At 71.3% G+C, this 56,579-nt stretch carries 49 protein-coding genes, 1 pseudogene and 2 riboswitches (1 of these 52 only partly in view); of the genes and pseudogenes, 19 read left to right on the top strand and 31 right to left on the bottom strand.

All coding sequences use genetic code 11. The features are described from left to right. The 6 genes from ACGFNH_RS26425 to tap all read right to left on the bottom strand — a co-directional run. Positions 1-973, bottom strand: the start of a protein-coding gene (locus ACGFNH_RS26425) for a neutral/alkaline ceramidase (protein ID WP_393657768.1). 1,073 nt of this gene lie to the left of the window's left edge; only the first 973 of its 2,046 coding nucleotides appear in the window; it begins with the start codon at positions 971-973; its stop codon lies beyond the left edge, outside the window. 407 nt (positions 974-1,380) lie between these two features. Next, positions 1,381-1,806, bottom strand: coding sequence for a hypothetical protein (locus tag ACGFNH_RS26420; RefSeq protein WP_393657766.1), 426 nt, complete (start codon positions 1,804-1,806; stop codon positions 1,381-1,383). Between the two features lie 201 nt (positions 1,807-2,007). Next, positions 2,008-3,216 carry an alpha/beta hydrolase family protein gene (locus tag ACGFNH_RS26415; protein ID WP_393657764.1) on the bottom strand — a complete coding sequence of 403 codons (1,209 nt, stop codon included), beginning with the start codon at positions 3,214-3,216 and terminating at the stop codon, positions 2,008-2,010. Positions 3,217-3,804: 588 nt separating this feature from the next. Next, complete coding sequence (locus ACGFNH_RS26410; RefSeq protein WP_393657763.1) at positions 3,805-4,449, bottom strand: hypothetical protein; 645 nt, start codon at positions 4,447-4,449, stop codon at positions 3,805-3,807. Between the two features lie 277 nt (positions 4,450-4,726). Next, complete coding sequence (gene tpg / locus ACGFNH_RS26405; RefSeq protein ID WP_393657761.1) at positions 4,727-5,281, bottom strand: telomere-protecting terminal protein Tpg; 555 nt, start codon at positions 5,279-5,281, stop codon at positions 4,727-4,729. 3 nt (positions 5,282-5,284) lie between these two features. Then, positions 5,285-7,555, bottom strand: coding sequence for a telomere-associated protein Tap (gene tap, locus ACGFNH_RS26400; protein WP_393657759.1), 2,271 nt, complete (start codon positions 7,553-7,555; stop codon positions 5,285-5,287). A gap of 520 nt (positions 7,556-8,075) precedes the next feature. On the opposite strand from tap, the gene ACGFNH_RS26395 reads away from it, so the two are divergent. The 3 genes from ACGFNH_RS26395 (at position 8,076) to ACGFNH_RS26385 (ending at position 10,617) form a co-directional block, all read left to right on the top strand. Beyond that, positions 8,076-8,699, top strand: coding sequence for a hypothetical protein (locus tag ACGFNH_RS26395; protein WP_393657757.1), 624 nt, complete (start codon positions 8,076-8,078; stop codon positions 8,697-8,699). A 268-nt stretch (positions 8,700-8,967) separates the two neighbouring features. Then, complete coding sequence (locus ACGFNH_RS26390; RefSeq protein ID WP_393657755.1) at positions 8,968-9,798, top strand: DUF1206 domain-containing protein; 831 nt, start codon at positions 8,968-8,970, stop codon at positions 9,796-9,798. A 141-nt stretch (positions 9,799-9,939) separates the two neighbouring features. Continuing rightward, entirely contained in the window at positions 9,940-10,617 is a 678-nt protein-coding gene (locus ACGFNH_RS26385; RefSeq protein ID WP_393657753.1) for a hypothetical protein, read from the top strand. A gap of 26 nt (positions 10,618-10,643) precedes the next feature. Here the strand turns inward: ACGFNH_RS26385 and ACGFNH_RS26380 are convergent, their stop codons facing one another. Beyond that, a complete protein-coding gene (locus tag ACGFNH_RS26380; protein WP_393657751.1) occupies positions 10,644-11,534 on the bottom strand; it encodes a RimK family alpha-L-glutamate ligase in 891 nt (296 codons plus the stop codon). A gap of 557 nt (positions 11,535-12,091) precedes the next feature. Here ACGFNH_RS26380 and ACGFNH_RS26375 point away from each other — a divergent pair. Next, the gene (locus ACGFNH_RS26375) at positions 12,092-12,214 is read left to right on the top strand and encodes a hypothetical protein (RefSeq protein WP_393657749.1); all 123 of its coding nucleotides are present in this window, start codon (positions 12,092-12,094) and stop codon (positions 12,212-12,214) included. Positions 12,215-12,341: 127 nt separating this feature from the next. On the opposite strand, the gene ACGFNH_RS26370 is transcribed toward ACGFNH_RS26375, so the two are convergent. Beyond that, entirely contained in the window at positions 12,342-13,526 is a 1,185-nt protein-coding gene (locus ACGFNH_RS26370) for a hypothetical protein (protein ID WP_393657747.1), read from the bottom strand. Between the two features lie 517 nt (positions 13,527-14,043). Between ACGFNH_RS26370 and ACGFNH_RS26365 the strand changes: the two genes are divergently transcribed. Both ACGFNH_RS26365 and ACGFNH_RS26360 read left to right on the top strand, forming a co-directional pair. Continuing rightward, entirely contained in the window at positions 14,044-14,364 is a 321-nt protein-coding gene (locus tag ACGFNH_RS26365) for a hypothetical protein (protein WP_393657745.1), read from the top strand. Continuing rightward, positions 14,361-15,248, top strand: a complete 888-nt coding sequence (locus tag ACGFNH_RS26360) for a DUF1295 domain-containing protein (RefSeq protein ID WP_393657743.1) — start codon at positions 14,361-14,363, stop codon at positions 15,246-15,248. Before ACGFNH_RS26365 ends, ACGFNH_RS26360 begins: the two co-directional genes overlap by 4 nt. Positions 15,249-15,297: 49 nt before the next feature. Here ACGFNH_RS26360 and ACGFNH_RS26355 read toward each other — a convergent pair whose 3' ends face one another. Genes ACGFNH_RS26355 through ACGFNH_RS26345 form a run of 3 tightly spaced genes read right to left on the bottom strand, consistent with a single transcriptional unit; the run spans position 15,298 to position 18,238 of the window. After that, positions 15,298-16,083 (bottom strand): ABC transporter ATP-binding protein, encoded by a 786-nt coding sequence (locus ACGFNH_RS26355; RefSeq protein ID WP_393657741.1) that lies wholly within the window; start codon positions 16,081-16,083, stop codon positions 15,298-15,300. Next, on the bottom strand, positions 16,080-17,144 hold the full coding sequence (locus tag ACGFNH_RS26350) for a FecCD family ABC transporter permease (RefSeq protein ID WP_393658038.1): 1,065 nt from the start codon (positions 17,142-17,144) through the stop codon (positions 16,080-16,082). The genes ACGFNH_RS26355 and ACGFNH_RS26350 overlap by 4 nt, the downstream gene beginning before the upstream one ends. A 53-nt stretch (positions 17,145-17,197) precedes the next feature. Further along, entirely contained in the window at positions 17,198-18,238 is a 1,041-nt protein-coding gene (locus ACGFNH_RS26345; protein ID WP_393657739.1) for an ABC transporter substrate-binding protein, read from the bottom strand. Between the two features lie 50 nt (positions 18,239-18,288). Continuing rightward, positions 18,289-18,415: riboswitch (cobalamin riboswitch) on the bottom strand. Between the two features lie 335 nt (positions 18,416-18,750). On the opposite strand from ACGFNH_RS26345, the gene ACGFNH_RS26340 reads away from it, so the two are divergent. Further along, a complete protein-coding gene (locus tag ACGFNH_RS26340) occupies positions 18,751-19,458 on the top strand; it encodes a (2Fe-2S)-binding protein (protein WP_393657737.1) in 708 nt (235 codons plus the stop codon). A 25-nt stretch (positions 19,459-19,483) separates the two neighbouring features. Here the strand turns inward: ACGFNH_RS26340 and ACGFNH_RS26335 are convergent, their stop codons facing one another. The 3 genes from ACGFNH_RS26335 to ACGFNH_RS26325 form a co-directional block, all read right to left on the bottom strand. Continuing rightward, the gene (locus tag ACGFNH_RS26335; protein WP_393658036.1) at positions 19,484-20,602 is read right to left on the bottom strand and encodes an acyltransferase family protein; all 1,119 of its coding nucleotides are present in this window, start codon (positions 20,600-20,602) and stop codon (positions 19,484-19,486) included. 339 nt (positions 20,603-20,941) lie between these two features. Further along, positions 20,942-21,946 carry a hemolysin family protein gene (locus ACGFNH_RS26330; RefSeq protein WP_393657735.1) on the bottom strand — a complete coding sequence of 335 codons (1,005 nt, stop codon included), beginning with the start codon at positions 21,944-21,946 and terminating at the stop codon, positions 20,942-20,944. Then, complete coding sequence (locus ACGFNH_RS26325; RefSeq protein WP_393657733.1) at positions 21,943-23,289, bottom strand: hemolysin family protein; 1,347 nt, start codon at positions 23,287-23,289, stop codon at positions 21,943-21,945. The genes ACGFNH_RS26330 and ACGFNH_RS26325 overlap by 4 nt, the downstream gene beginning before the upstream one ends. A gap of 354 nt (positions 23,290-23,643) precedes the next feature. On the opposite strand from ACGFNH_RS26325, the pseudogene ACGFNH_RS26320 reads away from it, so the two are divergent. After that, positions 23,644-23,832, top strand: a pseudogene (locus ACGFNH_RS26320) (VOC family protein); the annotation flags it as partial. Positions 23,833-23,966: 134 nt separating this feature from the next. Here ACGFNH_RS26320 and ACGFNH_RS26315 read toward each other — a convergent pair. Then, positions 23,967-26,654 carry a LuxR C-terminal-related transcriptional regulator gene (locus tag ACGFNH_RS26315; protein ID WP_393657731.1) on the bottom strand — a complete coding sequence of 896 codons (2,688 nt, stop codon included), beginning with the start codon at positions 26,652-26,654 and terminating at the stop codon, positions 23,967-23,969. A gap of 144 nt (positions 26,655-26,798) precedes the next feature. Here ACGFNH_RS26315 and ACGFNH_RS26310 point away from each other — a divergent pair, with 144 nt between their 5' ends. From ACGFNH_RS26310 to ACGFNH_RS26300, 3 genes are all read left to right on the top strand, one after another. Then, a complete protein-coding gene (locus ACGFNH_RS26310) occupies positions 26,799-27,731 on the top strand; it encodes a metallophosphoesterase family protein (RefSeq protein ID WP_393657729.1) in 933 nt (310 codons plus the stop codon). Between the two features lie 326 nt (positions 27,732-28,057). Further along, positions 28,058-28,978 (top strand): polysaccharide lyase, encoded by a 921-nt coding sequence (locus ACGFNH_RS26305; protein WP_393657728.1) that lies wholly within the window; start codon positions 28,058-28,060, stop codon positions 28,976-28,978. A gap of 10 nt (positions 28,979-28,988) precedes the next feature. Then, complete coding sequence (locus ACGFNH_RS26300) at positions 28,989-31,721, top strand: AAA family ATPase (protein ID WP_393657726.1); 2,733 nt, start codon at positions 28,989-28,991, stop codon at positions 31,719-31,721. 226 nt (positions 31,722-31,947) lie between these two features. Here ACGFNH_RS26300 and ACGFNH_RS26295 read toward each other — a convergent pair whose 3' ends face one another. The 6 genes from ACGFNH_RS26295 to ACGFNH_RS26270 all read right to left on the bottom strand — a co-directional run bounded on the left by ACGFNH_RS26295 (position 31,948) and on the right by ACGFNH_RS26270 (position 37,110). After that, on the bottom strand, positions 31,948-32,556 hold the full coding sequence (locus ACGFNH_RS26295) for a carbonic anhydrase (RefSeq protein ID WP_393658034.1): 609 nt from the start codon (positions 32,554-32,556) through the stop codon (positions 31,948-31,950). A gap of 438 nt (positions 32,557-32,994) precedes the next feature. Then, positions 32,995-34,416, bottom strand: a complete 1,422-nt coding sequence (locus tag ACGFNH_RS26290; protein WP_393657724.1) for an HAD family acid phosphatase — start codon at positions 34,414-34,416, stop codon at positions 32,995-32,997. 48 nt (positions 34,417-34,464) lie between these two features. Beyond that, a complete protein-coding gene (locus tag ACGFNH_RS26285; protein WP_393657722.1) occupies positions 34,465-34,770 on the bottom strand; it encodes a hypothetical protein in 306 nt (101 codons plus the stop codon). Positions 34,771-35,045: 275 nt separating this feature from the next. Then, on the bottom strand, positions 35,046-35,768 hold the full coding sequence (locus ACGFNH_RS26280) for an alpha/beta fold hydrolase (RefSeq protein ID WP_393657720.1): 723 nt from the start codon (positions 35,766-35,768) through the stop codon (positions 35,046-35,048). 205 nt (positions 35,769-35,973) lie between these two features. Beyond that, the gene (locus ACGFNH_RS26275) at positions 35,974-36,297 is read right to left on the bottom strand and encodes a DUF6191 domain-containing protein (RefSeq protein WP_393658032.1); all 324 of its coding nucleotides are present in this window, start codon (positions 36,295-36,297) and stop codon (positions 35,974-35,976) included. Between the two features lie 402 nt (positions 36,298-36,699). Then, entirely contained in the window at positions 36,700-37,110 is a 411-nt protein-coding gene (locus tag ACGFNH_RS26270; RefSeq protein ID WP_393657719.1) for a hypothetical protein, read from the bottom strand. A gap of 217 nt (positions 37,111-37,327) precedes the next feature. Between ACGFNH_RS26270 and ACGFNH_RS26265 the strand changes: the two genes are divergently transcribed. Then, positions 37,328-37,723, top strand: a complete 396-nt coding sequence (locus tag ACGFNH_RS26265; RefSeq protein ID WP_393657717.1) for a VOC family protein — start codon at positions 37,328-37,330, stop codon at positions 37,721-37,723. Between the two features lie 128 nt (positions 37,724-37,851). Here ACGFNH_RS26265 and ACGFNH_RS26260 read toward each other — a convergent pair whose 3' ends face one another. Both ACGFNH_RS26260 and ACGFNH_RS26255 read right to left on the bottom strand, forming a co-directional pair. Continuing rightward, complete coding sequence (locus ACGFNH_RS26260) at positions 37,852-38,085, bottom strand: hypothetical protein (RefSeq protein WP_393657715.1); 234 nt, start codon at positions 38,083-38,085, stop codon at positions 37,852-37,854. Positions 38,086-38,174: 89 nt separating this feature from the next. Beyond that, complete coding sequence (locus tag ACGFNH_RS26255) at positions 38,175-39,374, bottom strand: AAA family ATPase (protein ID WP_393657713.1); 1,200 nt, start codon at positions 39,372-39,374, stop codon at positions 38,175-38,177. Between the two features lie 674 nt (positions 39,375-40,048). On the opposite strand from ACGFNH_RS26255, the gene ACGFNH_RS26250 reads away from it, so the two are divergent. Next, the gene (locus tag ACGFNH_RS26250) at positions 40,049-40,645 is read left to right on the top strand and encodes a transglycosylase family protein (RefSeq protein WP_393657711.1); all 597 of its coding nucleotides are present in this window, start codon (positions 40,049-40,051) and stop codon (positions 40,643-40,645) included. Positions 40,646-41,107: 462 nt separating this feature from the next. Here the strand turns inward: ACGFNH_RS26250 and ACGFNH_RS26245 are convergent, their stop codons facing one another. Beyond that, complete coding sequence (locus tag ACGFNH_RS26245; protein WP_393657709.1) at positions 41,108-41,278, bottom strand: hypothetical protein; 171 nt, start codon at positions 41,276-41,278, stop codon at positions 41,108-41,110. Positions 41,279-41,438: 160 nt separating this feature from the next. Beyond that, entirely contained in the window at positions 41,439-41,828 is a 390-nt protein-coding gene (locus tag ACGFNH_RS26240; RefSeq protein WP_393657707.1) for a VOC family protein, read from the bottom strand. A gap of 532 nt (positions 41,829-42,360) precedes the next feature. On the opposite strand from ACGFNH_RS26240, the gene ACGFNH_RS26235 reads away from it, so the two are divergent. Beyond that, complete coding sequence (locus ACGFNH_RS26235; RefSeq protein ID WP_393657705.1) at positions 42,361-43,131, top strand: VOC family protein; 771 nt, start codon at positions 42,361-42,363, stop codon at positions 43,129-43,131. 103 nt (positions 43,132-43,234) lie between these two features. Here the strand turns inward: ACGFNH_RS26235 and ACGFNH_RS26230 are convergent, their stop codons facing one another. Further along, on the bottom strand, positions 43,235-44,080 hold the full coding sequence (locus ACGFNH_RS26230) for a hypothetical protein (RefSeq protein WP_393657703.1): 846 nt from the start codon (positions 44,078-44,080) through the stop codon (positions 43,235-43,237). 1,126 nt (positions 44,081-45,206) lie between these two features. Here ACGFNH_RS26230 and ACGFNH_RS26225 point away from each other — a divergent pair. Beyond that, positions 45,207-45,917 carry a DinB family protein gene (locus ACGFNH_RS26225; RefSeq protein WP_393657701.1) on the top strand — a complete coding sequence of 237 codons (711 nt, stop codon included), beginning with the start codon at positions 45,207-45,209 and terminating at the stop codon, positions 45,915-45,917. Between the two features lie 163 nt (positions 45,918-46,080). Here the strand turns inward: ACGFNH_RS26225 and ACGFNH_RS26220 are convergent, their stop codons facing one another. Then, entirely contained in the window at positions 46,081-46,791 is a 711-nt protein-coding gene (locus ACGFNH_RS26220; protein ID WP_393657699.1) for a response regulator, read from the bottom strand. A gap of 24 nt (positions 46,792-46,815) precedes the next feature. Next, complete coding sequence (locus ACGFNH_RS26215; RefSeq protein ID WP_393657697.1) at positions 46,816-48,069, bottom strand: sensor histidine kinase; 1,254 nt, start codon at positions 48,067-48,069, stop codon at positions 46,816-46,818. Positions 48,070-48,350: 281 nt separating this feature from the next. Between ACGFNH_RS26215 and ACGFNH_RS26210 the strand changes: the two genes are divergently transcribed. The 3 genes from ACGFNH_RS26210 (at position 48,351) to ACGFNH_RS26200 (ending at position 53,028) form a co-directional block, all read left to right on the top strand. Beyond that, complete coding sequence (locus ACGFNH_RS26210) at positions 48,351-49,136, top strand: ABC transporter ATP-binding protein (protein ID WP_393657695.1); 786 nt, start codon at positions 48,351-48,353, stop codon at positions 49,134-49,136. Between the two features lie 212 nt (positions 49,137-49,348). Next, positions 49,349-51,868, top strand: coding sequence for an ABC transporter permease (locus ACGFNH_RS26205; RefSeq protein WP_393658030.1), 2,520 nt, complete (start codon positions 49,349-49,351; stop codon positions 51,866-51,868). 203 nt (positions 51,869-52,071) lie between these two features. Further along, positions 52,072-53,028, top strand: a complete 957-nt coding sequence (locus tag ACGFNH_RS26200) for a lytic polysaccharide monooxygenase (RefSeq protein ID WP_393657693.1) — start codon at positions 52,072-52,074, stop codon at positions 53,026-53,028. Positions 53,029-53,080: 52 nt separating this feature from the next. Here ACGFNH_RS26200 and ACGFNH_RS26195 read toward each other — a convergent pair whose 3' ends face one another. The 3 genes from ACGFNH_RS26195 to ACGFNH_RS26185 all read right to left on the bottom strand — a co-directional run bounded on the left by ACGFNH_RS26195 (position 53,081) and on the right by ACGFNH_RS26185 (position 54,884). Beyond that, a complete protein-coding gene (locus tag ACGFNH_RS26195) occupies positions 53,081-53,311 on the bottom strand; it encodes a hypothetical protein (RefSeq protein ID WP_393657691.1) in 231 nt (76 codons plus the stop codon). Between the two features lie 159 nt (positions 53,312-53,470). Then, positions 53,471-53,857: a (2Fe-2S) ferredoxin domain-containing protein gene (locus tag ACGFNH_RS26190; protein ID WP_393658028.1), complete on the bottom strand. Its 387-nt coding sequence runs from the start codon at positions 53,855-53,857 to the stop codon at positions 53,471-53,473. A gap of 314 nt (positions 53,858-54,171) precedes the next feature. Beyond that, positions 54,172-54,299: riboswitch (cobalamin riboswitch) on the bottom strand. A gap of 216 nt (positions 54,300-54,515) precedes the next feature. Further along, positions 54,516-54,884 carry a low affinity iron permease family protein gene (locus ACGFNH_RS26185; protein WP_393657689.1) on the bottom strand — a complete coding sequence of 123 codons (369 nt, stop codon included), beginning with the start codon at positions 54,882-54,884 and terminating at the stop codon, positions 54,516-54,518. Positions 54,885-55,586: 702 nt separating this feature from the next. On the opposite strand from ACGFNH_RS26185, the gene ACGFNH_RS26180 reads away from it, so the two are divergent. Next, on the top strand, positions 55,587-56,249 hold the full coding sequence (locus ACGFNH_RS26180) for a hypothetical protein (RefSeq protein ID WP_393657687.1): 663 nt from the start codon (positions 55,587-55,589) through the stop codon (positions 56,247-56,249). Positions 56,250-56,579: the final 330 nt, after the last annotated feature.

Raw genomic sequence — 56,579 nt, 5'->3', positions numbered from 1 at the left:
GCTTGGCCGCCAGGAACTGCCGCTCGCCGATGATCCGGGTGTTCTCGACCTCGTCCTCGGTGGGCCCCGATCCGGGCTTGAGGTTGAGGTTCGGCGACATGTCGCCGGAGTTGGTCTGGGGGAAGCAGGCGACAAAACCCGGTGCGCCGTCCAGATAGCGCACGCCCGCGTCGTCGTGCTCCCACTGGTAGGCGGCGTAGCCCTTGTTGTCCCCGCTGATGAGGGTGTTCTGGTTGGTCATCGAGGTGCCGTGGGTGGCGAACCATCCGATGGCGCCGACGTCGCGGTCCCCCTGCCGGAAGCGCAGCACCGTCATCATCGGGTCGATCGCGTCGGGGAAGTGCGCCCGGTCGCCGGCGGGGTTGCAGTCGAACGCCTTACGGGAGCGGTTGACGCTGGCGTCGGTCAGCTCGGTACGGCCGAGGGTGATGCTGCCGGGGGCCATGCTGCGGTGCGCGGCGTCGATGGCCTCGACGATGCCGTCGACGATGGCGTTGTAGGTCTGCTCCTGGAAGCCGAGGATCGCGAGGTTGTAGAGCGCGTAGTGGGAGGCGCCACCGCAACCGGAGTGCGTGTGGCTGGCGTTGAGGAGCACGTTCTGCTCGGTGTAGAGACCGTTGTACTTGGAGGCCAGCCGGGCCATGACCCCTTGGTGCAGGGATTGGAAGAGGGCGCCAAGGTCGGCGTTGACGAAGACGACGCGCTTGCCGGCGGAGTCGGCCACGACGTAGGCGCGTGCCCGGGTACGCAGATGAATGCCGGACGTCTTCTGGGTCGGCTGGGAGTAGCCCATCATGCCGTTCTCGGCCGCGGGGCCGGTGATGTCCGCGCACCCGACCCCGACCTCGAAGGCCTCCGCCCGACCCTGGGCGCGTGGCGCGGCTGTCGCCGTGCCCGTGGCTGTGGGGAGTACGGCAGCTGCAAGCGGCGCGCTCGCCGCGCCGGCAAGGATTGTCCTCCGGGTCACCGACATGATGCGCCACCCCTTCCCTCGGATCAAAGTTGAACAATGTTCAAGGTTTGAGGATGGTAGGTCCCGATCGTGGCGATGCGTACGGGGCATGCAGTGACGAATTCGTGCCGCTCTCGTGAACGCCCAGGAGCGCGGCGGGGGTTCGGGTCGCTGAGGGCGCATCGGACCGTCCGGGCTCCCCGGCGGCCCGGCGCTGCGGGCACCGTCGGACCGCTCGGGCCGCCCGGCGCCACGGGAACTGTGCGGGCTGCTCGGGCTGCTCGGGCTGCTCGGGCTGCTCGGGCTGCTCGGGCTGCTCGGGCTGCCGACGCAACGCGATCCGCGCATGCGTGAGCCCCCATCCGTGACCTGGGATGGGGGCTCACGCGGCTATGCGACGGCGGGCCGCCTCACGAACGCTGTCGGCGTCAGCGCACCGTCACCCCGACCACCGGAGAAACGGCTCCGCCGCCGACGATGCGCAGCTCGTTCTTCCCCTTGAGCCCCAGCTTGACGCGCAGGGAGTACGAACCGCTCTTGTTGACCACCGTGCTCGCCGGAAGGGAGACCCACTTCGAGCGCTGCTTCTGCTGCAGCGAGACCTTCGTCCCGGCCGCAATGGCCTTCGCCTTTCCGGAGATCCGGAACTCCTGCCACGCCTTGACGCTGCCGGCACTGGCGGCTGCGGTGAGCGCGGGCTTGGCTGCCGCAGAAGCGGCCGGAGTCGTCGCGGAAGCGGCCTGCGCGACGGGCGCACCGGTGGCCGCGTAGGCCCCGGCCGCCGTCCCGAGTACGAGCGTCGCCGACAGAACGGCGGTGGCCACGGCAGTCGTCGTACGGAAAGCGTTGTTCATGGAATTTCCCCTCCCAGAGTTGGATCAAGCCCCTCAACCAGAACCATGAAAGATCGGCCCGGTCGGTTGCTCGTCCACGGCGGGGAATTTCCCGGAACGTCAAAATTGACATTGCCATGCCGAGTTTCGTCGGGGGTACGCCATCGGCGCGTTGCCGAGGCTTCTGGCGGCAATCGCCCTGGAAGCCCTCGGACAAGTCGCCTACGAGGGCCGGACGCCGAGGACTTCGTCCAGCCAGTCGTAGACCCGTTGATCGAAGCGGGAACGGTTCCAGCCCTCGCAATGGCCCGACGCTCCCTCGGCCTCGGTGAAGTGCACACGCTCCTTCCGACACCGGAGCGCGTCGTACAGCCGCTCGGCACCGGAGATGCCGGCATCTCCCTCCGCTGAGGCGACGAGAGTGGGACAGGAGATTCCGTCCACCACGTCGGACAGCCGAAAGCGGCCCATCTCCACCACGTATTGACCGAGGGTCTCCAGTCCGTGGACCCACAGGCCACGCTGGACCAATTTCCACCTCAACACCGGATTCTCTTCCAGAACGGCCAGATGAGGGTCGAGTTCGGCGGGATCCACGTCCGGCAGCCGGTCCTTGAGCTCTGCGGGCAAAGGAAGTACGCCTCGGAAGCTATCCAGTTGGTCCCACTGTCCGGGATCGACGATCAGTGCGGCGACCCTGGCCTCTCCGGCGGTCCCGCGGGGCGCGAGGTAGCCACCGAAGCTCCAGCCCTGGACGACAAGCCGTGACCCATCGACCTGCGGCAGCGTCACGGCCCGGTCGACGACGGCGCTCAGCACGGTCTCCCAGTCCGGCCTCATCGGCAGTCCCTGCTTGACCAGCGGCTGCCCCTGGCCGGGACCGTCCACGAGAAGGCAGGCGTAGCCGCGGCGGACGGCAGGTACGGCATGGGACCAATACATCTCGTGAATGTTGGAGTCGTAGCCGTTGACGCCGATGACGGTGGGAAACGTGCCGGGCCCGGTCCTCGGAAGGCAGAGGCGGCCGGGCAGTTCGGTTCCCTCGAAAGGGACCTCGACCGGCAGGACGGGATGCTCGGCGAGTTCCGCGAACCGCGCAAAGCACTTCGTCTCGTGGTCGAATGCCTCCGTCAGCCGGGGGTCGACCGGATGACCGAAGAGGGGATAGTAGGAGATCCGGTCATACGTGGTGGCTCGCAGGAATGCCTCGCGCGCGCTGACGCGGTGCCCGCGTGCGGCGCTCACTCCACCCCAGGCGGCTACCCGAGCGGCCAACGCGGTCCACTCCCGGTGCCACGCATCGTTGTCACCGGGCGGAATACGCTTCATGACCGCGGCGCACTCACCGTACTCCGCTCCGCCGCGGGTGATGGTCGTCAGGGCACGCTCGGCGAACATCTGGAACAGGGGATCCTCGGAGAATTGAAGCACTCTGCTGTCACCTTCCGTTCGACGACCACACGAGGAATTGCGCGTCAGGCCATTCCATGGTTGACGACGGGCAGCAGAGAACAGTGGTTGCGCGAGCGGCTTCACCCCGGTGGCCCGCGGATTGACCCCCGACATCCGGAACCGGCATGTGAGGTGGCGTTCCTTCGCCTTCCTTCCGGGAGGGGACTCCTCTCCCTGCCGGGGCCGGGCGGAGGCCGCGGACGGCAAAGGCCCCGTCCGGAATTCCCCCGCCGCCCGGCGGACTTCGAAGGTCCCCTGTGCACCGCCGCTCGCTGGGGGGCATCTCGTCCTGACGGACCGGCTGCGCCCCGGCGCCGACCTCCGCGGGACCGACGCGCGGAGGACGTCCCGCGACCGGCCGCGCCGGACCCGGCGGTTCCTGCGACGCCTTGTTCCGTCACACGGTGCCGAAGCTCGGCGGTTCTCCCTGTGGGGTGGGGCGATCCGGGGATCGGTCTCCCGGGGCAGGCTTGGTTGTCACCCACGCAGCACCCTGCTCGTCATCTCCGTCAGAGAGCTCGACCCGCCCAGGCACTCGTTGACGTCCTGTCGCGTTCACCGGGCCGCTCAGCCCTGACGAGGAGGCTTTCGGCCGGCCACGGCCGCCTCGTTCCTTGCCCGAACTCGATCGATCAACCACGTACCCAGGCCCACCACTACGGCCGCTCCGGCCGCGTAGAGCGGCAGCCACAGGGTCGTGGTGGCGGACAGGCAGTCGGCGACGGCCTCATGGCTCTGGACGTCCTGCGTACGAGCCAAGGCGGCACCGTCGCGACCGGCCAGGTTCGCGAGCGCCGCCTCCGTCCGGAGGCTCTCGTAGGCGCCCAGCGCACCACACCTGCCACGGGTGCCGGGCATCGGAAACAGCCACGCCCAGCGCTGCAGCATGGGAGCCAGCGCGATCGCCACACACAGACCGACGACCATCGAATACGCCACCAGATTCCGCACGCACACAGATCGGAGGCCGGGCATCCGCGTCGGCAGTCGGTAGAAGGAGAAGATGACCGCAAGAAGCGTCACCCCGATGTATGTGGCGAACCACTGCCAGGAACCTTGCGCGAGTGTGGCCGTCAGCACGGCGGCGAGTGCAATGCCGATCACCCCCGGCTGACCGGGGGCGTCATGGCCCGCCCCGGTGGATGCCGCGTTCCCGGTTCTTCGAGTGCTGTGATCGTCCACGGTCCTCCTGCCTGCTTCGGCCATCAGCATCCAGGCGCATCGCGTCCTCGGCCTGAAGCCATACCGGACCGGCGCGAAAGCCTGGCCCGGTTGGCGGGACTTCCGCGTTCCCGGCCCCTCCCGCCGAGCTCGCCCATGCCCGGACCGTCAGCCTGTGTCCACCGGCTGTGGCCGGGTTCCACCTGTCGTGCCCGGGCCCGCACAAGATGCCGCGACGTTCGGTCCTGGTGGCGGCCGACCTGCTCTTGTGGCAACTATCGTGCGCCGGCTCGCGCACGCGACGGGCGACCGCCTCGCCGCCCGGCGCTCAGAAGGAAACGTCGAAGTAGTCGATCTCGTTGAGCTGGACTTCGAGGCCCTCGGCGCGGCGGCCGCCGTCCCTGAAGTACACCTCGCCCATGCCCTCGGCGATGATGTCGCGCATCTCCTGGTCGCCGGCGCCCCGCCGCTGGGCCGCGAAGAGGCGGTCGGCGTACTCCGGGGGCAGGTGCACGGTCAGGCGGCGGAAGCGGCCGTCGTCGGTCGTGCCGATCGGTGCGGTGTAGCCGAAGCGGGCCCGGGTCTCCACGGTGATCCCCGTGCTGGTGGCGGCCTGCTTCCTGCGGCGCAGCCGGACCTGGGGCTGCCAGCGGGCACGTACAGCGGCCTCGATCCGGTCGGCGACGGCCTGCGGCGGGTTCTTCCGGGCGCCGCGGCGGTAGCGGTTGACCGAGTCGGCGGTGACGCCCAGCTCCTGGGCAACGGCCTTGGCCGTCCTGAGGGTTCTGAGCAGGAAGTTGATGCGACCCTTGAGAGTCTTGGGAGGCTCACGGGTGAAAGCCTCCTGGCCCGCACGCTCCAGGGCGTCGTCGATCTCTCGCACGGCCTACTCCCCTGCCTCGATGACGGCGTCGTGGCCGTCGCCCTTGATGTGCCGGGCGGGGTTGTAGCCCTGCTCCATCAGGTCCACGGCCCACGCCACCTGCTGCACACCTTCGACCTTGCACAGGCCCGGTGTCGAGCCGAGCCGGAAGCCTCCGGGCAGGGGCCGGCCGGCGTCGGTGTACGGCAGGAAGTCCAGCGGCGAGGGGCCCTTGCTGGGGTAGACGACGCAGTCGGAGAGCACCGCGAGCGGGTGAAGGCCGGTGGCCTCGGCCATCCTGAGCATCTTGCGGTGCATGTTCACCCGCGCCTTGGAGATGACCGCAGCCCGGAGGTCGGGACGCCAGGTCGGACGCTCCAGGGCCGGCCAGCGCTCGCCGTCGCGGTAATGCCGGCCCTGTGGGCGCTCGCGCAGCTTGCCGACACCGCCCTTGACGGTGGATTTGATCGCCGCGAGGACGGCCGCCAGGCCGGGATCGGACTGCTTGTGGTGCTCCATCGCCGCGAGGAACGCGTGGTCGTCGAGGTCCTTGGTGACACCGAGGTCGCCCATGGTGTCGATGTACGCGGCCTTCAGGCGGTCGTGCCAGGGGTCGAGGTACGCGCCGGTCTCGCGGCGCAGATACGCCTCGATCGGGGCGACGTCGTGGCCGAGTTCAACGGCGTAGGCGACGGTGTGGGTCTGGTACCAGGCCGGGCCCTCCGGGCGCTGTCCGGATGGCGTGAACGGGCTGGGCAGGCGCGGGTCGAGCTCGATGCGGGAGAGGTCGACGTACCAGGAGCCGGGGATCTTCTTGTCGAAGACAGGACGCTGTACGTGCTCAGGGCCGGACAGGCCCACGACGAGGCGGGCGGCGGCCGCGAGGAAGGCCGTGTTGATGTCCAGCCCGATCGCGTACGGCAGCAGACACTCCTCGTCCGTGAGCAACTGCGGATCGCGCACCCATTGGTAGGCCTCTTCGTCCAGGAACCCTCCGTTCCAGCCCTGCGCGACCGGGTGCTCGGCCGGTGCTTCCGGGGGTGCCGGATCGACGGGATCGCTTCCGAGGGAACCGGGGTTGTGGCCGGCAACCCACTCGCCGGTCGTCCTGTCCTTCACGGCGCGGGTCGGGGGGCGCAGGGCTGTCATCAGTTCCAGGCCGGAGACGGCCGCGGAACCGCGCGGGGTGATCACGCGCTGGGCGTACACCCCCAGGGCGCGGGCGAGTTCGGGGGGCGGCAGCCGGTCGGCGCCCGGCCAGGCACGCGGGTCGAGCGCGTCCCAGGACAGGATCGCGAGCTGTACGCACTGGCGCCGCCCGGCCTGTGCCGGGCGGTAGATGCGGGCCCACGGTCCGAAACCGCGCTGGGTCAGCTTCCACTTCGCGCGCGCGACCTGCCCGACCACGGGGTGGTCGTCGGGGAGGCGCAGGCTCCTTCGGGCCTCGGGGCCTTCCAGCCGCTCGGGGAGCCCGAGACGTACGGCCGCCGAGGCGGTCAGCACGATGAGGGGGTCGCCGTCCTTGCCGTTGCGGTGCAGCCGCGGCGCGCCGACGCCCGATGTGCCCAGCGTCCAGTCCACCAGTTCCGGGACGGTCGTTGCCGGGCACTCCAGGACCACACCGCCGACGCAGTACGCGGTGCCGTCACCGTCCAGAACCGCCAACGGCCCGTTCGGAAACCGCGGATCGGTGACGGATCGGGCGTGCTCCGACCGGGTCCGCTCCGACAGGGTTCGCTCGGAGGGGATTCGCTCCGAGGGGGCCGGTCGCCGTATCGCCGGCGGGCGGGGACCGGTCGCGGCAGCCGGCCGCGGCACCGGGGCGGCATCGGTTGCACCGGCAGCCGCGGGCTCCGGCCCGGTCGCGGCAGCGGGACGCTCCGGCGGGGAAGGAACCGAGGAGCGTTCAGCCAAGAGGCGTTCCGACGGGGCGGGTGCCATGCCGGGCGTAAGAGGTTTCTGCGCAGCGGCGAACGGCGTTCCGTCGTCCTGCGGCTGCGCGGCCGCCGTCCCTGGTTCAACGCTCTGCGGCTGCCCGGCCGTGGGGACCGGGTACTTCTCGGCCCAGCCCTCAAGCAGCCGCAGATACGCCTGAAGTCGCGGCGGCCGCGGGGCCGACCGCCCGGCCTCCCAGTTCTTGACCGTCTGCGTCGACGACTGCAGCGCCACTGCAAGCCGGGCCTGCGTCACTCCGGCCGCCTCGCGCAGCCGTGCCCTCTCGGCCGGTGACGGCAGCTCGGGTTGGTCCTCCAGCAGGGCGTCCACGGCTGCGAACAGCTCTTCCTCGCTCGGCATGCGCGCGACCCTAGCAGTGACTTGCCCGTCGATTTAGCCCAACACTTACCCCGGGATTGCGCGAGGCGCTTCCGCAGCCGCAGCCACCGGCGGACCGGGATGCCCCCTCCCCGGATCGCTGCCGGCAACCCCGCAGCCGACGGCGATGTGACCTACGCCACAGGGTATGGCTCGTAACATCGTGGCGGCGTGAGCGTGTTGAGAGCGAGACACGTACAACGACCACTGCGGGAAAATCGGGTCGACGGGAGCCGGGCCCGCGGAGCGTCCTGAGTCGCGTAGTCCCGAGGCCGCAGGGTCTGGGGCGGCAGAGCCATGCGCGAAGGAGGCCGACGCCGCCGCGTTCGCCCGGCCGGAGCAGCGGCCGGCCCCGTTGGCGAACCCTTGGCCGTCACATGATGGCGCGTAATCTCGGTGTATCGCTCATCTGTTGGGTATGACCCGTAGGCGTGCGTACGGCGCGGCGACCCGGTCGGGCCCGACGCACCCCGGTACCCCCCACACAGAAAAGGCATGCCCCATGACGACACCCCCTGCCCGCAGAATCACCGCCGGAATGGTGCTGGCCCTCGGCTGCCTGACGGCGGCCGCTCTCCCGACCGCCACGGCGCAGGGCGCGCCGCGTTTACCGCTCAACGCCGCGAAGGACAACGGGCGCGGTTGCGTGATGGTGTGGTTCGACCTCGGCGAAACCCTGGTGCACACGGCCGAGGACGGCAGCATCCGGTACATGCCCGGAGCGGACAAGCACCTGCGCGCCCTGCGCGCCCGGCACATACCCGTCGGCCTGATCACCAACGTCCCCTCGTCCTGGGGGAACACCGATGCCGAGCGTGCCGCGGAACTCAAGAAGGTGATCGACAAGGATTGGAAGGACCCCCGCCCGTTCGCCTGGAGCGACTTCGGCGACCGCATTCTCACCCCGCGTACGGAGGCCGAGCGCAAGCCCGCCCCCGTTCTCTATGAGCGCGCCCGGGCCACCACCCCCGGATGCCGGCTGGTCTACCAGGCCGAGACGAACGACGAGATCCAGGCCAGCAGTTCGCTGGGCTACTTCTCCTACCTGGTGGGACGCCCGCACTGGCCCGCCTTCATGCCCGTCCCGCTGATCGCCGCGCTGGAACACCTCCCCCGCCGGTCGTAGCGCCGTAGCGCGCGGCCCGGGCAGGATCCTGCCCGGGCCGCGGGCAACCGGCGGACCGAGGTGCCGGTTCCCGTCCGCCATCCTTCCGCCGGGGCCCGCGGCCTCCTGGCCGCGAGCGGACCGGAACGATCCGGTCAAGCAGTCCCCCCAACGGCGCGCCCCCGCTCGCCTCCCGGCCGCCGTTTCCACCACCCCCGTCGGGGCAGACGCTCACTACGCGTAGCCGGGCAGGTCCGAAGAGCCCGGACGGGGCAGGGGAGGGGACGGTATGAATGCGTGGGCACCGGCATGGGGGCGTCGCAGAGCCCGGCAGGCGGCAAACAGCTCGGCGGTGGAAGCGGCGGGCCGTTGGGGCCTGGCCGCCCGCGGGGTGCTGTACTTCCTCATCGGCGCCCTGGCCCTGCGGATCGCCTTCAGCGACAGCGGGGAGCAGGCCGACCGAGGGGGCGCGCTGGAGGAGTTGTACGCCCAGCCCCTGGGAGCCCTCTTGGTATGGGCGGTGGGTATCGGACTCGCCGGGATGGCGTTGTGGCGATTCTCCGAAGCGCTCGCCGGCGCGTCCGGCCCGGACGGCCGCAAGGCCCGTAAGCGTCTGCTGTCCGCCGTGCGCGCGGCGTTCTACACCTTCGTCGCCTACTCGGTGATCTCCTTCGCGGCGGGCGAGAAGGGCAGTGGGTCGAGCGACGAGCAGTCGCGGGACATCACCGCCCGGGCGCTCGAACTCCCCGCCGGACAATGGCTGGTGGGCCTCGGTGGGCTGGCCATCGCCGGAGCCGGGATCTGGATCGCCATCCGCGCGGCCCTGCGGAAGTACCACAAGCACCTGAAGCGCTCCACGATGTCGCGGCGCTCCCGGAAAGCCGTCGACGTGCTGGGCGTCTCCGGCGGCATCGCGCGGGGCGCGGTCTTCACCCTGGCGGGCACCTTCGTGGTGCAGGCGGCGGTGGAGTACGACCCCGAGGAGGCCAAGGGCTTCGACGACACCCTGCGCGCCTTCGCAGACACCCCGGCCGGTCCGTGGCTGCTCGCGGCCATCGCGGCGGGGCTGGCGCTGTTCGGGCTGTTCTCGTTCGCGATGGCGCGCTGGCGGAGGGTGTGACCACCCGGCGAAGGGCGCGGGCCACGCAGCAGGCTGTGGCCCGCGCCACCACCCCACACGGCCGTCGGCCCCGGCGTCGCCGCTAGTTGAGCAGGTACACCTCTGGCCGACATGTCGGACCTGCGTGCGACAGTCACTCCCATGGACAGACATCTGCACGGAGCGCCGCTCGTCGAGCGGGTCATCGACCGGGTCACGCGGGGAGGATTCGGCGGATTCTGCGGTACACCGCGGCTCGATACCCCGATCCCGCTGCCGGCCCGGGTCGTGGCGGACCTGCGCATGCCGGAAGGCAGACCTCTTCCCCCCAGCCTGCGCCGTTGGCTCGAGTTCGACGCCTCATGGCTGGCCGAGATCGGGTGGTACCCCGACCCCGCCGCACCCGTCCTGGAGGGGGACTCGCTGTCGGAAACCGCGGACGAGATGTACGGGTTCGGCCGCCGCGAGCACCACTGGACCGAGATGTTCGCCGAGTTCGAGACGCTGCTTCCCGACCGGTGCTTCCCGCTGGTGGGCGGGGCCGACTCCCGTCGGCTGCTCTACGCCGGCGAGCCCGACTCCCTCGGCGAGTACCCCGTCCTGGTCACCGACATCGACGATCTGCCGTACGTCGGGGTCATGTACCCGGGGCTGGACGTCTATCTCGCCCATGAGGCCGGTGTGATCGACCTCGACTTCGACACCTACACCGGCCTGGTCGATCACCCGGTCTACGGCGCGCGTATGCGCGAACACGCCACCCGCACCGGCCTCGGCACCGAAGGTACGGAGATTCAGGACCTCCACGTCGAGGAGAGCGGCACGACCGCCACGCCGTGAACGCCGTGAACCCCACGGGAAGCGGCCTACGCGTGGCGCGGTGAACCGGCGTCGGCCGCCGCCAGGACGGCGTCGACGACCACGGGCACCGACGCCGGATGGAGGTCCAGGAAGAGGTTCGGCTCGACCAACTCCAGCTCCATCACGTGTGGTTCGCCGTCGTCGCCGGTGACCAGGTCGACCCTGGCGTACAGCAGCGCGGAGGGGTCCGGCACTGCCGCCAGCGCCCGCTCGGCCACGCCCAGTTCGGCCGGGGTGGGCTGCCACGTCTCGAGTCCGGGGTGGGGCACCTTCTCCGCGTCGTAGGGCGTGCCCGGTTCCAGCACGGCGCCCTTGCGGCTGGCGTGCAGGAACCGCCCGCCGAAGAACTGCAGCGCACGCTCCCCGCTGACGTCGATGCTCGCCATGTACGGCTGCACCATCGCGGTGAGGCCGTCCTCGTGCAACCGGGCGAGATGCCGCAGGGCCGTCTCCCGCTCGGCGGGCGCGTAGCGCGCGGCGCGGCGTGCGCCCGCTCCGCAGACGGGCTTCAGCACGTACTCGTGGTCGTCCGGAAGGCCGGCGGAGGCACCGGGTGCGAGGTACCGGGTCGGAACGACGGGCACCCCGGCGGCCGCCAGCTCCCCCAGATAGTGCTTGTCGGTGTTCCACCGCACGACGTCGGCCGGGTTGGCCAGGCGCGTGGCCTTGCCGCACCGTTCCACCCACGCCATGAACTCCTCGGCCCGCCAGGTGTAGTCCCAGGTGGACCGGATGAGGACGAGGTCGAAGGCCCCCCACTCGGTGCCGGGGGCGTCCCAGGGCAGTGCGGACACCTCGGCGCCCGCCTCCCGCAAGGCCCGTACCAACACCGGGAGATCACGGTCGTGGTTGACGTCCGCCCCGGGGTCGTAGGTGGCGAGTGCGATGCGCACCACGGTTCGGCTCTCCTCTCGTCTCCGGCGCTCAGCCCGCCGGTCGGCCGCCGCGCGCCGCTCTGCGGCGCATTGCGGCTCTCCCGGCGCAGGCTAACCGCATACGCGTACGAGGTGCCGAACTTTTCCGCGGGGCCCGGTCTGCCACGGCCGAAGCCGTGACGGAGGAGCCGAAGGGGCCAGGTCATGAGGACCCGGGCCTCTCGCCGGGCGTCCTCGGTGGCTCATTGCCAGCCGTTCACCCTGCGTCGCACCATGCGCGATGCCTCCATGGGAAGTGATCTGCTCAAACAGGACAGTGGTGTCCGGGCCATGGTTCCGTTCCCTCCTCGAGGGGGTGTTCCACCCGAACCGTAGGCCGCCCGCTCGGGTGAGTTCGTGGGGACGGACTACTCAGATTCGCCCCTACATCCGGGTAACCGCGCAGGTGAGAGACGGAAGCCGCCCATGATGCGGCGTCGGGGCACAAGGAACCGCCCGCGCCGGTCACCATCCGTCCGCAGGCCGCACCCGTCGCCGTGGCCGATCGCAGCGGGCCCCCGGCGGGAGGCCCGGAATCCATGACCGAGGACGCCGGGCCCGAGCAGGGCTCCGATGCCCGGACACGCGGCAGCCTGTCCGAAAACATCGGTTCTTCTCGTACCGCCCTGCCCGTGGGCCGGCCGGTCGCCCTGTCCTCATGACCTGGCCCTCGGCGTACGGGCCCGGCTCCGCTCGCCGCCCGGCCCGGGCTCCCACGCGCAGGCCATCGACCACGCCCGCCGCTGGACAGGTAAGGAGCGGCTCACTATCCGTGCCGGTTGACGGGCTTCAGCGCTTCAGGCTGACGATCACCGATCTGCTGGTGGATTCGCTGCCCTGGGAGACATCGACAGAGCCGACACCGACAATCCTGTCGGTGCCCGGGACCGCCGCGATGGCATTCAGCCGGAGCGACTGCTTCGAGCCGGACTTGATCCCGTCGGTGTCCGGCAACTCCGACTGCGAAATCCCTTCGCAGTCGCCGTCGGAGGTGCGGTACCGACTGGCGCTGAGGACGGTCCCGCGCTCACCGTCGCGGACCGCGTCGCCGCGATCGGCACAGGCGCCCGTCGCGTTCGGCAGCTCGGTCCAGCTGGTGCCGTTCCAGCGCAGCCGGATGTCCTGCTCCGGCGGGTCGGGTTCGTCGTCCTCACTGACGGAGGTGAGCTTGCCGTAGGCGCGTATGTCGTCCTTCGCCGGAGCGAGGACCTGGGTGAGGTAGGCCGTTTGCTCGGGTGCCGGCGCTGTGTAGTGGTACTCCGGCGTCGGGATCAGCTTCCAGGCGCGGCCGTCCCAGTGGACGGTGGCGGGCTGGTTGTTCGTCCCCTCCGAGGCGTCCTCGTCCTGCGGGGCGCGGGAGCCGACCGCCCACAGGTCGTCGGGCGCGACGCCGTCGAGCGCACTGACGGAGACGGGGAGGGTCAGGACGGTCCAGCGGGTGCCGTCCCAGTGGTGGGCCCCGGTCCGGCCGTCGAGCACCCAGATGTCGTCCGGGGCGAAGGCCCTGACATCGGCGGGCCGGAGGCCGCCGGGCAGCCCGGGCAGTGCAGTCCAGCGCGTGCCGTTCCAGTGGGCCATCCGCGGCGCTTCGAGATTCTTCCCGCTCGCTGTGAGCAGGAAGCCGCCCGAGTCCACCGTGTCGAAGCGTGCCTCGTGCACACTGCCGCCGAACGACTCCGGCAGGGGACGACGCTGCCAATCGGTGCCGTCGTAGTGCAGCAGGAAGCCGTCGCCGGCCGCGTAGCCTCCGGCGTCCCCGACGGCGCGAGTGGCATTGCCCACCACCCAGATGTCGTCGGCGGCGATTGCCGTCACGTCGGACATCCGAGCCGTCTCCGTGCCCTTGAAGACCTTGTCGTACGTCCAGGTCATGTCAGGGCTGATCATGGCGCGTACAGCCAGCACTGTGACGAACAGGAGCAGGAGCGCCACGAGCGCCACGTTGACCTTGACCATGCGTGACGCGTCGTACATGTTCCCACCTCGCTCCTCGTCCGCGGCCGCCTGCCCGGATCCTGCCTGGCCGGTGTGAGCCTGGACAGCTGTTTGACCGGATCGAGTCCGTGCTGTTTCCGGATCATGTACGGGACGCAGCGGTGCCCCGGGACGCCGATGCTCGAATCGGCACCGGCTGGGGCGAGTTGGCGATCCGGGCGGTACGCCGCGGCGCCCGGGTCCCGCTCCCTGGTCCTGGTGACCGAACAGCACGACTGGCGAGACGACGTATCGAGGAGGCGGGCTTCGCGAACGCGCCGATGTGCGGCTGTGCGACGACCGCGCGGGGCGGGGGCTCGTACGACGCGGTCGTGAGCGTCGAGATCGTCGAGGTGGTCGGCGCGGAGTTCCGGCCGGTGTGCTGCACGGCGCTGGGGCGGCCGCCTTGCTCCGGGCGACAGGGGCGCGATCCAGTCCATCAAGCTGCCGCACGACCGGATTCCGGCCCACGCGCGACACACACACGTGGATCCAGACATGCATCTCCCCCGGCGGGATGATTCCTTCCGTGCGTGCCATGGACGAGATCACCCGCCTCCACACCCGCCTGCGCCTCGCCCACCGCAACGCGTTCGGCCCGCACACCGCGCAGACGCCGAGGTTGCGGCGGGAGCGGTGCACCGAGCGGGGCGGCCGGGTGGACGGGCTGGGCTTCGACGCGACGTTCCGGCGGATGTGGAACCTCCATCTCGCCCATTCCCAGGCGGGGTTCGCGGCCGGCCACCTCGACGTCGAACGGATCCTGTTCACCGGAGGGGACGCCGAGGACGCCGGGTGCGCCGCCGCCGCGACGACCGGGGAGGGCGATGCCCGGTGAACGCCTTCGACTCGGGATTCGCCTGGAGTGCCTTCGCACTCAACCTGGCGGTGGCCGCGGGCGCGGCCTTCGCCGTCCTCCTCGTCACCTTCGCGGTGGCGCTCCGCGTGCGGATGCACCGGATCGTCGACATCGCCTGGGGCCTGGCCTTCGCCGCGATCGCCGTGGCCTCGTACGGCATGTCGGCGGGGTACGGCGACGACGGCCGGCGGCTGCTCGTCACCCTCCTCACCGTGGTGTGGGGGTTGCGGCTGGCCGGGTACCTCGCCCGCCGCGGGCGCGGACACGGCGAGGACCCGCGCTACGAGAGGCTGCTGGGCAAGGCACCGGGAAACCGCACCTGGTACGCGTTCCGCATCGTGTACCTCGTGCAGGGCGTCCTCGTCTGGCTGGTGTCCCTGCCGGTCCAGGCAGCGGTGTACGAGACCGGCCCGATGAGCGTCCTCGCGTGGCTGGGGACCGCCGTGTGGCTGCTCGGGCTCACCTTCGAGACGGTCGGCGACCACCAACTGGCCCGGTTCAAGGCCGACCCGGCGAACCGCGGCCGTCTCATGGACTACGGCCTGTGGGCCTGGACCCGGCACCCGAACTACTTCGGTGACTTCTGCGTGTGGTGGGGCATCTTCCTCATCGTCTGCGATGCGCCCGCGGCGGCCGCGGCGACGGTCATCGGTCCGTTGGTCATGTCCTTCCTGCTGATCGGCGGCAGCGGCAAGGCGCTGCTGGAACGCCATATGGCGGAGCGGCCCGGCTACGCCGCCTACCGGGCCGGGACGAGCGGGTTCTTCCCCCGGCCGCCACGCGGCCCACGGGAGGAGCGAGGTCCTCGCCGCGATGACGGCGGCGGTCGCGGCCCGGACGGACAGTCCGGGCACTCCGGGTAGCCCGCGCAGTCCGGTGGCCGGGGGCGACTCCCTCCCCGCACCTCGCCTCCTACCGACCGCAGTTGCCGGGAAGAAACGTCACATGAGGCGCGCCGGTCCGCGGATGCACCGCCACCTCGCCCTCCACGCCGTACACGGTTCTCAGCAGTTCCGGGGTGAGGACCTCGGCGGGCGGGCCGGATGCGGCGACCTCTCCTTCGCGCAGGACGTACAGCCGATCGCAGTAGTACGCGGCGAGGTTGAGGTCGTGGAGTGCCACGAGCACCGTGGCGGGCAGTTGCCGCAGGACGCCGAGGACCTCGAGCTGGTGGCGTATGTCGAGGTGGTTGGTCGGTTCGTCGAGGACGAGCAGGGAGGGCTGCTGGGCGAGGGCGCGGGCGATGAGCACGCGCCGCCGTTCGCCTCCGGAGAGCCGGTCGAAGGGGCGGTCGGCGAAGTCGATGGCGTCCACGGAGGCGAGGGCCGTCTCGATCAGCCGGGCGTCCTCCGCGGTGTCCCCGGCGAGCAGGCGCTTGTGGGGGGTGCGGCCCATGGCGACGACCTCCCGCGTCGTGAGGTCGATGTCCCCGCCCCCCTCCTGCACCACGGCGGCCATGGTGCGGGCGAGTCGGCGTACGGGCAGGGACCAGGCGTCGGATCCGTCGACGCGTACGCACCCGGCCCGGGGGCGCAGGACGCGGTAGACGGCGCGCAGGAGGCTGGACTTGCCGCTGCCGTTGGGGCCGACGAGGCCGATGACTTCGCCGGGCCGGGCGGTCAGTGAGACGTCCTGGACCAGAGGGTGGGCCCCGGCGGTGAGCGTGACGCCGTCGACGGCGAGTTCGGATGCGGTCATGCCACTCCCCGCTCGGTCCCGCGCCGGGCGTCCCGGCGCATCAGCCACAGGAAGAACGGGCCGCCGCAGAGCGCCGTCAGCACACCGGCGGGGATCTCCATCGGTGCGGCGATCGTGCGCGCCGCGATGTCGGCCCAGATCAGGAAGACCGCTCCGGCAAGTGCGGCCGTGGGCAGGACCCGCCGGTGGTCGCCGCCGACGACCAGGCGCACGATGTGCGGCATGATCAGTCCCACGAAGCCGATCGGCCCGGCCGCGGCCACCAGGACTCCGGTGACGAGGGACAGCAGGACGAACATCCGCACACGGAACCGGGCCACGTCGAGCCCCATCGTCGTGGCGGCCTCCTCCCCCGACAGCAGCAGATTGAGCGACCGGGACTGGACGAGCAGAACACCGATGCCCAGCACGAGGGCGGCGGCGGGCAGCCACAGCGTCTCCCACCGGACGCCGCCGAGGCCGCCGAGGGTCCAGGCGAGGATCTCGCGGGCCTGGTTGCCCCGGTCGGCGGTCAGCAGCAGCAGGTTCATCACCGCGGTGAGGACCGCGGCGACCGCCACCCCGGACAGGACGAGCCTGACCGGGGTGATGCGGCCGCCGGCGCGGGCGGTGACGTACACCAGCAGCAGGGTGAGCAGGGCCCCTGCGAAGGCGGCGGCCGACAGGGACACCGGCCCGAGGACGCTCAGGCCGAAGACGATCACCACGACGGCGCCGAGCGAGGCTCCCGAGGAGACCCCCAGCAGATACGGCTCCGCGAGCGGGTTGCGGACCAGTGCCTGCATCGCGGTGCCCACCACGGCGAGCCCCGCGCCCGTCACGGCCCCGAGCAGCACGCGGGGTGCCCGCACGGTCAGGACGATCGTCTCGCGCGCGGGGGACGCGACCGGGTCCGGCCAGTCCGCGCCGAGTGCGTGCGTCACGATGCGCCACACGTCGCCGGGCGGCACCTGTACCGAGCCGATGGCCATGCCCGCGGTGAGCGACAGCAGGAGCAGACCGCCGAGGACGGCGAGGGTCAGGGGGAACGCCCGCCCCCGTCCCCGGGGTTGACGACTCATCACCCGGGCGGCGGGGGGCACGGACTCGGTGGCGGCGGCGTGCGGCGGGGCGGTCACCGGAACCTCTCGGGGTGCAGCCCGCGCGCCAGATCCTGGACGGCGTACGGGGGACGGACACCGACCAGGGTCGAGGTCAGCGGCAGCACCACGAACCGCTTGTGCTTCACCGCGGGGACGTCGGCGAGAGCGGGCTGGGAGAGCAGGAACTTCTTTTTCTGCTCGATGCTTCCGGAACCCGCGTAGTCGTAGAGGGCGATGACCTCCGGCTTGCGGTCCACGACCTGCTCCCAGGACACGTCCCCGAAGACGTCGTCGAGGTCGTCGAAGACATTGCGGCCTCCGGCCAGGCGGATGATCTCGGTGCCCAGTCCCTTGCCGCCCGCGGTGAACGCCGCCTTGTCACCGCTGTCGTAGACGAACACGGGCACGGTGGCCGCCCCCTCGACCGCCCGCTCCGTCGTGTCGATACGCCGCTGGAGGCCGGATACCAGTGTCTCGGCGCGCTCCCGGACACCGAAGATCCTGCCGATGGTGCGGATCTCGGCGTATGTGTCCTTCATGGACAGCTTGTTCTTGCCGCAGTACTCGCGGTTGAGATACGTGGTGATGCCGGCGTCGCTGAACGCCGTGCGGGAGCGGCCCTCGTTCTCGGCGAACGCGCTGCCGTAACCGCCGTAGACGAAGTCCGGTTCCGCCTCCAGAACGTTCTCGAAGGACGGTTCCTTCTTCGCCAGTTGGGGGACGGCCGCGAAGTCCTTCCGGTACTGGGGCAGGACGGCCGAGTCGGGGAACGCGGTGCCCACCATCCGGTCCTTCAGACCGAGAGCGAGCATCAGCTCCGCGGGGTGCTGGTGGATGGTGACCACCCTGGACGGCGGCTTCCGATACGTCGTCCGCGTGCCGCAGTTGTCGATGGTGACCGGGAAGCCCTTCGCCGCCGGTGCGGGCGCCTTCCGGTCGGTGCCGTCCTGCGGGGCGCCGCAGGCGGCCAGCAGTATCGCGGACAGAGTGAGGGCCGCGGACACGGCGCGCGCGGTGCGGCGCTGCGGACGGGCAGGGGAAGAGAACAGGGGACGGGACATGCCGTCGTACACGTAGAGCCTCCTGGGGAGTCCGCGCTCCTCGGAACGGGCCCGCGACAGGGCAGTGTCCTGACTCCCGGATCAGCGTTTCCCCCGGCCTTCCCGCGCTGCGCGCAGTGGCCGTGTGCAAGGGGTCCACTCCCCGGTCACAGTGGCGGGACCGTGCCGGAATCGCACCGGCTTCCTGTTCCCGTCGCGGTGGTGACCAGGCGATATTACGTTCCCTTGAGGGGGAGGTGAAAGGGCGCACGTCCGGTGGCTCCGCCGGGGCGTACCCGCCACCGTGCCGATGGGCACCGCCCGTTGTCGTGATGTGGCCGGTGACACGGGGCGGGGCCTGGCGGGCGCCTCGCGGTCCCTGCGATGCTGCGATCCGGCCCGCGACCGCGGGGCGGGAAGCGGGAGCGTTTCCGGCGGACGGGAGACGGAGCACCGATCGTGCGCGACCAGGACGGCCGGATCACCGGGCACGGCCCCGGCGACGGCCCGCACCCCCTCCCTGAACCGGAACTCGCCCTCCGCCCATGACGACCACCGACGCACTCGCCCGGTCCTCCGCCATCGGCCCGTACTTCGCCGTGTCGTGCGGGCCGCGGTCCGACACCGCTCGTTTCCGGCCACTCACCGATCTCTACCAGGACACGGCTGCGTTGGCGGACTACGTGGCGGCCGTGGGGCAGCGGCTCGGCACGGGCCCCGACCGGGTGGCCGCCTCCACGCTGCACATCGGAACTGCCGCACGCCTGTGGTCGATCGCCCTCGCCACCGCCGCCCTCACCGGCAGGGTGCCGGACCTGGCACCCGAGCGGCTGCGGTGGCGGACGCCCGAGTCCGGTCCGATCGATCTCTGGCTGCCGGAGGCTTCGGCGCTCACCGGAGGTGACGTGCCCGACGGCCTGCACGAGACCGTCCTGGTCCGCAACCTGCTACCGCTGGGCGACGCGCTACGACGGCAGTTCGGGCTGTCGGCGCGCATCCTGCCCGGCAACGCGGCCTCCGCGCTGATCGGCGCCGTACGCGTGCTGGACGCCCACGTCCCCGATGCCCCGCACCCGCCGCTGCCGGTCGCCGTCGCTCTGCTGGGACGGGACCCCCTCGCGAGCGCCGGTGATCTCACCGTCACCCCGTTCACGTACCGGCGCCGGAGCTGCTGTCTCTACTACCGGGTCGACGGGCGCGGGCTGTGCGGGGACTGTGTGCTGCACCGCAGGGAGGCCGGCCGCCGCGGATGACGCCGCGCCCGGCCGGCCCGAACGGTCAACGCCGCGAGGCGAGTTCGGTGGCGTCCCGTTTGAAGGCCCACTCCATCCTCGGCTCCATCGAGAAGCGGAAGACGCGCCGGACGGGTGGGGTGCAGAGCGCCGTGATCACGGCGGCGGCGATGACGGTGACCGTGATCTCGCCCTCGGGGGTGTGAAGCCACGGCAGGTCGTACCAGTTCCAGAAGCGCGATCCCTTGGCGAGGAAGCCGTGCAGCAGGTAGCCGTAGAGGGTGCCTGCTCCCAGGGCGGTGAACCACATGCGCCGCTTGGGCACCCAGGTGAGGAAGCAGGCGACCAGCACCATGGAGCAGCCGAAGAGGGCCACGGTCATGACCGCGCCGCTCCAGGCGGGGGCGCCCAGTTCCTGCGCGCTGTCGCGCCGGTAGAACCAGACGGCGTTCATCCGGGGGGCCGCCCAGTAGGCGACGGCCAGGGCCATGGCGAACACCGGCAGGGACAGCGTCCTGACTTCCTTGCGGCGCAGGACCTGCAGATGCTCCGGTCGCAGGAACAGGCCGACGACGAAGAACGGCAGGTACTGCAGGATGCGCTGCAGATCGAGGTCGTCACCGATGTCGGGTGAGACGGTGGCGAGGACGGCGATGGCCAGGGCGATGGGTATCGGCCACCGGAGCATCTTCCATACGGGCGTGGTCAGACGCCAGACGAACAGCGCGGCCAGGAACCAGGTCAGATACCACGGGTCGAGCAGGCTGATCGGGTAGCCGGGGTCGTCGTCGGCCCAGCGTTTGAAGAGCGAGTACGCCACTTCGAATATCACGTAGGGCACGACGAGGCCGGTGACGAGCCGCTTCAACTGGGCGGCCGTCATGGTGAAGCTGCGCGAGAAATACCCGGAGACGAGCACGAACGCGGGCATGTGGAATGTGTAGATGAAGATGTAGAGCGCTGCCGCCGCCCGGCTGTCGCCCCGGAGCGGTTCCCACGCGTGGCCACACGCCACGAGGACGATCGCCAGGTACTTGGCGTTGTCGAAGAAGGCGTCGCGCTGCTTGACCTCTCGTCCGGCGGCCGCCCCGGGGCCGCTCGGTGCGGCGCTGCCGCCGCCCGTCCCCGCGGGCGTGGAGGCCTGCCGTTGCACGCGGAGTTCCATCGTCCTCGCAGAGTCGTTTCTGCGCTGCTGGTCGGTCACGCGGCCACCCGCCCGGCACGACGCGACACGTGCACACGCGGCACGGCACCCCTGCGGCAGGAGGCGGTGCGGACCGTCCACGGCACCGTTGTGGCACCGCCTTGCGCGTGTGCGTGCACTTCCCCGAGCCCTCCGTTCCGGTGATACGAGACATGTCGCGCGTACCCACGATGTGGAAGGAAACGCCTGCTGGATTCGGCCACCACGGCGCCCCCCTGCCGCACGAGAACGCCCGGCAGGGATACGCACGGTGGGGCGGACGGGGTGGAGCCGGCCGGGTGGAGCCGGCCGGCACGCGTGTCAGCCGACGAGTTCCGCCAGCACGTCCTCCATGGTGACAAAGCCGAGCACAGCCCCCTTGTCGCCCCGGACGGCGGCCAGGTGTGTACCGGCCGCGCGCATCGCGGTCAGGGTGTCGTCCAGCGGGGTGTCGATCTCGACCGTGATGATGGGGCGCAGCGCGGCGCGCGGGTACGGCTTGGCGCGGCCCGGCACGCCGAGCGTGTCCTTGATGTGGAGGTAGCCCAGCAGTGTCCCTCCCGGGCCCGTGACGGGCAGGCGGGAGAAGCCGGCCGTGACGGCGGCGTGTTCCAGTTGTTCGGGCGTGACGGTGTGATCCACGGTCACCATGCGCTGATGCGGGACGAGAATCTCGCCGACCGGCCGGCTCCCCAGCTCCAGGGCGTCGCGCAGGCGCTCGCCGTCGGAGGGCTCGAGCAGACCGGCCTGGCTGGAGTCCTGGACGAGCCGCAGGAGTTCGGCGTCGGTGAAGACGGACGCCACCTCGTCCTTGGGCTCGACGCGCAGCAGTCGCAGCACGGCGTTGGCGATCGCGTTGATACCGAAGATCACCGGGCGCAGCGCGAGCGTGAGGGCGACGAGCGACGGTCCCAGCAGGACGGCGGTGCGGGCGGGCGCCGCGAGGGCGACGTTCTTCGGGACCATCTCGCCGATCAGCATGTGCAGATAGGTCGCGGCGGTCAGGGCGATGACGAACGCGATCGGGTGCACCAGCGCGTCCGGGATGCCGAGAGCCTCGGACGGCGGCTCCAGGAGGTGGGCGATGGCCGGTTCTGCGACCGCACCGAGGACCAGAGAGGAGACGGTGATGCCCAGTTGCGCCGTCGCCATGACCGCGGAGAGGTGCTCCAGGCCCCACAGCACGGTACGGGCGCGCCGGTCGCCCCGGTGGACGCCCGACTCGATCTGGCTGCGGCGCACGGAGATCAACGCGAACTCCGCGCCGACGAAGAAGGCATTGGTCAGCAGCGTCAGGCCGCCGATGATCAGTTGCAGGGCGGTCATCGGGCCTCCTCCACCCGCTGCTCCCCCGCCGCCTGTTCGGGTACGGGCGCGGTCACCCGGACCCGGTCGGCACGGTGATGGTCGACGCGCAGGACGGCCAGCTGCCAGCCCTCGACGTCGAGGCGGTCGGTCACAGTGGGTATCCGTGCCAGGCGCGCGGCGATCAGTCCGGCCAGCGTTTCGTACGGGCCGTCGGGCGCGGCCAGGCCGATGCCGGCGAGGCGGTCGATCCGGACGCTGCCGTCCGCCTCCCAGACGGCACGGCCGTCGAGGGCCGGTTCGGCGGGGCACAACTCCGGTTCCTCCTCGGGGTCGTGCTCGTCGCGGACCTCGCCGATGACCTCCTCGACGATGTCTTCCACGGTCGCGACACCGGCCGTACCGCCGTACTCGTCGACGACAACGGCCATGGTGCGATGGCTGCGCATCCGTTCCAGGAGGCGGTCGACGGGAAGGGTGTCGGGGACGAGCAGGGGCGCGGTCATGAGGCCGGTGACCGGCGTGCGGGGGCGCTCGGACGCGTCGACGGCGAGGACGTCCCGGATGTGGACGGTGCCGATCACCTCGTCGAGGGTGTCCTGGTACACGGGGAAGCGGGACAGCCCGGTCGCCAGCGTGAGCTCGGCGGCGTCCGCTGCGCTGGCATGCGCGTCCAGAGCGCGCACGTCCACACGCGGTGTCATCACGTTCTCCGCGTCCAGGTCGCCCAAGTGCAGGGTCCGGACGAAGAGTTCGGCGGAATCGGCCTCGATCGCCCCCGCCTTGGCCGAGTGGCGGGCGAGGGCGACGAGTTCCTCGGGTGTGCGGGCCGAGGCCAGCTCCTCGGCGGGCTCCAGCCCCATGCGCCGCACGATGCGGTTGGCCGAGCCGTTGAGGTGGCGGATGAGCGGGGCGAACAGCGCGGTGAAGCCGCGCTGCGGGCCGGCGACGACCTTGGCCACGGCGAGCGGGCGCGAGATGGCCCAGTTCTTGGGGATCAGCTCGCCCACCACCATGAGCACCACGGTGGAGAGCGCCACCCCGAGGAACGCCGCCACACCGGAGACGGCGCCGCCGGGCAGGCCGACGGCACGCAACGGGCTCTCCAGCAGAGCGGCCAGGGATGGCTCGGCGAGCATGCCGATGACCAGGGAGGTCACGGTGATGCCGAGCTGGGCGCCGGAGAGCTGGAACGTCAGGCGCCGGACGGCCTGGAGCGCGCCCTCGGCACCGGGCTCTCCCGCGGCGGCGGAGCGCTCGAGTTCACTGCGTTCGACGGTCGTCAGGGCGAACTCGGCCGCCACGAAGATCGCACAGGCCAGAGTGAGGGCCAGGGCAAGCAGGAGAAGCAGCACCGCGGTCACCGTGTCACCTCCGCTCCCGGTCTCACCTGCGGCGGGGAGGGAACAGCACGGCGGGTACTACTGGGAGGCTCACCCATTGCGGGACTGCGGCTCCTTCTGTGCTCGGAGAACGAGGGGGCGCGAGGCCTTGGCCCTCCATAGTAAAGGGAAGGCAAACTATGGTCGCCGGGCGATGTCCCCTCGATCGCCGGACGCGGCCTCTCGGGCGCGACGGGATGCTGCTCGGGCACGGACGCCCCGACAGGGACGACCCGGCACGGACGCGTACGACCTTGCGCTGCAGTCGGCCCCGCGCTGCGGTCGGACTCACGCTGCGGTCGGACTCACTCCCCTGCCGCGACCGGCGCCTTCCGGCTCGTGCCCGACGAGCAGTTCGACCGCATGATCGCCCGGCTGGAAGCGGCAGGGGCCACCTACTACGCCGACCCCGGCCACACCGAACCCGGCCGGATCAACCGCCTGTTCGGCGGCCGTGGCGCGTACTTCGACGATCCGGACGGCCACAACATGGAGATCTTGACCCGGCCCTACGTGCGCCCCTGAGGACTGTCCCGTCATCCCCGGTGGATCGGCGCGACGCGTCGGATGGGATGCAGGGGGACCTACCGAAGCTTCGGGGGTGCCATGGCTGTCGTCGCACGCCCTCCGGAGATCGCGGGACCGACCTTCGCCGAGGCCTACAGGGGCGGGAGTTCCAGGGCGGTCGGGAGGTCGGTGCGGCGGCCGATGCTCAGCTTCTCGTAGGAGCGCTGAAGGAGGTTGGCCACCGTGCGGACCGAGATGTGCAGGCGGTCGGCGACGGCCTGGTTGCTCATACCGGAGGCCGCCAGCTCGCACACCTCCCGCTCCCGGCCCGTCAAGGTCCCGCCCCGCCCCGCATCCGGGAGCCAGGGGGGTATGCGGCCGGTGCAGCGGGAGCTCAACTCCTCGGTGTGCCGGGCCAGTTCGGCCCGGCGCTCACGGCTCTTCGCCCAGGCGGACGCCGCCACGACCGCTTCCAGGGCCAGTCCCGCGTAGCCGAGGCGCCCCAACTCGTCGCCCACAGCCGTCAGTTCACCGACATCCCGGGCGGCCAGGGCTCTGCCGTGGCGGGCGAAGAGGGCGAACAGCGGACTGTCGCAGGAGGCCGCCGCCGCCGTCAGCCGGCGGGCCGCCGACTGGCTGGGTCTCAAACGGCAGCACAAGTACGAGCTCTCCGCCGCCGTGGTCAGCCGGCCCCCGGCGAGGTAGCGGTCGGCCAGCCGGTCCGCCAGATCGGCCGCGAGGCCGAACCGGCCCGCGGCGGCCTCCACCCGGGCCTCGCCCTTCATCAGGTGTTCGCGCACGCTGGAATCGGGCGGAAGGTTGCGCATCGCCCGGGAGAGGACCTCGGCGGCGAAGTCGGTGCGGCCCAACGCCGCGGCGCAGGAGGCGTATTCGGTGACGATGTAGGTCTCGACGGGGAAGATGGTCTGGTCGTTGACCATCGCGTATGCCTCGCGCAGCAGCGGCAGGCCCTGCGCGGGGCGGCCGGCCCAGCAGTAGGCGACGCCGTGGATGAAGGCCACGAGGGCCACCTCGGCGCGGTCGCCGCGTTCGACCGCCTGCCGGTAGTGGCGTTCGGCGACGGTCAGGGCGCGGTCGAGCCGGCCGGCCATCACCAGGGCGTAGACCTGGCAGGCGATCGTGGCGCCGCGCATCGAGCCCCACGCGCCGGGCAGACGGATCGCGCCACGTTCGAACTCGGACACCACCTGGGCGGGCCGCCCGCGGAAGGTGAGCGTGTAGGCGCGCAGGGGCGCGGAGGCGTTGTCCACCAGCCAGCCCCCGCCCGTACCGGTGTGCAGGGCGGACGGCACGATCCGGTGCGCGGGGCTGGCGCCGTGCGTGAACAGGGCCAGGGCGGTGGTGGCGACATCGTATTCCGGGCCGCCGGCGTGCGCCTCGCCCAGGACGGCACGCGCCCGGCCGGGCTGCCGCAGCCCCCAGAAGAGGTTCAACGCGCGCAGCGCGGGCGGCCCGTCGTGGGAGGCGAGCAGGTCTTCGGCGCGCGCGGCCAGTCCCTGGGCGACCAGGGCCTGGCCGTGGACGCGGACGGCGTCGGGCCCCTGGGCAGCGGAGGCCAGGCGTTCGGCCAGCGCCGCGTCCCCGCGGTCGAGCGCCGCGGAGGCGGCCTCCACCAGGGCAGCGGAGGGTACGTGCTCGCCGGCGCGTTGCCGCCACAGCACGGGGCGGATCGGGTCGACCCTGCCGCCGCACCGTTCGAGGGCCTCGGCCAGGTCCCGGTGCACCCGCCGTGCGCGCAGGGGGCCGGTGCCGGCCCGCACCACCTCGCCGTACAGGGGATGCTTCAGCCGCACCAGCGCCGAGGCCGATGCCGAGGCTTCCGACACCGATGCCGATGCCGGTCCCGACGGTGAAGGCGATGGCGATACGGGTGCGGGCCCGGTCGGTCCGGCCCCCGGTGTCTCCGCGGCGGCGGTCGCGGTCCCGGTCCCGGAGGGTTGCGCCGGTATGAGCGCGGCAGCCGGGCTCGCTGCCTCCGGCGTGCAGGTGATCAGGCCGCGTTCGGCGAGGGCGTCGAGGACGGGCGGGTCGACCAGGGATTGCAGCACCCGCCCTTCGACCGGCCCCGCATGCGCCAGATACTCCAGTGCCCGCACCTGGACGGCAGCCAGGACGCCGACGGCACGGGCCACCAGATCCCTGAGCTGTGCGTGCTCGCCCACCGGCCCCCGCCATCCCCACACGCCGTGGACCCGGTGCAGTGCGCCGCTCTCCGTGCCCGCGCCGAGCAGATGCCGCAGGAAGAGCGGGTTGCCGCCGGTCATGCGCCACAGTGCGGCGGCACTGAGGCCGTCGACCGGGCCGTCCAGCACATGCTGCAGCAGCATGACGAAGTCCGGCTCGGGCAGCGCGGCCAGGTGCACGGTCTTGAGGGCGACCGAGCGGCGCAGGGCAGCCGGGGCGCCGGTGTCGGCGACGGGATCGCGTGCGGTCAGCAGCACCGAGGCGCCCGCGTCCTCGACCAGCGCGGCGACCAGCGCCGAGGACGCCGTGTCGAGATGGTCGGCGTCGTCCACGCCCAGGACGAGATGCCGTCCGCCGGCGCGTGTACGGACCGCGTCCGTGAGCGCCGGGAGCGCGTCGCAGCCGGGGCCCGCCCCGCCCGGGAACCAGTCCGCGGTCGCCAGAAACGGCACATCCCGGGTGGTCGCGCTGCCCCCCGCGGTCAGAACGACCATGTCACCGGCCGAGCACTGCTCCAGTACGGCCTCGGCCAGACGGGTCTTCCCCACACCCGCCTCGCCCGAGACCAGTACGGCCGCGGACGACTGGCCGAGCAGACCCGCCAGTTCGGCGACCTGACCGGATCGTCCGGTCAAGGGCCACGCGCCTGGGGGGAAATCGCTGCTCATCGCCCACGAGCCTGGGCCGGGAACGGCGGAAAAGCAATGGTCACGGCTTACTCATGACCCCGGCGGGCCGTCACCACAAGGGTGAGGGTGCCCAAGAGACAAGGAGGCACCATGCGAAGAACAGTCCTCGCCTTCGTGGCGGCGAGCGCGCTGGCCGCGCTGCTCACCGTGCCCGCCGCAGCCGGGCCTGGACAGCGGGAGCATCAGGCACAGGGGCAGGGCGACGGGAAGGCCCGTGCGCAGGAGTCGGCGGTGGTCGCCGCGGCCGGGGACATCTCGGTCAACTGCGGGGAGCCGCGCTGTCCGGACGCCGACACCGCCGACCTCGTCGAGGGGATGTCCCCGGACGCCGTGGTGACGATGGGCGACCAGCGCAACGACAGCGCGAGCCCGGAGGACTTCCAGAAGTACTTCCACCCGAACTGGGGGCGCTTCAAGGAGCTGATCAAGCCGAGCCCGGGCAACCACGAGTACGACGGCGACCCGGAGGCCAGTGGGTACTTCGACTACTTCGGCGAAGCCGCCCGGCCCCAGGGCACGTCCTGGTACAGCTTCGACGTCGGCGGCTGGCACGTGGTCTCCCTCAACTCCGAGGAGGACCGCAAGGCCGACGGCGAGCAGGTCCGCTGGCTGGCCGAGGACCTGGCGGCCACCGACAAGCAGTGCGTGATGGCGTACTGGCACCGGCCCAAGTACAGCTCGGGCAGCGGCCACGGCGACTTCCCGAACATGAAGCCGTTCTGGGACGTACTGCAGGAGCACGGTGCCGACGTCGTGCTCAACGGCCACGACCACGACTACGAGCGCTTCGCGCCGCAGGACGCGGACGGCAATGCCACCGAGAGCGGGATCCGGCAGTTCGTGGTCGGCACGGGAGGCGCCTGGCAGCGTCCGTTCGGCGAGACCCGGCCGAACAGCGAGTTCCGGCTCGCCGACACCTTCGGTGCCCTGAAGCTCACGCTCGAGCCCGGCAGCTACGCCTGGCAGTTCGTCGACGTCGGCGGCACGGTCCACGACGAGGGCGGGCCCACGGCCTGCCACTGACCACTGACCCCGGCAATGCAGACCCGGGGCCCGGCGACGGGCGGTGAACGGGGGCGGGCGGTGAACGGGGGCGCGCACCGCCCGCCCTGAGCTCCGCACAGACGACTGCGAGCCGGGCGCACGGTACGTACGCCCGCACACGCGGGTGACCAGGCCCGCCCGAGCCCGTACGTCCGTACGTCCGTACGTCCGTACGTCCGCACGTCCGCAACACCCTGCGACCCGTTCGCCTCACGGACGGCGACGGGCCCATCACCCGCGCACACCCGTGTCCGACAAGGGCCGAAAGACCCTCCCGGACACATTCCCCCCACAGGAGAGTAGGGATGACACTGAGACGCCACATGAAGAAGCTGCTGACCCTGGGCGCCGCCGCCACCCTGGCCGCCGGCGTCGTCGCGACCGCGGGAGCCGCGGAGCCGTCGCTGATCCTGGACTGGGAGAGCGAGGGTCAGCGCACCCTGCCCGACGCGGCGCCGCCGGACTGGGCCAAGGAGTACGACCCGTCGATCCGGCACGACAACGGCGAGCCGCAGGCGCGGGTCGCCAAGGCCCCGGATCCGGTACGCGCGGGCGAGTACTCCTCCCGGTTCGAGCTCCGCAAGGACGACCCGGCCATCAACGGCGGCACGCGCTCGGAGCTCTCCGGCGACTTCCTCGACGGAGAGCAGTGGTACGGCTTCAGCACGTACCTCAAGGACTGGGATCCCGACCAGGCGTCCGACATCGTCACCCAGTGGCACCAGCACTGGGACGTCGGCAGCTCCCCGCCCCTGTCGATCAACACCCGCAAGGGGCACTGGGAGATCAGCCAGAACCGGGAGGACCACCAGGAGCAGACCGACCTGGGCGCCTACGAGACCAACAAGTGGACCGACTGGGTCATCCATGTGAAGTGGTCCTCGGGCGACGACGGCGTGCTGCAGATCTGGAAGGACGGCAAGCCGGTCGAGGGCTTCGAGGACCGCAAGGGGCCCAACACGTACAACGACGACCGCGGCAACTACATGAAGATCGGCATCTACAAGTGGCCGTGGTCCCAGGGCAAGCCGTCCGACACCGACCGCCGGGTGCTCTTCCACGACGAGGTGCGCGTGATGGGTGAGGACGGCAGCTACGAGGCCGTCGCCCCGGCAGGCGGCACCCCGCCGCCCGCGGCGGACAAGCCGTCCTCGGGCAAGCCGTCCTCGGCCGACAAGGCATCCGCGGACAAGACCGCGTCCGGCGCCACGGCGGCCGGGCGCTGACAGGACCGTCATGAACAGCACCCCCTGGCCCCTGGTGGGACGAGCCGGACAGATCGCCGAAGTATCGGCCCTGCTCGGGGAGGAGGCTCGGGGGGTGCTGCTCACCGGGGAGCCGGGCATCGGCAAGTCCCGGCTCGCCGCGGAGGTCCTGGACCGGTGTGCGCACGACGGCGCCTACGTCGTGCGCACCTCCGGTGCCCAGGCCAGCAGCCGTATGCCGTTCCACGCCATGACCGGCCTGCTCGCCCCACCGCACGCGCACACGAACACCACCGCCCTCCCGGACAGCGGGCCCCGACCGGGGGGCGAACCCACCGCGGACCTCTTCGCCTGCGTGGCGCGCGAGCTCCAGCAGCGCGCCGGCGGCAGGCCGGTGGTGCTTGGCGTCGACGAGGCCGACCATCTCGACGCGGTCTCCGGCGCCCTCGTCCAGCACCTCGCCGCCACCGCGCGGGCCACGCCGCTGCTCGCCGCCCGCACCGACGCGCTGGACACACCCACCGTACGAGCCCTGCGCGGCCGGTCCCTCGTCCGCGAGTTCGTGGTCGGCGGGCTGGACCGCGAACAGGTCGGTGAGCTGCTGCACGGCGCGCTCGGCGGCCCGGTCGACGGTCTGACCACCGACCGTCTGCACCGGCTGACCGGCGGCAACCCCCTCTTCCTGCAGCACCTGGTCGCCACCGGACGCAGCTCCGGCGCGCTGCGCGCGAGTGCCGGGGTGTGGCGCTGGTACGGCCCGCTCCGCGGCTACGAACGGCTCACCGACCTCGTCGCCGGCGCCGTCCGCTCCCTCGGGCCCGAGGAGGCCCGCGCCCTGGAGTGGATCGCCCACACGGAGCCCGTACCGCTGACGGTGCTGGAGCGTCTCGCCGTTCCCGACTCCCTGGAGGAACTCGAACGCCGGTTGCTGATCACCCTCGAAGGCGACGGCGACCGTCTGCGGGTCCGCACCAGCCATCCCCTGTACGGCGAGATCACCCGCTCCCGTACGCCCGACGCCCGGCGCCGCATCGTCTACCGCGAGTTCGCCGACGCGCTCGCCGGCAGCAGCCTCGCCCAGGAGCAGCGCCTCGCCCTGGTCAACTGGCGCCTCCTGGCGGGCGATCCGGTGGCCGACCAGGACATCCTGGCGGCGGCCTCCGACGCGCTCGCCCGCCGCGACCCGTGTCTGGCAGAACGCCTCGCCCGTACGGTGCCGGCCGGACGCGGCCTGCTCGCCGAGGCACTGGTCGTCCAGGCCCGGGCCGAGGAGGCCGAACAGCTCCTCGCCCAGGTCGACCGGCCCGCTCTCCGCGCCCTGAACCTCTTCTGGGGGCTGCGTCGCATCACCGAAGCGACCGAGGTCCTGCAGCAGGCGAAGGCATCGCGCACGGAGCGGCCGACCCGGGACGGGAGGGCTCGACCGGCCGGGGACGGGACGGAGCCGCAGGGCTTCGACGGGACGGAAGACGCGGGCCGAGACCGTACGGAGCCCAACGGCCGGGACGGTACGGAGTCCGCGGGCCAGGACGGCGACCGGTCCGCGCTCGCCCGGGCCGAACTCGCCGTCGCCGAACTGGCGTTGGCCACCTTCGGACACGGCCACACCAACACCGACAACCTCCCGGACCTGCCGGACCTGCCGCCCGGGACAGCAGTCGCCGGTGCGGCGGCACCGCTGCGCGCCTATCTCCTCACCTTCGGCGGCCGCCCGGGCGCGGTCGTCGCGCAGGCCGACTCCGGCGAACTGCCGCTCACCTCCCTGTGGCCGACGATGGGCGGTGCGGTCCAGGCCAGCCATCTGCACGCGCTCGTCCTGGCGGGCCGGATCAACACCGCCCTGGCGACAGCGCAGGAGTACTACCAGGCCGCCGTCGAGCAAGGCGTGGGCGATGTCGCCGCCCTCCTCACCCTCGAATGGGGCGTGTGCCACACATGGGCCGGCAACCACACCGCCGCCCTGCCCCACTACCGCGAAGCGCGCGCCCTCATCGACGAGCACACCCCGTTCCCCGTCCAGGCGTTCGTGTTCAGCGAGTACGCCGCCGGTCTCGGCGCCGCCGGAGACGCCGCCTCCGGCCAACGCGTCCTGTCCGAGGGCGAGAACCGGCTCCCCACCGGATCGGCGATGCGCGAGCACCTCGCCCTGGGCCGTATCCGCCTCCTCGCCTGTTCCGGCCGCCCCGAGCTGGCCGCGCCCGAGGCGGAGGAGCTGGGCCGGCGCTATCTGGCACGGGGCCGCCTGACGAATGCGGTCGAGGCCCTGTACTACGCGAGCCGGATCCGGCCGTCCGTACGCACCGCTGCGCTCCTCGAGGAGTTGGCCGCCCTGTGCGACAGTCCGCTCTTCCCGCTGCTGGCCCGGCACGCACGCGCCTCGGCCGACCACGATCACGCCGCCCTCGGCGAGGTCTCCGCCGCCCTCTCCGGCCTGGGCTACCACGGCATGGCGGCCGAGGCCTCGGCCCGGGCGGCCGCGTACTCCGGGGGACGCGAGGCGGCCCACCACGCCTATCGCGAGGCCCGGCAACGGGAGTTGTGCCAGGGGTTCCGCGCACCGTGGTCGCCCCGTACGGCGCTCGCGCTCCCGCTCACCCCACGGCAACGGGAGGTGTGCGAACTGGCCGCGCGCGGGCTGGACAACCCCACGATCGCCACCCGGCTCGCGCTGTCGGTCCGCACCGTCGCCAACCATCTCCAGGCCGCCTACACCAAACTCGGCGTCCGCTCCCGCTCGGATCTGGCGTCCGCGCTGGGGCTCTGACTCCGGCCGCCGGTGTTCCGACGCCGGCCTACCGATTCCGGCACCGACTCGGGCATTTGGGCAGGCACCGGCTTCCGAACTCCGGTCCGGCCGCAGTTCCCGTCCATCAGCGCGCCGCCCCGTCTGAGACCCTGCCGGCCGTCGAGCCACGGGGGCGAAGCGGGGACATGAGGGCGAGGCCGCCCCCGGCTGCGGCACGTGCCGCTCCGTACGGGAAGGCGACGGCTCACCACCGTACGAACTCCCCGCCTCCCGCGGCGCCCTCGCCGCAGCGGCGGGTGCTGACACGGCCCGTGTGCACTTCGTAGAACCAGCCGTGCACCCGCAAGCGGCCGTCGTCCAGCCGGGTCTGGACGCACGGATAGGACCGCAGGCTCTCGAGCTGGATCAGCATGTGCTCACGCTCGGCGAGCGACATCCGCGGTTCCGGCTCCCCCGGGCCACCCGGCGCCACGGGGGCTCCCGGCTCCCCGACCGGCCCGCCCCCGGCCCTCGGCGGAGAATCCGTTTCGCCATGGGCCGACGGGACGGTCACGGCGCCGCACCCGGAGTGCACGCAGACGACGACGTCGGAGACGCCGAGCACCTCGACCGCGTACTCGATGGTGAGGGCCGCCTCCCCCGTCAGCCAGTCGGGGCGGTAGGCGGGCACCATGCCACCTGCCGTCCGCAGCTCGAACAACTCGCCCGGCTGGGCGCCGGTCATGAGAGCCGGGACGACACGCGAGTCCGAGCAGCAGACGAACAACACCTCCGGCGACTGGCCGCCCTTCAGATGACTGAGATCCCCGCCGCGGTCGCTGAAACTCCTGGCGTGCTCGATCAGCGCTTGCACATCCGTCCCCATCCCTATCGACTCCACATACTCCGGCGGCCGACGAACACCATCCGTTCGACCAGCGCAAACACCGTGCCCAACCGCACCTGAAGCCCACCTGAAGCCCGACCGCCTAAGGGACCGCCCACCGACCGATGCATTCCGGAGGCGGAGGCGGAGGCGGTGCATGCTGTCGCACCATGTCCCCGCGGCCACGACCGAACCCGAACCGCGATCGGCAGCAGGGACGCCCCCCTGTCGGCTCAACTCGGCGGCGACGAACGCCACGAGCGACGACGCACGACGTCGTCCGGTCATGGCCCCGGCTGCTCGACGGACAGCGGGACCGCCGCTCCGTACATCGAGCCGAAGCACGACCGACCGGGAGGCCGCGGGCCACCCCGGCCCCCGTGAGTACCGCGCGCCCCGGACCAGATCGGCGGGCCAGGACACGAGCTAGGACAACCGCCCCTCGTAGTCGGGGAGTTTGAACTGCCGCTCGGCGTGGCCGCCCTGGAAATCGGTGGGGGTGTTACCGATGTTGGCGATGATCGTGTAGCCGAGGTTCTCGATCTCCTCGCGTTTGCCCGCCTTCAATTCGCCCTTGGGGATGCCCAGTTCCCAGACGTGCGGGCTGTACAGCCCGTCCACCGGAAAGCCCTCGTGCCGCAGGTTCTGCAGGGTCAGGGCATCCGCCTCGGCGGGCCGGTGCGTCACGAACATGACGTCCACACCCCTGGACTTCGCGAATGCGGTCAGCTCACGCATCTCGGGGACGGCCGGCACGGGATGCGACGGGTTGTAGTGCGTTTCCAGCGACGTGTTGTCGATGTCGAGCACGATCGCGAGCTTCTGCTGCGAGGGGACGCTGGTGCGTTGTTCGATGTAGGAGCGCGCCTCCCCGACGACGGGGAGGAGATCGCGCCGCCAGGTGTCGTAACTCGGGGCGTCCGCACCACCGGCAGGCCCCTCGCGGATCAGACGGGCGAGATCCCCGAAGCCGGGAACCCCGAGCGCGTCCTTGATGAGGTAACTGCCGCCCTTGCTCAGGACGTTGATACCGATTTCCGTCCCCTTCTGCCATCCGCGCAGCGCCTGCTTCTCCACCTGCTTCGCCTCCGCCTCCGTGATGTCCCACACGGAGCCGAGGCCCCTCTGTCCGGCACCCGGCGCGTCCGGCCCCTGGTGGAGCAGGTTCCTCAGCGGACTCCAGTTCCGGCCCCGTACGAAGCCGCCCGGATCGAGGTGCCTTGCGCCGCTCATGACGCCCCGCAGGCTCTGGGGGCCGCGGAGGGCCGCCCGCCCACCCGTGCTCGCGATGCTGGTCGGCAGACGCGTCCCGGCACCGAATCCCGCACGGGCCGCGGTGCTGAGGGCGAAGCGGCTTCCTGCCCGGAAGGTCGCCGTGAAGAGAATCCGGGAGACGCCCAGGACCACCATTTCGAGCAGCTTCGAGATCACCGCGCTGATGAAGAACCCGACGATGATCTCGACCACCGTGAAGATGATCAAAAGGACCCATGACAAGGCGTCCCAGATGGAACACTGCTGAGCTTTCGCCAGCTCGTCGGCGTATTGGGCCAGTTGTTTGGCGTACTCGCGCAACTGGCGCGTGTAGTCATTGAGCTGGACCCGGGTCTCGCTCAGATTCCCGGTGGCCCGGTCGGCCGCGGTCCCGGTCCAACTCTGCGCGAGCGAGACCGTGTTCGCCTGATGGACGGGCGAACCGTCGATCCGCTGCTGTACGGGGGTCAACGCCTGTCCGGCCTTGGCGTCGGCCGTGGCCCAGAAGCGGTCGATGGAATCGGCGTACATCTCGTACGCCAGGGCGGCATCGCGTATCGCCGCCGGATTGCCGGGGGGTTTCCCGCAGGCCACTGGTGTCCTCTCATCCCATGTCGACGACGCGATCGGCAGCCGATGCGCTCACGACTGCTGAAACCGGTCCGACGTTTCCCTCGCCGACGCGTCCGCGGCCTGATAGTTGGCCGAGACGCCACCGATGCGATCGACCACATTCGCGAAGAGGCTGGAGATCTGGAGCTCCGTGGCCCGGACCTCACCGAAGGTCTTCTCGAACTTCCGGTTGTCCTCGTCGTTGGCGAAAGCCCCCATCGCCGCCGACGCACGTGCCTGCCAAGCGTCGGCGACGGCGCTGTGGTCCCGTGCGTGGGCCCCGCTGCCGAGCGCCACGTCATCCAGCCCGTTCGAGTCCACCCAATACGTACTCATAGAGACCTCCCTGCGGACACTCACCGATGAGCCTCCGCGGGCACCTATGGTCGAGAGCTAACTCGCGGGTAACATCCGCCACCTGGCCGATACATGCGGTGCGGTGCGGTGCGGTGCGGTGCGGTGCGGTGCGGTGCGGTGCGGTGTACGAACGTGCCGCCCGCCACCGGAGGCACGAGCGCGTCGCACTCATGTGCCGTGGTCGACGGCGAGCACCACGTGGAGAACGGTCCTCGGCAACGGCATGCGGTGCTCCTACGCCTGCGCGTGCCCGCTCACTCCCGCACGGCCGCCGTCTCCTCGACCACCCGCGCGGTGGCCTCGGGCGCGGCGAGCATCATGTCGTGCCCGCAGGGGATCTCGCGCAGCGTCCACCCGCCCGCCTCCGCCCGCCCGAGCGACCGGTCGAGGCTCGCCAGCGGAGGCCGCGTGTGCCGTACGTACGTCTTGGGCAGGGCCTCCAGCGGGGCCGGGTCGTACGCCGCGGGTTCGGTCTGGCAGCGGAACGGGAACGGGGCCAGGCGCTCGCCGACCCAGTGCCGTAGATCGGGGGTGATGCCCCACTGCTCCATGAAGCCGGAGTCGGCCGGGAGGTACCAGCCCTCTCCCGCGTCCTGCACCTGCTGCCGGTAGCGCCGGGCGACCTCGGGCGGTTCCACGTCGAGCAGGCACTCCCCCGGCTCGGTGACGAAGGCACCGAGAAAGGTGATCGAGGCGATGCGGCCTCGGGCCCGTTCGGCCACAGGCCCGGCCAGCACGCCCGCGTAGCTGTGGAGCACCAGGTGAACGTCGCGGAGGTCCTCGTACCACAGCAGGCTCGTCACATCGTCGACGTGCGTGGACAGGCCGACCTCCGGGGTCAGTTCGCCTCGGCGCTCACCCTGGCCGCAGAGGCTGGGCGCGAGGACGTCGTGGCCCCGGGCGGTGAGCAGAAGCCGGACGCGACGCCAGCACCAGCCTCCGTGCATCGCCCCGTGCACCAGCACGAACGTCGCCATCACACCGCTCCATTCGCCTCATACCCCTGGCACCGCGCCCCACGTCCGGTCGCATGCTGCGGGCCGCACGCACCGTGCCGCGCGCCTCTCGCCCCGCGCCCGTCACGCCCCTTGCCGTACGCGCCCGGCGCCGTGCCCGCGGCGGCAGCGTAGGCGGCGGAAGCGCCGGTGACCGGTAGCCCACGCCGTGGACGCCGCCGTCCGGTCAGCGGGCGCCCCCGGGCGCGCGGAGCCGGATGACCGCCTTGCCCCGGGTCAGGTCCACCTCGGAGCGGGGCGGCGCTCCGTCCTCCGTGTCGTCCCTCATGAGCAAGGCACTCTGTCGTTCCTTCAACTCGCTCTGCTTGCCCGGCGAGAAACTCGCATGGAGCTGCTCGAACCCGGTCGCCGACACCTGGCCCTGCCGTGCCGAGTTGCGCCACGGCAGGATCCCGGACCGCCCGGCCCTCAGCAGCAGCTGATCGAGAAAGGCCACCACGGTCAGAAGGACGACGAGCCCCGGCAGGGTCATGAAGAAGACGACCTGCACATCCGCTCCTCTGCCCGTGTCCGGTCGTGCCACCGTGTCGCGGCTCAACGACCCATTCTCGCGGGTGCCCTCCGGCCACAACAGCCCTGCGGCGCCAGGGTGGGGAGGATTGAGGTGCCCCGGCCGTCGTACGACGCCGGTGTGCGGGTCCGCTGTGCGGGTCGCGCGCGGAGCAGCGCCAGGTCCTCGGGCAGTGACGTCGCCGGCTTCGCCTGAGGAGGCATCCGTTCCGGATATCGGTGGACCGGACCCCCGCGCAGCAGGCCGCGCGACGGAGCGGTTCTGGTGGGGCATCGTCACCGGGCTCACCGGCCATGGCAGTTGGGCCGCACAAGCGCCAGCCCCGGCACCGGCACCGGCACCCGCACCCGCACCCGCACCCGCACCCGCACCCGCACCCGGCTACTGTGAGCCCGGCGTCCGTGGCGAGCCGTTCATGTCCCTCAGCTCCTTCAGCTTGCCGCCCACCTTCGTCCGCAGCTTCTCCACAAGCGCGGGTTTGCCGCTGATGGCCCAGCGCGGGCCCACCAGGTACGTCCCGCCGTACATGCTCGCCGAGTCCAGCCAGACCAGCTTGAACTTCTCCTTGGGGAAGGTCGTGACCAGATACTCGCCCTGGGCGGTCCGGCAGACCCCTTCCCGCAGTTCGTCGGCCTCGGTCCGGATCTCAGCCGTGCAGCCGGTCCTATCCGCGATCTTCTCGACGTCCGGTGGCGCGGGAGCCACGGGGCTCGGCTTGTGTTCGGGCCGGTCCGCCGACGCGGTTCCGCCGCCGTCGCCGCAGCCCGCGGTGAGCGGCAGGGCTGTCAACACCCCGGCGACCGCGGCACTCCGTAGAGCACCGCGGGCCCTCCGTATCCCGCTGCTGCCCCGTCCTCCCCCACGCTGCCCGGCCACCTCACGCCTCCCTCTGCTCTGGCTGCGCCGCCCGCCGAACCGGGCGATCACTCCTTGCCACTGATACGCACCATCACGGCCAACTGCTCACCGCCCGCGTCCACCCGCCCCGCGCATGTGGCAGGCTCACCGGATGCCGCATCTCGGATTGGTCACCCTGGTCGTGCCGGACTACGACGAAGCCATCGCGTTCTACGTGGACGCGGTCGGCTTCCGGCTCCTGGAGGACACGCCTCTCGGCGACGGGAAGCGGTGGGTCGCCGTCGCCCCGCCGGGGGCACGGGAGACGGGCCTCCTGCTGGCGGAGGCCACGAACGGCGAGGAGCGGGCCCGTATCGGCGACCAGACCGGCGGTCGCGTCGGATGGTTCCTGCACACCGACGACTTCGAGCGCGACGCTGAGCGCATGCGCAGGGCCGGGGTCGTCTTCAAGGAGGAGCCGCGATACGAGCCGTACGGCACGGTGGCCGTGTTCCAGGATCCTTACGGGAATCTCTGGGACCTGATCCAGCCCCGGAAGGACGCCTGAGCGTCACGCGTCACCCATCAGCACGCGACGCCCCGCCGGGCGGCACGCGACAGGAACGGAGCCGGCTCGGCCGTGCCCTCCACGCGTGTGGACGGCACGGCCGAGCCGAGCCCGATGAGCCCCTGATATCAGCCGAGGGGTTCCGGCGCGCCGGTGCCGCAGGTCTCGCGGAGAAGGCGGGCCCGTTCGGCCGCGGCGCGCTCGGCGAGGAGGCCGTCCATGTTCTCCGTCGGCCGGCGACGGCGTCGTACGAGCAGCAGGGCGAACAGCGCGGCCCCAACGGCCAAGCCGATCAGCAGAAACAGCAACACAACCCCCAGGAACAGCAGTCGGCGTCGGCGACCCCCCGCCTCGTCAGCCATCGTCCCCCACAGGTCCCTGCTCGCGCACCCCTTGGGAACGGTCGGCGTGGGTGCTTCGAGCGGCGCCCCGCTCGACTCCCGCCAGGCGCCTACCGCTTCGGCCAGTACCAGAGCGGTTCGTCCAGCGCGCTCTCGCGTCCCGCGACCTCCGTCCGGCCGAACTCCTTGATCAGTTCGATACTCCGCAGGTCGGCCCGATGGCGGCGGGTGCCCGCCGCCAGTGCGTCGGCCAGCGGCCGGGCGTGAGTGACCACGACCGTCTGGGTGTCCCGGCTCGCGGTGAGGATCAGGTCGGCCAAGGGGTCGAGAAGGTCGGGATGCAGGCTTGTCTCCGGCTCGTTGAGCACCATCAGCGCGGGCGGGCGGGGCGTGAGCAGCGCGGCCACCCACAGCAGATAGCGCAGGGTGCCGTCGGAGAGTTCGGCGGCACCGAGCGGCCGCAGCAGCCCGTGCTGGTGCAGCTCCAGCTCGAAACGGCCGTCGCGGGGAGCGATCTCGATCCGGCTGCCGGGGAAGGCTGCCTCGACGGCCGCGTCCAGTGCCGCGACGTCACCCGTCTCCCGGATCGTCTGCAGCGCCGCCGGCAGGTCCGAGCCGTCGGCCGACAGGACGGGGGTGCGGGTGCCGATGCGCGGGAGCCGGGCCGGGGCCTCGGCGTCGGTGCGCACATGGTCGTAGAAGCGCCAGGAGCGAATGCGCTCACGCATGGTGAGCAGATCGGGCGCGAGTTGCGGATCGGCAAGCTCGCTGAGCATCGAGTCGTACGGCCGCAGTTCGCCCGTACTGCGGTGCCATCCGCCCTCGGCCGTGCGAGTCCGCACGGCCGGCCCCGACCGGTCGGAGAGGAGGGCGGCCGGGCGCAGGACGGGGCCGGCCCAGGTGGCTTCCCGCTTGATCTCCGGGTCGAGGTTGAAGAGCGACGGGGCGCCGTCGTCCTTCGCGACGGGTGTGGGGTGGCCGAAGTCGACGGCGTAGCCGAACTCGTCGCCCGAGAAGCCGAGGCGCAGACTCACGGGCCCGGACCGTACGGTTCCCTGCACCGGGTGGCTGCCCTCGCGTACCGCGCGACCGGTGCCCTCGGGACCCGCCCACAGCGTCGAGGGCAGGCCGCCCTCGCGGGCCAGGGCGGCGACCGCTCCTCCGCGCGCGGAGTCGGCGAGGAGCCGCAGGGCGCGGTAGAGACTGGACTTGCCGGTGCCGTTCGCGCCGGTCACCACGGTGAGCCGGCCGAGGGGGACGATCAGTTTGCGCAGGGAGCGGTAGTTCTCGACCGCCAGGGTGGTGATCACAGCTCGGGTTCTTCCTCCGGGGGCGGGACGGAGGCCGTCGCACCCGGGAGGGGCCCGTGCGGCGCTCGCCTGCATCCTCTCCGCGTCGTCGCGTTCGGTGCTCCGGCCACGCCGGAGCAGGGTCACGGAGGCAGACGCAGGGGTCGCAGGGCAGGTTCATCCGCACGCGCACCGGACGACGGGCCGTGAGGGCGCCGGCCGGTGCGCCGGAGCGAAGGGATCGTGCGCGGCGCATGCGAACCCTCTGCATACGCCCGGCGGGTCCCGCGGACGGGGGCGCAGGGTAGGCCCTTCGGACCATACGACCGACACGCCGGGGCCTGGACGGCGCCCGTGCCCGGACCGGTGCGCCCCGTACCCGTATCAGCCGGATCCCATGCTGACGGAACGAGGAACGGCCCAGCGGCAATGAAGCAGTCGGCGAGGCGAAGGTCGCTCCTGCGCGCTCTGTGGATGCGGGCCGTGACCGTGCTTGTCTCTAACCGCGGGAAATCGCGGACCCTCTTCCGGAATCCCGTGCAGGAACACGCAACACGGCCCCGATTGCCCGGGCGGGCGCCGGCCATCTGCACAGCGACCAGGAGGAGCGAGTCGAGATGGAATTACCCCGAGCGTCAAAGGGACCGAAGGCCCGCGGCGAATTCCGGAGCAGCGGGATTCGCCGTCGGACGGCAGTGACCGTACTGGCTGCGGTCGGCGCGCTGAGCGCCGGGGCCCAATGGCCCGCCCAGGCCGAGGACGGCACCGTCTGGGACCGGTTGGCCGTTTGCGAAAGCGGCGGGAACTGGCGGACCGACACCGGCAACGGCTACTCGGGCGGGTTGCAGTTCTCCGACACCACCTGGCGCGCGTACGGCGGCGGATCGTTCGCGTCACGGGCTGCGCAGGCGAGCAGGGCGCAGCAGATCAGCGTGGCCCAGCGCACCCTCACCGCGCAGGGATGGGGCGCCTGGCCTGCGTGTTCGGCATCCCTGGGGCTGCGGTCGACGGCTCCGGGTGATGCCGCGCCGGCGCCGGAAGGGGCGGGCTCCACCTCTCGGCGGCCCTCCGGAGTGCAGCCGCAGCGGGCGGAATCCGGTGAGGAACACGGCGGCCGGGACGGCACCCGGCGAAATCTGGGAAGGGGCCATGTGGTGAAGCCGGGTGAAACCCTCAGCGGCATCGCGTTCGAGCACGGCGTCGGATGGATGCACGTCTACCGGCTGAATCGCGGGGTCATCGGCGGCGACCCGGATCTCATTCTTCCGGGGGTGCGTCTCGCCATGCGTTGAGCGGCGGCGGCGTCCGTTCACGGCGGACGTCCGGCGACCCCCGTGGAATGGCCCTGACCGTACGGTCGGATACGCCGCCGAGCCGGACCGTATTCGACTCTGAACCGGGTCGTCCCCGCCCTTGCGGCAGGGACGACCCCGTCAACTGCACACTCGGGGAGGGCAGTTCGGTATTCACTGCCCCGCATCGCGGAGTTGCGCACATGCCAATTCGCTATGCAGAACGATGGAGTCATCTATTGGCCCATACGATTCGCATCCGACGCACAGGGCCAAGGACGGCACCGGCGGCCGCCCCCGCCCGGCACACGGAAAGGGGCTGCCCGTACCGGAGTCGGACTTCCGGTACGGGCAGCCCCTTCCTCGTGTCGCACCATCGTCCGCACCACCCTCCGGCCGTGCCGCACCCCGCACGAGGGGCCTTCGAGCCGCCGGAGTTCTCAAAGCGCCGCAGCAGTTCCTTCAGCGCGGACATCCGGCGGGCAGAGCCGCGCGATCGCGGTCGTGGATCTCCACCCATGTACGGGGGCGCTGGCCCTGGTACCCCTTGGTGACACGCACCAGGTCCTGCTGGGCCGGCACCGCCGGAGGGCGAACGAGACTGCCGTCGGTGAACTTGAGCAGCTTCCTCAAGTGGCCGACGTCCGCCTGCCGGTGTCATGAGTCGAGAAGCCGGCAGAGTTCGATCTTGCTCGGTCGGGGTTCTCCACTGCTGGAGGGGCTGCTCAACGGGTTCGCGTCTGAGCGTGGGCAGGCAATCGGGAGCAGGTCCGGAGCTGCGTACGGCCTCCGTTCAGGGGCGGCGGCCCGCAAGGACGCAGAACTCGTTCCCCTCCGGGTCGGCAAGGGTGACCCAGCTCTCATCGCCGGTTTGGCCGACGTCGGCGTGTCGAGCCCCTAGGTCGAGCAGGCGACGGACCTCTTCGTCCTGTTCCCTGTCGCTCGGGTTGACGTCGATGTGAAGCCTGTTCTTGACGGTCTTGCCCTCGGGCACGTGCGCGAATGTCAACGTCGGTGGCACTGGGCCCAGGTGGTTCCTGCCTGCAGGCACCACAGGGGAGCCAATGGTGACAACTCCGTCGTCTTCGTCCTGCACCTCGTAGTCGAGGACCGAGCACCAGAACCGGGCGAGACCGCTGGGATCGGCACAGTCGATCGCGAGCTCGGTGAACTTACTGGCCATGTCAGGACCTTCCAGTCAGGTAGCGGGTCCGCCATGGGCCACACGCTAACCGCAGTGTTCGACAGCGAGGGGCGTTGGCATCGCCGCCGGTGGCACGGTAGAGATGTTCGTCCTTCAGCATGCCGAAGAGCCGCTCGACCACGCCGTCGGCCTGTCGGCTCTTCACCCGGGTGCGGATGTGACGGAACAGCGGGTCGTCGGCGGGCGAAGGCGTCAGCGAATCCCCCGTCGCCTCCGCGAGAGCGAACTTCAACTGCTCGTACGCATGGCGCAGCCGCCCTCAACTCAGCCTCATGCCGGAACATTTGACTCACTCCACCGTGCATCGTGGAGGACGGCGAACACGACCCACCGGTAGGCACACCTCCGACTTCGCGAGCCCGAACTCCCCATCGCATCAGGGCAGTTGGACGGTCACCACAGACGCCGAGCAGCCACTACTCAATTTCGCGCCACGGCAGGGCAGCCCTCGCATGGGAACGTATGTTTGATTCGCTTACCGACGACACCAACCCCGACACGGGAGCAGAGCATGAAGATTTCCAACCGGGCGTCAGCGCCTGTCTGGGCCGACCTGTCCGCCACCGACGTACCCGCCGCGAAGGCCTTCTACGAGGGGCTGTTCGGCTGGTCCGCTGATGAAGCGCCGTCCGAGGAGGCCGGTGGCTACGGAATGTTCGTCCTGGCCGGGAAGCAGGTCGGCGGATTCGGCCCCTGCATGTCCCCGGAAGCCCCGACCGCCTGGCTGGTGTACTTCCAGGTCGACGACGCCGACGCCGTGGCGACCAAGGTGACCCAGAACGGCGGAACGGTCGTCGCCGCCCCCATGGACGTCCTGGACGCGGGCCGGATGGCCGTCTTCACCGACCCCGAGGGCGCCGTCTTCGGGGTCTGGCAGCCGCGCGAGCACACGGGCTTCGGAGTCATCGACGAGCCGGGCAGCGTGTGCTGGTTCGAGCTGATGGCCCGGGACAGCGACAAGGCCAAGTCCTTCTATGCCGCGGTCTTCGGCTGGGAAGGGCAGACCAACCCCGCGGGCCCCAGCGAGTACACAGAATGGCAGCTCGACGGGACGTCGTTCAGCGGCATGATGCGCATGAACGAGGACTTCCCGCCCGAGCTGCCGGCTCACTGGATGGTCTATGTCGCCGTGGAGGACTGCGACGCCGCGGCGGCCAGGGCCACCGAGCTCGGCGGCAAGGTCGGCGTGCCGCCGACCGACGTTCCGCCTGGCCGGTTCTGCATCATCAACGACCCGCAGGGCGGCACGATCTCCCTCATCGCACTGAGCGAGGGCCACTGAGCGGACGTACGAGCGCGGGGCCGGCCGGAGGTCAGCCGACCGGCCCCGCCTGCCGGCGATGCGCTGCCGGGGAAGGCGCACCGCCGTGTGCCACCGACGCCCGTCAAGCGGACGCGTGGCAGGTGAGTTGGACCTGAGCCGCCCCGTGGTGGTGGTAGTTGTTGCCGTTCTCGTCCCAGTTGTAGCCGGTGCCGACCAGCCGCACCGCGATGCTGCCGTCCCGTACGGGGAAGGTGCCTCCCTCGACGAGCCGTCCGCGGTTGGAGATCTGGTCGACCGAGAACGTGTAGTCGGAGTCGTACAGCTCGTCCGGGTCGTGGAAGACCTCGTAGTAGGAGGGACTGCCGGCCACGTCGCGGGGGTTGGAGCCCTCCGGTACGTAGACGGAGATGGTGCAGACATCGGAGTCCTCGCCGGGCGACCACCACCACACCGCGCGGTTGTGCCCGTCGTCGTTGTTGCCCGACATGGGCATCGCGGTGAACGAACCGTTGCAGCCGCTGCCGGTGTAGCCGCCCGAACTGAGGGTGTACCAGCCCTCGATGCCGTTGGAGGAGCGGTTCAGTTCCCGGTAACCGCCCCCGGCGGGCGTCGGGCAGCCGGGCCCCGCCCACGCTGTGTACGTGGCCGGCTTCTCCGAGGGCTCCGGAGGCTTGGGCGGCCTGGGCGACGGCGAGCGACGGGGGGACTTGGACGCACTCGGGGACGCCGACGGGGACTTGGAGGGGGACTTCTTCTCGGGGGCCCTGCCCGTCGGCAGGACGAGCGTCGGCTTGGGGCCGGCACGCAGCCCGGTGTCCGCCACCTCGTCCGTACGCCCCACCGGCCCGGACACCCACGGAGAACTCACCAGCAGACCCAGCCCGGCGAGGATGAGCACGGCGCCCAGAGCGATCCACCACCGGTACTGGGCGTCATGGAACGCCTTCCGGCCTCCGCCCTCCCACATCTTCTGCCCGGCCCAGCACGAACACGGCTTTCCCGAGAGGGTTATTCCGCGGTCGCCGCATCGTTGACATGACATCGAATATTCCCCTGATACGCCACGAGCACTCGAACTCACCCTGACCGCTGGTTCGCAGCGACACTAGAGGTGACCGCCGGGTAAAGGTAGAGCTGCGATCGATCCGCCGGAAGAGTAGCGCACGGAATCTCTCCCCCAGCCTCCGTATGACGCACAACGAGGATTCTCGGAAAGCCCTCGCGGAAGCGGATTCTCGGCCCAACACCACGGTATCCGTGACGGGTTGGACCGGATTCGCCGAGACGTGTTCGGGGAGTTCGCACCACATGTCACCTCCCCACCGAAACCGCACCATGAACGACGGACTCCATAGAGCGATCAATTCGCCCATGCGACGCCATTCCCGGCCACGCGCGGTGGGCAGGACCCACGCCCGGCGTGCGCCCTGCGCCTGCCGCGACAGACGGCTTCTGGCTCATCAGTGCAGGTGATACGGGGTTCCGGTGCGGGAATGCGCCGGGCCGGCGACCGGACGGCACACGGCAGAACGGCCGCCGCCTCCGTATCGCCGCGTACGGCCCGGCAACGCTCCCCTCCTCCGGGCGCTTACCCGGATGTGAATGTGAGTAGCGATTACTCCTTGAACTCCCGGCCTCATGCTCTACAGTCCGGGAAAGGAGCCGCTTCCAGTTCCATGGCCCATCACGTCGCGTCCCGGATCTCGCCGGTCACCGGTTCTCCGTACCTGCGTTCCGGCGATTTTTCTCTGCACGAGCGGAGAATCATCCCGACGGCTTTCCGTCATGGGGACAAGCGGCCGGGACAACGCGCGGTGCGCATCCATTGCATTGGCGCGGAGCGGAGAAGCAGGAACGGGCGTTCTCCGAAGCGTACGGCTGCGCGCAATCGGCGACCGGGAATCCTTGAGCCTTTTCCGACGTCAGCCTGAGCAGGGCACGTGCAGGGTGAGGACGGCCTGAACGTGTGCGGTGATGCGGGTGGTGCCGCACCGCTCCCTGGGCGAGGAAAACCGGTCGCGCCCCGTGAAGTGAGCCGTTAGCTTCCGCCTGAGCGCAGTGAGGCGCGAGACGCCACCGCGAAGGGGCCGGGCATGGAGATCGAGAGCGCGCGAACCGACCGTTTGGGCTTGCTGCTCGACCAGTTCGACCAGGCCAGGGAGATGGCACAGGTGCGGCTGGCGGGGCTCGGCGACGAGGAGTACCTGTGGGAGCCGGCGCCCGGTTGCTGGTCGATCCGGCGCCGGGGCGAGGCGGCGACGCCCAGGGCCTTCGGCCCGGGCGAGTGGGTGCTCGACCTGGGCGACCCGGACATTCCGGCGAACGAGTACGCCGAGGTTGCCCGGCAGGCCGCCGGCGGCATGACCGTCGCCAAGATCGCCGATGACTGGAGCGTGAGTGTCGAGCGGGTCGAGCAGATCCTCACCCACACCGGTACACCGGAGCCCGACGAAACGCCGGTCACCACCATCGCGTGGCGACTGGGGCATCTGCACTTCTGCTTCGCCGGCGGATGGGAGTGGACCTTCGGTGAACGACGGCACGAGCCGAAGCTGCTGGTCGACTTCACCCCCTCCGCCGCCTCGGCGCTCGAGCGGTTCTGGGCGCTGATCGACCGCTGGCGCGACAGTGTCGCCGCGACCACCGACGAGCAGCTCGACACGGTCGGCTTCTCGCAGTACCCGTACGGCTCCGACCCCGACGACCCCTTCATCACCGTGCTGTCGGGGGCCAACCTCGAATTCATCCACCACATGGCCGAGATCGCGTTGCTCCGCGACCTGTGGCGGGCCCGCTCCACCTGAGTCGAAGAAGGTTCAGTGACTCGGAATGGTCGCTGGGGGCGGCGCTGCGGGACGACCCGGATGCGGGCGCGCAGGCGGCGGCCGCAAGAGCCCGCCCAGCCGGAGCTGCGTCCGGCCTCCACCGGTCCTCGCGCCTCCTACGGCGCCCCCTCCCACGGCGCCCCTACGGACTCCCGTCGCTTCCGCAGACACCCGACTCCCACGCCCAGGCGGCGATCTCGACGCGGTTGCGTGCGGCCAGCTTGCGCTGGACGTTGGCGAGGTGCGTCTTGACCGTGGACAACGTCACGTAGAGCTCGGCGGCCAGTTCCTCGTTGGTACGGCCGCGGGCGACGAGGCGGACGACATCCAGTTCGCGCTGGGTCAGCGGCTCGGCCGGACGGACGGGTCCGTCACCTCCCCCGCCGCGCACCGGTGGTTCGGCCGTCCGGCTGCGGTGAGGGGCCATGTGCGCGAGCAGTCGGACCGTGATCGACGGTGAGATCAGGGAGTTGCCCGCGGCGGCGGCGCGTACGGCCTCCGTGAGCAGTCCGGGGGCTCCGTCCTTGAGCAGAAAGCCGCAGGCGCCGTTGCGCAGCGCGGTGTAGACGTACTCGTCGAGATCGAAGGTGGTGGCGATGAGCACGTTCATCGGGTCCCGCACGCCGGGGCCGGCGAGCAGCCTGGTGACCTCCAGGCCGTCCATCTTCGGCATCCGGATGTCCACCAGGCAGACATCGGGCCGTACGCGCCGGGCCTCGGAGACGGCCGCCGTCCCGTCGGCCGTCTCCGCCACGACCTCGATGTCCGGCTGGGAGTCGAGGATCATGCGGAACGCGGCACGGACCATGGGCTGGTCGTCGGCGAGGAGGACCCGAATCGTCATGGAGGACATGATCGCAAGGGGAATGCCCGGCGGTCAGTGCGAGGTGAGGGTGTCCAACGGCAGGACCGCGTGGACGTGCCATCCTCCGCCCGGACGCTCCCCCGCGGTGATCCGTCCGCCGATCCCCTCGACCCGTTCGCCGAGTCCGACGAGTCCGTATCCGCCGCCGGCCGCCCGGTCGCCCCGCGCCCCGTCCTCGTGCGAATGGGTGCCTTCGTGCGGACGGCCACCTGCGTGCGTACGCCCGCGCTCGTCACTGCGCCGGCCGTCGTCGGTCACCGACACCTCCAGGCGGTCGGGCACCTCGGGGTGGGGCGCGACGCTGACCTCCACATGCGTCGCGCCCACCGCGTGCTTCCGCGCATTGGTGAGCGACTCCTGCACGACGCTGTAGACGGTCGTGGCGACCTCCGGCGGCACCGGCCTGTCGGACACCCGCGGATCGACGGTCAGCGTGGCGGGCGGTCCCGCGACCGAGAACTTCTCCGTGAGCGTCCGCAGACCACCCAGGTCTCCGGCGGGGCGCGTCGCTGCGGGCACGGCCGGATCCCGCAGGACGGACACCATGGCGCGCATCGATCCCAGCGCCTGGGCTCCGGCCTGCTCGATCTGGGCCAGCATGCGGTCCAGGTCCTCAGGACTCTGGGCGTGGCCTGCGTCCGCCGTGAAGCGCGCGGCCTTGGTCTGGGCGACGATCGCCGTGACGTGGTGGGCGACGAAGTCGTGCAACTCGCGGGCGTACTCCAGGCGTTGGGCCTGGCGGACGTCCTCGATCTCCCGGGCACGCGTGGTGTCGCGCAGGCGCAGCGCCAGTCCGAGGATCACCGTGAACGGCACGGCGCAGACGGCGATGAAGGTGATCAGGAGATAGAGGTTCTCGTCCCAGTAGTCGATCCGCAGGGGGAGGATCACCGCCGCGCAGGCCGCCGCCGCTGACAGTCCGATCGCCTTCAGAGGACGGTTGCGACGCACGGTACGGGTGATCACCAGCAGCAGCGCGCACAGCTCCACCATCCCCGGCGTGTTCTCGGGGCGCCGGGCGACCTGCGTCTCGACGAGCGTCAGAGCGCAGGACGCCGCCGCGGCGGCCGAGACGCACTGCCAGAACCAGCGCTCCGGCGCGAAGAGAGCAAGAAGCGACAAGGCGCCGGTGACGACCGTCGCCGCCACCACGGCCACGTAGGGCGCGTTGAGGCCCTCGAGCACGACCAGGGCGAGCAGCCCCGCACCGACCAGGCAGATGAGGGCTCGCTGGGTACGGGATCGAGCCCGGAACGCGGCAATCATGCAGGTCACGCTACGGCAGGCGCCTCCCCTCCCACCTCGGCCGTTCGGCCGAGGGAGGCGGCTCCCCCTTCGGTATTCCGGTGGATCCGCGGGAGGGGTGCGACGCAGCAGCATCGGGACCGGTCCGGTGGGACGGCCGCGGCAAGGCCGTCGCCGAACCGCCGGTCCTCCGTCCGAGTCCGGCCGTCCGGCCGTCCGAACCCAGGGATCCCTTCGGAGCCGAAGGGTCGAGCCCTTCGGCTGCGAACCGTCCCGAGAACGTCATGCAGGAGCGATGTGCGATGAGCCAGCGATGGGACGCCCCGGCGTCCTCCCCCAGGTCCGGTGCGGTGGTCGCCGCCGGCCACCAGCTGACCAAGGTCTACGGCGAGGGAGAGACCGCGGTGACGGCTCTGGGCGGTGTGTCGGCCACGTTCGTCTCCGGGGAGTTCACCGCGATCATGGGCCCTTCGGGGTCGGGCAAGTCGACGTTCATGCACTGCCTCGCCGGTCTCGACACCCCTACCTCCGGCAGCGCGTGGATCGGCGACACCGACCTCGGCTCCCTCGACGAAGCCCGGCTCACCAGGCTGCGGCGCGAACGCATCGGCTTCGTCTTCCAGTCGTTCAACCTCCTGCCCACGCTCACGGCGCTGGAGAACATCACCCTCCCCTGCGACCTGGCCGGGATCTCCCCCGATCAGGCGTGGCTGCGGGAGCTCATCAACACCCTGGGCCTGTCCGACCGCCTGGGCCACCGCCCGGACCAGCTCTCCGGCGGCCAGCAGCAGCGGGTGGCCTGCGCCCGGGCACTCGCGTCGCGCCCCGCGATCGTCTTCGCCGACGAGCCCACCGGCAACCTCGACTCCCGGGCGGGCGCCCAGGTCCTGTCGTTTCTGCAGATGTCCGCGGCGATGCTCGGCCAGACGGTCGTGATGGTCACCCATGACCCGGTCGCAGCCGCGTACGCCGACCGTGCGCTCTTCCTGGCCGACGGCCGCCTCGTCCACGAGATGGCGAACCCCAGCGCGTCCGAGGTGCTGGAGCAGATGAAGGCCTTCGACGCCGGGCAGCAGGCCGCCCGATGAGAACCGGTCGGAACGCGTACGGCCCGCAGGCGGACGGCCGGTACACGGAAAGCCGGTACGCGGAGGCGACCTCGCAGGCCGGAACCGCGTCACACACCGGGTCCGCGCCGCACGCCGGAACCGCGTCACACACCCGGTCGCCGCACGCCGAGCCCCCATCCCCAAAGGGGCCCGCCGCACCCCGCCCCCACCCCTCGCCCCGGAGGTCCGCCATGCTCCGTACCGCCCTGCGCACCCTGCGCTCGCACCGCCTCCGGTTCGCGCTGCCCGCACTCGCCGTCGTGCTCGGTGTCGCTTTCGTGACCGGATCCCTGATCTACGGCGACTCCGTCGGCACGGCCATCGCCAAGGCTCAGGCCAACTCCCAGCCCGATGTGTCCGTTGCTGTGCGGCCCGCTGATTCCACGCGGGACACCGCGTCGCGCTCCTCCGGCAGGCCACCCCGTCTCGACGACGCGCTGCTGAGGCGCCTCCGCGACGTGCCCGGGGCCGCAGCGGCGCGGGGCACCGTCGAGGGCCGCTCGTTCCTGGCGGGTTCGGACGGCACGCTCGTCGGCGACCTGTACGAGTCCGCGGGCGTCAACTACGTCCCGGGCCCTGGCGGCAAGGACCCCCGCTACCACCTCACCGCCGGTCGCGGCCCGCGCGCCTCCGGGGAGATCGCCGTCGACAAGGCGGCGGCGGAACGTTCCGGTCATCGAGTCGGGGACACCGTCCGTATCGTCGTGAACGGCACGGCCCGCGACGCCCGCGTCGTCGGAGTCCTCACCGCCGAGGACAGCCGCCTCGCCTCCGGCGGCACGCTCACCGCGTTCGACACCGCCACCGCGCTGCGGCAGTTCGCCCCTGCCCCGGGCAACTACACGGCGATCACGCTGACCGCTGCCGAGGGGACCTCCGAGACCCAACTGGCCGAACGTGCGGAGGAGTTGCTGCCGCGGGGACTCGAGGCGGTCACGTCGGCGGAGCTGGAGAGCGCCGCCACGGCCGCCTCCGACGAGAAGCTGACCATGCTGCTGCTGAGCTTCGCGGGCGTCGCCCTGTTCGTCTCCACCTTCCTCGTCGCCAACACCTTCACCATGCTGAGCGCCGCCCGCGCCCGCGAACACGCCCTGCTCCGCGCCGTCGGTGCCACCCGGCGGTATGTGATGTGCCAGGTGCTGACCGAAGCGGCGGTCGTCGGGGCGGTCGCGTCGGTCGTGGGCTACGCCCTGGGCATCGGCGTCGCGGTCCTGCTGAACACCCTGTTCGGCGCCGCGGGCGGCACCAGCGCCCCGCTCCGGTTCCTCGAACCCACGCCCGTACTGGCCGCCTCCGGCGTCGGCATCGGCGTGACCATGATGGCGGCCTACCTTCCGGCCCGACGCGCGGCGTCCGTCTCCCCGGTGGCGGCGCTGCGGACGAGCCGCCCGCCCACGCCCGCGTCGCTGCGCCGCCGCGGTGTCGTCGGCGTCGCCGTCACCGGGCTCGGAGTGCTGCTGCTCTGGGCGGCCACCGGGGACGAGAACCTCCTCTACGGCGCCGTGCCGGTCCTCCTCGTCGGCCTGATCGTCCTCACCCCGCTCATCGCACTCGGCGTGACCCGCCTGCTCCGGACTCCGCTGCGGCGGCTCGCGGGGATCCGCGGCAAGCTCGCGGTGGAGAACGCCCGGCGCAATCCGCGGCGTACGGCGGCCACCGCCGCGACACTCATGGTCGGTCTCGCCATGGTCACCGCCGTCACGGTCGTCGTGGCATCGATCAGCCGCATGGACGAGGAGGAGGCCGACCGTGCCATGGCCTCGGACCTGCGCATCACGGCCGTCGACTTCGGGGAGGTCGGGGGCGATGCCGCCGACCGCGTCGCACGCCTCCCGGACGCCGCCGCCGTCACCCCCGTCGTCAACACCGAGATCCGGCTCCCCGGCGACAGCACACTCCCCGCGACGGCCGTCACGCCCGGCACGGTGGAGCGTCTGGCCCCCATCACCCTCCGCGAGGGTTCCCTGGAGCGTCTGGACCGCGGCATCGCGGTCGACGAAGAGACCGCCGCCGTCCACCACTTGAGGCTCGGGAGCCGCGTCACGGGCACCGTCGCCGGTACCGGACGGAAGACAGCCCTTCCCGTCGTCGCTGTCTACGAGGGCAAGGATTTCGCGCCCGCGCTGATCTCCCACGCCAGGCTGCCGCGCGCCGCCGGTGCCGACGACCGGCCGCTCATCGCCTCGGTCCTCGTCGACGCCGACCGCGGCCGCACGGCCGCACTCCAGCGCGACATCCGGCGTACGCTCGACAACCCCGCACTCCTGGTGCAGGACCGCGCCGAGGTGCGCAAGGCGGCGAGCGGCGACACGGCCGAATTCCTGAACATCATGTACGCCATGCTCAGCGTCACCGTCCTGATCGGTGCCCTGGGGGTGGTCAACACGATGGGCATGGCCGTCTCCGAACGCCTGCGGGAGATCGGCATGTTGCGCGCTCTCGGACTCGACCGCCGACGGCTCGCCTCCGTCCTGCGCATCGAGTCGGTGACCATCTCCCTCCTCGGGTCGGCCCTCGGCCTCGTCGCGGGCGGCGCGATCGGCATGGCCGCCGTCCTCACGCGGAGCGGCGTCCCGCTGGTCGTCCCCTGGGACCGGGCGGTCCTGTGCTTCGCCGCCACGGCCGCGATCGGCGTCCTCGCCTCACTGTGGCCGGGGCGCCAGGCGATGGCCGTCCCGATGCTGAAGGCGATGGGCTCGGACACGGAGTAGCTCGTACACGAAGCCGGGAGGGGCCGGGCACGGCGTGGACACCACGCACCGTGCCCGGCCCCCCGCGTACGTCCGCCGGGAACCCCGCCTCCGGGGCCCGGGTCCCGGCAGGTCCGCTTCCGACTGAACACGGACCCGGTGCCGGACCGTACTTGTCGGCAGGCGGTGGTCGCCGCCGAGCCGCTCGAGGAGGTCGCACACGGATGTCCGCTCATCGCGCCATGGCCACAGCCGCGCTCATCGGCAGCACGCCGGTGCTCCTTCTCGCGGTCGGCGCCGGACCCGCCTGGGCGCACGGTGCCCCGACCGATCCGGTCAGCCGGGTGGCCGCATGCGGCAGGGAGGGCGGCTCCGCCGGTTCGGCCGCGTGTACGGCGGCTGCCCGCGCGAGCGGTGGAGGCGCGGCCTTCAAGGAGTGGGACAACCTGCGCGTTCCCAATGTGGCCGGGCGGGATCGCCGGATGATCCCGGACGGAAAGCTGTGCAGCGCGGGCATCGACGCGTACAAGGGCCTCGACCTTCCGCGCGCGGACTGGCCCGCCGGCAGATTCAAGGCCGGGACGCCCTTCACCATGACCTACGCGTCGACCATCCCCCACGAAGGCACGTTCAGCGTCTACCTCACCAAGTCCGGCTACGACCCGAAGAAGCCCCTGACATGGGACGACCTGGACGCCAAGCCGTTCCTCACCGCCAAGGACCCGGTGCTGCGCGACGGCGCCTACCGTCTTCGGGGCGAGCTGCCCGCCGGACGCACCGGGCGGCACCTCATGTACACGGTGTGGCGCAACACCGGTACACCGGACACGTACTACTCGTGCTCCGACGTCCTCCTCACCGGCGGCAGTTCGGGCGCGGGCGCGGACAGCGGTGCGGGCGCTGAGGCGGGGCGCGGCGCGGGAGCGTCGGGCAAGGACGGGCAGGAGCAGAAGAAGGAGAAGCAGCGGAAGAAGCAGGACGGCGCCACCGCGCGGCCCACGACGGAGGAACCGTCGGACCCACCCGCCCCGTCCGGGAGCGAACCGGCGGCGCGGCCCGCGTCCGCCACGGACGACGCCGGTGGCGTACCCGTCCTGCCGATCGCGGTCGCGGCGGCCGCGGCTCTCGCCGCCGCCGGCGCGGCGGGCGCCTACTCCCGGCAGCGGCGGCGCTCCCGCTGAACCGGTGCCGGAATCGGCCCACTCGGCGGCGACCCGCTCGGCGGGGCCGCGCTCAGCGGCGACCCGCTCGATTGCGGGGATGCTGCCGGGCCATGCGTTCGTTGCCGTGCTTGTATGCGCCGGTCCAACGCGCCATGACCAACTGCGGGTCGCCCGAGGCGACTTCGTCCAGGAACATCCGGGCGCGCGAGCCGCGCAGGGTGGCCGCGACCGCACGGCGGTGGGTCACCACGACGGTTCCGTCCGCCCGCTCGTCGTACGCGAGTCCTGATGGCCTCGGCATACGGCCCTCCCCCTCCCGGTACACGGCCCCGCGGCCGACGTCACCCGGCCGCAACGGTCGCACCGCCCGTGCGCACCGGCAACGGAATATCGGCCGGCCGGTCGTCGCGAGTGGCGGCGTCCGCGGCACCGCATGTGCGCACGGACCGCCCGCGGAAGGTCAGTTGGCTTCGGTGGGCGGCACGGCCGGAGTGCGGCGCGGCGGCGGGAAGGTGTACAGCTCGAGGATGTCGGGCTGCGCCGCGATACCGGGGCCGCCGGCCCGGACCCAGGCGACGATGTCCTCGGTCGCGGCATCGTCGTTGACCAGGCCGAGCCAGACGGGCCGGGCACCTGCGGCGCGGGCCGCGGCCGAGGGCTGCACGACGATCACGTTGGCCCGTTCGCAGACGTCCAGGCACTCGGAGACCCGTACGGGCGCCGCCTCGGCAAGGCGGGCGGCTTGCTCCGCGTGGTCGACACCGGTGACCTTGGGGCTGCCGCAGCAGCAGTCCCGGCAGACGACGATCCGGCACGGCGCCGGAGCGGCGGACGACGGCTCCTGGATCGCAGACGGCTCTGCGACCGGCGACCGCTCCGCGGTCCGCGACGGCTGCGCGAGCGTTGATGGCTGCGCGAGCGTTGATGGCTGCGCGAGCGTTGATGGCTGCGCGAGCGTTGATGGCTGCGCGAGCGTTACCGGCTCGGCGACCGTTACCGACTCGGCGACCGTTACCGACTCGGCGACCGTTGCCGACTCCGCGAGCGCTGACGGCTCCGCGACGGGCGAGGGTTCCGCGACCATGGATTCTTGCGTGGGCATTCCGACCCGACCTCCTCCTGGGGAGATCCGCCCCAGCTCCTTCGAGGAGGCGACCGCGTGAGTCTCCTGGCTCTCGGTTCGTTGCTCGTCCCGGCCTTCCCACCCGCACGCGGGTCGTGGCCTGTTCGGGATCCGCTCGCCGATCACAGTGGCGGGACCGCGCCGGATTCACACCGGCTTCCTCGTTCCGCCGTCGCCCTGTTCGCCCGCCATCATCGCAGAGGACATCGCGTCGCTCGACGGGGCACCGGACCTCCGGTCGTACAGGATCCGGGTAACGGGTCGTTCGGATACGGCAGTCCCCGGCCGCCGCCGGTCGCACACCGGCCGGGGCGTGCCGTACGACGCGGCCCACGCGGGCGAGCGGCACCAAGGGGGTGGCACATGGCCGAAGGCGTTCGCCTCAGAGTTCCTCCTCGATGCGAATGACCCGCTCGAGGTCGTCCTGAGCCTTGTGGGACGTGCCCTCGCGCTGTTCCAGGAGGGCGGCAGCGATGCTGTCGAGCTTGCGCTGGACGGCGCTCTCGGCACGCATCTCGGAGTTCTTCAGGAGGGCCAGCAGGAGGAGGGTGACTGCGGTCATGATGTCCCCGACCAGGATCTGCGTGGCGAGCGAGGCTCCGGCGGCGTGGACGGCGATGAACAGCGCGACCAGGGCGAGGCAGAGACCGTAGAACAGTGGCGAGGCGGTGAGGTGGGACGCCGCCTGGGCCAGTCGCTCGAAGCGGCCCCGCCCGTCCCGGGACCGCTCGGCGGGATGTTGCATCGTCATGACCTGCGCCTGTCCCAGCGCCGTCGGTACAAACCGGCCACGGTCGCACCGGTGCCGACCGCGGGGCGCCGAACAGTGAGCCCGCCCCGTCGGACCCCCTCAATAAGGCCGCGATCAACCGCCCGGTCGGACCCCACTTCGTGGGCGACTTCCCTCCCCGCCCACTGCGGACGAATCCACTCAAACCACCTCGGACCACTTCGGGCCTCCGTCAGTCGCCGTTCTCCCAGCGGCAGCCGCCACGACCGACCGCCACAGGCCCCCTCCACGCCCCCCTCGCGCACCACCGACAGCGGCCACTCGAACTGCCTCACCGCAGTCCGGTGAACGCCCCGCCCACAACACCCCGGCCGTCAACACCCAGCCCTCAACACCTCACCCCATGGAGAAGAAGAGCCGGGGTCACGGTCTTTTGCATGACGCTTTGCCCGCAGTTCTTCATTCCTGACGAATCGCCCGCAGCAGTGTTCGAGCCCGGATTCTTCGGCGGCGAAAGCTCTGCCGGGAACACCATCCGCGCCCGGGCCGGCCCGGAAACAGAACGGCCCAACCGCCGGTTTCGGATTCTCCCATTCCGGGGACGGTGTCCGATCATCGCTGTGTTTGCCCCCTGCGCCACGCCGGCGCGCGACGCGACAGCCGAGGGAGACCATGGGTTGGAAAGTCACACGTCGGGCGGCCATGTCAGCTGCGGTCGCGGGAGTGATCGCCGCATTCCTGGGAGCTCCCCCACCGGCCGACGCCGGAACGCGGACCGGGACCACGACGCCGTTCGAGACTGCGAAGCAGGTCAGCTCGCAGACACCACAACCACCCCGCCTCCCGCGAGATTTCCGCGGGAAGGGAAAGTGGGTGGTCCGGGATCTGGGTATCACGGTCCCGTTCACGTGGGAGGGAAAGAACGGCGACAGTCAAATGGTCGCGGGAGGACCGGAGTACCCGATCTGGTTCACGAACCTGATCTATCGCAACACGCTCTACACCCTTACCTATAAGTGGCCCGGTCTGAACGAACATCCCTGCTCACGGATCCCGGGCTTCAGTCTGGAAACGCTGAACGAGGGGTTCAAGAACGCGCGGTTCGTCGGGAAGGAGATCCTGCAGCGGAATCCGCAGCGGCAGGTGAATCACTGGAGGGTGGGCGTCGTCCTGCCGAAGCTACCTCCCGGAAAGTTCCTGCGTTTCCCACTCGCGCTCGGCGATATCTACGTCGATCAACAGAATCGCGGCACGTTCTGGCAGGTGCTGCAGTTCGGTGTCCAGAATCTCTACGACCCCGAGTTGGACGAGTGGCTGGTCATGGATTCGTTCGAGCACAGGCCCGGAAGGGTCACGCTTCCGCAGCGGTGCCAGCCGCCGGGGTGATTGAGCGCCGGCGTCACGCAGGCAGCGGGCGGCCTTGAGGAGTTGGGAGCCTCCACGCCGTTTTCGGCCTGGTGGCGAGGCCGGGGACCCGAAGGGCGGCTGGAATCGGTCTCGGCGCACGCGGCCGCGAGGGTCAGCAGGCCCGGCATCCGGCGCGCGGCCGAGCGCCTTACTCCGGCAGCACACCGGGCAGGGCCTCGGCCGGCACTGCGTACACGGTCGCCGGGGCGCCGGTCCGGGCAGCCAGCCAGGCGGAGGGCTTCCGTGATCCGCTTGAGCTCGAGTCCGTCGACGCCGGTCGGCTCGGCGATGTCCCGGCCCAGTTGGGCG

The organism is Streptomyces sp. NPDC048639 (assembly GCF_043199075.1).
Classification (GTDB): domain Bacteria; phylum Actinomycetota; class Actinomycetes; order Streptomycetales; family Streptomycetaceae; genus Streptomyces.
Note: the sequence above shows the minus strand (reverse complement) of the source record. Positions and strands in the feature narration are given on the sequence as shown.

What these genes read in the sequence shown, in the direction of transcription:
- ACGFNH_RS26420 (WP_393657766.1), bottom strand. Translation starts at nt 1,806, where the DNA reads ATGAACAACGCTTTCCGTACGACGACTGCCGTGGCCACCGCCGTTCTG.
- ACGFNH_RS26410 (WP_393657763.1), bottom strand. Translation starts at nt 4,449, where the DNA reads ATGCTGATGGCCGAAGCAGGCAGGAGGACCGTGGACGATCACAGCACT.
- tap (WP_393657759.1), bottom strand. Translation starts at nt 7,555, where the DNA reads ATGCCGAGCGAGGAAGAGCTGTTCGCAGCCGTGGACGCCCTGCTGGAG.
- ACGFNH_RS26395 (WP_393657757.1), top strand. Translation starts at nt 8,076, where the DNA reads ATGACGACACCCCCTGCCCGCAGAATCACCGCCGGAATGGTGCTGGCC.
- ACGFNH_RS26390 (WP_393657755.1), top strand. Translation starts at nt 8,968, where the DNA reads ATGAATGCGTGGGCACCGGCATGGGGGCGTCGCAGAGCCCGGCAGGCG.
- ACGFNH_RS26385 (WP_393657753.1), top strand. Translation starts at nt 9,940, where the DNA reads ATGGACAGACATCTGCACGGAGCGCCGCTCGTCGAGCGGGTCATCGAC.
- ACGFNH_RS26375 (WP_393657749.1), top strand. Translation starts at nt 12,092, where the DNA reads ATGACCGAGGACGCCGGGCCCGAGCAGGGCTCCGATGCCCGGACACGC.
- ACGFNH_RS26370 (WP_393657747.1), bottom strand. Translation starts at nt 13,526, where the DNA reads ATGTACGACGCGTCACGCATGGTCAAGGTCAACGTGGCGCTCGTGGCG.
- ACGFNH_RS26365 (WP_393657745.1), top strand. Translation starts at nt 14,044, where the DNA reads ATGATTCCTTCCGTGCGTGCCATGGACGAGATCACCCGCCTCCACACC.
- ACGFNH_RS26355 (WP_393657741.1), bottom strand. Translation starts at nt 16,083, where the DNA reads ATGACCGCATCCGAACTCGCCGTCGACGGCGTCACGCTCACCGCCGGG.
- ACGFNH_RS26350 (WP_393658038.1), bottom strand. Translation starts at nt 17,144, where the DNA reads ATGAGTCGTCAACCCCGGGGACGGGGGCGGGCGTTCCCCCTGACCCTC.
- ACGFNH_RS26340 (WP_393657737.1), top strand. Translation starts at nt 18,751, where the DNA reads ATGACGACCACCGACGCACTCGCCCGGTCCTCCGCCATCGGCCCGTAC.
- ACGFNH_RS26335 (WP_393658036.1), bottom strand. Translation starts at nt 20,602, where the DNA reads ATGGAACTCCGCGTGCAACGGCAGGCCTCCACGCCCGCGGGGACGGGC.
- ACGFNH_RS26330 (WP_393657735.1), bottom strand. Translation starts at nt 21,946, where the DNA reads ATGACCGCCCTGCAACTGATCATCGGCGGCCTGACGCTGCTGACCAAT.
- ACGFNH_RS26310 (WP_393657729.1), top strand. Translation starts at nt 26,799, where the DNA reads ATGCGAAGAACAGTCCTCGCCTTCGTGGCGGCGAGCGCGCTGGCCGCG.
- ACGFNH_RS26305 (WP_393657728.1), top strand. Translation starts at nt 28,058, where the DNA reads ATGACACTGAGACGCCACATGAAGAAGCTGCTGACCCTGGGCGCCGCC.
- ACGFNH_RS26300 (WP_393657726.1), top strand. Translation starts at nt 28,989, where the DNA reads ATGAACAGCACCCCCTGGCCCCTGGTGGGACGAGCCGGACAGATCGCC.
- ACGFNH_RS26285 (WP_393657722.1), bottom strand. Translation starts at nt 34,770, where the DNA reads ATGAGTACGTATTGGGTGGACTCGAACGGGCTGGATGACGTGGCGCTC.
- ACGFNH_RS26280 (WP_393657720.1), bottom strand. Translation starts at nt 35,768, where the DNA reads ATGGCGACGTTCGTGCTGGTGCACGGGGCGATGCACGGAGGCTGGTGC.
- ACGFNH_RS26265 (WP_393657717.1), top strand. Translation starts at nt 37,328, where the DNA reads ATGCCGCATCTCGGATTGGTCACCCTGGTCGTGCCGGACTACGACGAA.
- ACGFNH_RS26260 (WP_393657715.1), bottom strand. Translation starts at nt 38,085, where the DNA reads ATGGCTGACGAGGCGGGGGGTCGCCGACGCCGACTGCTGTTCCTGGGG.
- ACGFNH_RS26240 (WP_393657707.1), bottom strand. Translation starts at nt 41,828, where the DNA reads ATGGCCAGTAAGTTCACCGAGCTCGCGATCGACTGTGCCGATCCCAGC.
- ACGFNH_RS26235 (WP_393657705.1), top strand. Translation starts at nt 42,361, where the DNA reads ATGAAGATTTCCAACCGGGCGTCAGCGCCTGTCTGGGCCGACCTGTCC.
- ACGFNH_RS26230 (WP_393657703.1), bottom strand. Translation starts at nt 44,080, where the DNA reads ATGTGGGAGGGCGGAGGCCGGAAGGCGTTCCATGACGCCCAGTACCGG.
- ACGFNH_RS26225 (WP_393657701.1), top strand. Translation starts at nt 45,207, where the DNA reads ATGGAGATCGAGAGCGCGCGAACCGACCGTTTGGGCTTGCTGCTCGAC.
- ACGFNH_RS26220 (WP_393657699.1), bottom strand. Translation starts at nt 46,791, where the DNA reads ATGTCCTCCATGACGATTCGGGTCCTCCTCGCCGACGACCAGCCCATG.
- ACGFNH_RS26215 (WP_393657697.1), bottom strand. Translation starts at nt 48,069, where the DNA reads ATGATTGCCGCGTTCCGGGCTCGATCCCGTACCCAGCGAGCCCTCATC.
- ACGFNH_RS26210 (WP_393657695.1), top strand. Translation starts at nt 48,351, where the DNA reads ATGAGCCAGCGATGGGACGCCCCGGCGTCCTCCCCCAGGTCCGGTGCG.
- ACGFNH_RS26205 (WP_393658030.1), top strand. Translation starts at nt 49,349, where the DNA reads ATGCTCCGTACCGCCCTGCGCACCCTGCGCTCGCACCGCCTCCGGTTC.
- ACGFNH_RS26200 (WP_393657693.1), top strand. Translation starts at nt 52,072, where the DNA reads ATGTCCGCTCATCGCGCCATGGCCACAGCCGCGCTCATCGGCAGCACG.
- ACGFNH_RS26195 (WP_393657691.1), bottom strand. Translation starts at nt 53,311, where the DNA reads ATGCCGAGGCCATCAGGACTCGCGTACGACGAGCGGGCGGACGGAACC.
- ACGFNH_RS26185 (WP_393657689.1), bottom strand. Translation starts at nt 54,884, where the DNA reads ATGACGATGCAACATCCCGCCGAGCGGTCCCGGGACGGGCGGGGCCGC.